We start from the raw sequence: 57,671 nt of genomic DNA on the forward strand, positions 1-57,671 counted from the left end.
CGCAGTGCCTAGCCAATCATTGTACATATTGAAAACGACGTTACCAAAATAGTGCGCATCATTAAGCGGCGAATATGCACCATTAATTTCTTTCACCGTATTTTCTGGGCAAGTAAAGGAGTGAGCACTAGAGCCACTGCTACCATGGTTAAGGTGAATAGTCTTAACGTTCGCATTGTTCATTGTACAGGTATTGCCTGATTGACTGACGTCTAAATGACCGTAGTCTGTGCCATAGTTGTATCGCCCAGTTTTTTGGTTTCCACCAGGACCTGTTGCATTTGCATGCTGAATATTGTCATAGCTTACCAGTAACTCACCCGTATTAGCATCAATGATCTGATACGGTCTAGATGGTGATTCCCCATAAGTTACATAAGACACTTCATACACTAATCGAGCCTGATTGTTCTTGTCTATCCAAACTCCGAGTTGGTCTGATCCGTGGAACTTTTGCAGTGCTTCTTGTGTACTTGATTGATTAGCATGTAGCATTGATTTTGCTTGCGCTAGCTGCAAGCCTGGCTTAACAGAAGACAAGTCTCCTTCAATACCATATACCGCAGCACCGTGAGCATGCTTGAACAATCCCTGATCATCGAACGTCAAGCTTACAGTATCACCAATGACAGGGAGTCCTTGATACATTTGTTGATAACGATGTGTTACTGACCCATTTTTGTGTTTAAACGTTTTTAGTACTTTTAAAGAGTCAGTTGTCGAGAGCCCTATTAATTGAGCAGCGGGTGTTGACAACACACTCGGTGAGCCCGATTGCAACATGACATTTAAATTATTCTGAATATTTAAATACTGCTTTTGCGCGGCACCAGCTGTGCAACTTAATACAGCCAATGTGACGAGAGATATTTTAGTTATTTTAGGTAGTTTCACTTTATGCTCCTTGATTGTGTGTGTTTTGTATTCGGCACTAGTCCGAATGTGCACCTTTTCATGAGTGCACAATTGAGCCTAGCCAAACGGAACAAAAAATAAACCATTAATTTACATATATTAAACTTTTACACCAATTCAATTTTTAATCATAACTTTCAGCCAGTTATAGAAATTTCAATTTGGCGACAACGCTTAAGCACGCTTTAAATGTAAATAAAACACTACAATTAGAGTGCATTTTCGTTAAATCAGTGACTGTTTAGAGCACAAGTTGTCTACGAAAGAAAAAGTAAAACCAATTTAATAGGGGTATATGTCTAAAATAAACTTATCGCGATTTCATGCTGCGTATACGTTTAAGACGATTATACATACGTGTTTAAACCCAATGGGTGACGATATTGGCTAGAATAAAAGAATTTTAAATGCGCAGATTTGCTTATGATAGACGTGATCTCTTATTTTAAATATCAGCCGAACTCCAATCTTTATACAGTGAGAGCCGTATAGATCAACTTAGTTTGGTGAATTTTGCTCAACAATCCTCAAAGCAAGACTCTATATCAGCTTTCGAATAATTGAACATACTTCTAATTGTTGTTGGTTGGTCAGTCTAGGTGGAAAACCTATCAAAATATACATCACCTACATACTACAACTTGAGGATATGAAAACACATACAACGCTAAGTTAGAATTCGTAAGTGTATCTCAACCTTATTTGCCTTCCTCTTTGGGGCACCCTACCATCATACCTCCTCGGATCAAACGCATCGGTGGACTTGTCAAAGATATTTTGTACCTGTAGAGCAACCCCCTGCTCGCTATCTACCTTCCAGCTAACCGTCGCACCGAGCAGCCAATGACTCGGTTGATTGTAAGACGAAAATTCGGGATCATCTGGAAAAACTTCCGGCACCACTATAACACCATCTCGCCATATGCCGTTCAGAGAGTATTGAATGTCACCTTGAGTATAGTTAAACACCACAGAGCCAAACTTTTTGTAACTTGGATTAAAAGGGAGATCAATATACTGCGTAAATGTAGCCGAAAGCCATGCTGTTTCATTGATATGCAAAGTACCACTGAATTCATAGCCTTGCATACTTGTTTCAAATACATTATCAAACGTAAAGCGCGACTGGGCCTCATCAACAGGAATAAGGTTGATAAAATCTTCTAATTCATTATCAAAAATAACTAGGTCGAATTGCCAGTTGTTATCTTTTGCATGCCATACTAATTCTGTTGTTTTTAAGTACTCAGCTTTTAGCTCAGGGTTACCCAAGGTCACTTCATCATTAGAGTTGAGTTCATTACTGACCGGTACTCTAAACGCTTCACCGTATTGTAACTTAAAAGTATGAATTGGATTGAATTGATATATAACCGCGAGTCTTGGCGACAGTTTGCGATCAATATCAATAACATTATCGTATCTGAGCCCGGTAAACACGGTAACGAAATCAGATAGCGTATACTTGACTTGGCTGTACACTGCATATGAATCAAAATCAGCCTCAAGTGAATTAAACGGCTGATAATCATTTATTACTTGGATCCCACCTAGATAATATGGTTCATCTACAAATACCTCTCCGGTTTGAGGGTTATAGTAGTTAGTATAAACATCTGCGCGTGATTGCTCTTCCCATGAATATTCAGCGCCAATTATAATGTTTAACGCCTCGTTGTACTCATAAATTGTTTCACTATTTAGAGTTATATCCCTTGACTGCCATCGTGGACCAACAAAAAAGTCATTCGCTAATTGCAACTCTTCTGCACTGGCTATAAGGCCTGCATTTTTAATATCGTGTTTAATAAAGTCGAGCCGAGTTGTATTTTTTATCGAGTCTTGCCAAGTTGAGTGAACCTCCAGCTGTAAACCCAAGTTTCTGCTTGTGTGTTCATTATCGCTAGACTCACCAGATAAATTAATAAACTCATTCAACCGGGTCTCAGTATTGTGCACAGCTAGCCGCCAATTGCGCCAATTAAGTTCTACTTCTACAAATCGGCCATCGATCGGGTCTCGAATCTCACTGTCAAAATACTTTTGTCCGTCATCGCGATATAGCGACGTATTAGCCTGCAACGTTAAGCCATTTTCAAAAGCATGATGCGCGCTGAATGCTGCTTGATACATGCCATTGTTGCCCACAGCAGCCATTAACTGATTGTCATTTTTTTTGGTAACTATGTTCATCACGCCCAAAAATGCGTTGCTACCATAAAGCGCAGAGCCAGGGCCTCGAATAAACTCCACTCTATCGACGACTTCAATTGGAATGAACGGTGCGTACACAGAAGCCTTGCCAAATGATGCGTCATTGAGCCTCTGACCGTTGAGCATGACCAATACATTACCACTATCTAAATAAATGCCTCTCGCGTGCTCTTTTGGCACAGCACCAACCCAATCTCCACGGGTAGACTGCATTCCAGGGACAAAATTCATTAATTCGTATACATTTGCCACACCGAGCAATTGAATATGTTGGCGGTTAAAAACGGTTGTGCTAGAGGGAACTGTGGTAGGTGTTTCTACGGTTTTGGTGGCTAGTGTGATATTTACATCCAGTAGCTCTTCAAAGCTCAATTCAAACAGCTCTTCTTGCGAAGCGATTACATTTAAATTGTAAAACGAGATAAAAATAAGCGGGACTGTTTTTTTCATATTGAGCCTGACTACTGATACCGCAACAAGCTCAATTTAAGCGAACTAATTCACTAAATATTGCTTACACAGTTACCGTTCATACAACTAAATAATACGCATGAAATGTAACTGTGCAAGTTTTTACTTAAGTTTTATGCCGCCTGTAACTTCTTTGCCTTGAAATACTTATACAATCCGATCATAGAAGCCGCTATCCAGAATAGCTCAATTACAAAGCTCGCCAAGTTAAAGTTGTAGCACAAACTGATAAGTAACAATATTGCACCAGAAAGGTTCATGAGGTTATATTTGAGGCCATCTGGCGTGACTTTTTCTAATTGCAGTAAAAAAAACGCACCAACTACAAGAAAAGTACCTGTCATACCAATTACGTCAAATAAAATATCAATCATGTTTTTGTCCATATTTTTTGTGGATACTCACCCAAACACGCTGGCCCTTTTCCATGGGTAGGGTGACTTTCAATCGTTGAAACAGCACAAACTCTGTGATTATCTTAAAAACATGATTGCGGTTACAGGATAATTGTCCTTATATAGGGAGGCGCTATTTAAAGCTAACTTTATTGCCAACAATTTTAAGCGCTGGTGCGCCTCTGATCAGTGTCTTTCTGGAGAACTCTTGCTCACACTGAGGACAGTGGGTTTGATTAGTTGTGTGGTCTACGCTAATTCGCTCTACAAAACATTTGATCAAACTGCCTTTTCCTCCTTTCCTATACTTAAATAATTTCGCTTTACACTTTGCACAGAAAATATCTACGGTTCTGGTAGGCCCTTTCTTATTTGGCTTAGCCACTTAGTTCAAACTCCCAACAACAAACCCTATGAGCGTAAATTGTAACGTGTGATAACCTGCATTCACCAGAAATAATTTAAGTGGCCTTTGCTCAAACAAATAACTAATACCAAAAGAGGTTGCAACAAAGATGACACCTATCGATAATCCAAGCACCATGGTGTCCAGCACTGAAGGGCTTTTCCCAACCAAAACTGCCACTCCAATTGATGCAACAATACAAAGCAGGAACGACCCCAAAAAAATAACTTTATGATTTGCACTTTTTAAATCAAGCTCAGTGAGCCCAGCCCCTTCTAGCCAAGCCTGTTGAAACATCAAAGGCGAATACCACAACCCTCCCAATAAAAAGGAGCTTAATGCAGCTAACGCTACTGCCACTATATTTACTTCGAATATATACATTAGCTGTTGTCCCATTGTTCCACTATTTTCAATTTAGTTAAAATCTACCAATAGAGCAATGTCTAGCCCCAACCCACTACTTTGCGACAGGTCGTTTTTGTAACTTTCGTTGTAGTGTTCTTCTGTGCATATTTAGCTGACGAGCGGTCTCAGAAACATTGCCATCGTTAGCTTGCAGCGTTTGTTGAATATGCTCCCACTCCAACCGCTCGGGAGACATTGTCGACTCAAATGTATCTTCCAGCTCCACATCTTCACCACGTAGTTTTTTGGCTATCAATTTAGTATCGGCGGGTTTAGTTAAGTAGTCATCAGCGCCAAGCTTGATTGCTTCAACGGCCGTAGCGATACTGGCAAAGCCTGTCAATAACACCAGCTTGCACTTCGGCAACGCTGCTCTTATTTGTTTGATATGCTGCAACCCCGATGAGTGTTCCAACTTCATGTCCAGCAATACATACTGAGGCAAAAACGCATTGCACGTGTCCAATATAAACTGCTCTTGATTGACACATTGGCATTCGAACCCCATTTTAGACATTCGACGAGCGAGCGTATTCGAAAACGCCACATCGTCCTCAATGATCAATAATTTCATAGTTCACCTATTATCGGTAATACAACGGTAGACAAAACTCCACCCTCATCCAAATTCTCTAGTTGCAGCTCTCCGTCTACCCTCTCAAGGGTTGCGTTTGTCAACAGCAGTGCCATACCAAACCCGGTATCACTCTCCACCACAAATTTGCCTAAGTTTTCCAATTTTTGTTGTGCGATCCCTTTACCTTGATCTTTAATCGTCAAATGCCAACTTCCTCTTCGGACATAAGCTGTCAGCTCAATCTTGAATTTGCCAGCACGTTCATTCGCCTTAGCTGCATTTACAATAAGATTGAGTAAAGCAGGTACAAGCATAGGATCCCCATTGACATCAACTGACGAGGTTTGTTCAGAAATAGTGAGTGACTGCTCTGGGTATTGCAGCGTCATCAACTCCTCTAGTTGCTCCAAGACATAGTTTGACGACTGAGACTGCTCTTGACGTTTTAATTTCAGCAGCTCAGTCTGTGCCCTAAAGCCCTCTAGTTGCACCCGACATTGGGATATTGGTGAATTCATTTCTGCGACAGCTGGATGTTCAGGAAAATCTTCTTGGAGTTCTTCCAAGAGCAAATTCAAATGTGCGATTGGCGTTGCTAACTGATGTGTTACTTGAGCAGCAGCACTACCCAGCGCCAATAGTTGCTCTTGTTGCAATTGCTTTTCTCTTGTTTTTGCAAGTAATGCCTCTCGCTCCCGTATCCGTTTTACTAGAATAGCGACAACACCTACAGTCACCACAACCATGAACACAAAATTCACAAACATACCCAGTAAATGCTCTCCCATGTGCATACCATGGTGATGCATTGGCATAGTCACTGCCACATACAAATATCCATATGCTAACAAAGCACTACTAGACACGAACAATACGTACCCTATAGACACTGTGACCGCTGCAATTATGCAAGGCAACAGTAACAATGAAACAAACGCGTTACTCGCCCCACCCAAAAAAGAGAGCAACAATGACAAGAAGACAATATCGGCCACCAACTGGAGCGTCATTGCTCGCTCAGATATTTCTCTGTTGCGGCGGTACATTATGATACTGAACAATTGAAACAATGATTCTAAGGCAATAATTGTAAATACAGGTTGGTGCGGGATATTTTTGTCCAATAAAACGATTGAAATTAACACCAAAATGAGTTGTAAAACGATCGCAATTGAGCGCAATAACAACAGTTGGCCGAGTGCCGATTGGGGAGAAAACGCTAAAACCATTGAGTCCGCCTAAATACAAATGATGCGTACTTTACCCTATCGATGAACCAACTTAAAGAACGTTTGTAGCAATCAATGTTTAGTCGTATTTTAGCGAGAATTCAGGGCTAGGCGTCCCTTGATGAAACAGTAATTGCCAACCAGAGCTATTTTGCCGCCAAAGAGACATCCGCAATGAAAATTGCAAATTACTATACGCATTTCTTCTATACGCAGCTTGATAAGTTAGCTGAGCTAATGTGTCACTGAGCATTTGCCCGCGGAAGTCCTGATTATAGAATTGTGGCACCTTTTCACTGGGCAACCGAGACAGAACATGCCGCTTATCAAACAGTAAGCCATTTGCCGATATTTCATAAAAATCGTCATCCAACAACATGGATAGCCTTTCTTTTGATTCTCTCACATGCGGCTCGAGCAGAAGTCGTTCTAACGCGATAAGTTCATCAAGTAGTTCCTGAGTGATTTTTCGGATCATAAACAGCTGATATTTGACCTGTTTCTCACCTAATTCTAGTCAATTACACTAAATCAACAAGGTATTCTTTGTGTGTAAATCAATAGTTTGTTATAAATATGCAACTCACCAAGTGGTCGGATTTGATAAAGAGACTCTATGATATATGCAAAAATTACAGGTTGGGGAAAAGCGATACCACCTGCTTCCATCAGCAATGACGAAATCAGTAACATTGTTGATACCAATGACGAATGGATCACTACAAGGACTGGTATAAAATCCCGTCGCGTCAGCCATGTTAGTACTGCCGAGCTTGCGACTATTGCCAGTAAACAAGCACTGGCCTGCGCAGGTATCGATGGAAAAGACATTGATTTAGTATTGCTTGCTACTTGCACTCCCTCAACAATGGTTGCAAATACTGCATCATTAGTTCAAAAAAACATTGGCGCTTCCGGTGCCGCGGCCTGTGATACCAACGCAGCATGCTCAGGCTTTCTCTATGCGTTACAAAATGCGACTGCGCAAATACAAGCTGGTATGATCAAAAAAGCAGTCGTCGTTGCAGCTGAACGCATGACTTGGTATGTAAATTGGGCAAAACGAGACAGTGCGGTGTTATTTGGTGACGGCGCAGGTGCAGTCATTTTAGAAGCGAGCGATGAACCAAGCGGTCTAATGGGCACAAAAACAGGCTGTGACACTGAAGATCGTGATATTTTACATATTACCAACTATGGCACCGATTTAAATAAGTATGAAGCTGTTGGCCCATCGGATCTACTTTTCGAAGGTAGAGAAATATTCAAGCGCGCTGTCACTGGCATGAGCATTGCCTGCGACGATGTAATGCTAAAGGCAAATTTAAATCTTGATGATATTGACGTACTTATTCCGCACCAAGCTAATTTAAGGATCATTCAAGCGATTCAGAAAAAGCTCGACATTGAAGATGAAAGAGTCATGGTCAACATCAATCACTACGGTAATACTTCGGCAGCTACTATTGCCATAGCCCTGTGTGAAGCGGTGGAACAAGGTATGGTAAAGCCACATGCAAACATTATGTCTGCGGCGTTTGGGGCTGGACTAACTTGGGCTGCCAGTTATATTCGCTGGGGTGAGCGAGTCACGCCAATCTCAACGTCTGATTATACCTTTCCAGAGTGCGAAAAAACCGGCCTCGAGCTAGTCAATGACGCGGTGCTAGCTTGCCAAAATACCGATTAACCTAATCTAACCAGCAGCAGCCCAAGGTTGCTGCTCGATATACCCCTAAATAGCTGTTAAAATACAACCCATACAGCAAAAATGTGTGTTCGCTAAAAACATGTCACAGGTCACTGAAAACCATCAAAAATAATGCCTATCTAACTAATTTTAAAGACGAGAACTCGTCTTAACATTTGTAAAACGCATTTGACTCATTCAAGATCATAGCTGTGACAAAGCAACTGATGTTTGCTACCAAAATTAAATTACTGACAACAAACGAGTTAATTAGGGGAATATGGTGTTTAAACCTCATTCAGAGATAAGCCAACTTGAACCACAAGTCGTATGGCAATTTTTTGATCAAATCTGTTCAATTCCGCACCCATCTAAGCATGAAGAAGCGTTAGCGCAATTTATTGTCAACTGGGCAACATCCCAAAATCTACCGGTGCGCAGAGATAAAACAGGTAACGTATTTATCAAAAAACCCGCGACATCTGGCATGGAAAATAGAAAGCCAGTTGTACTGCAAGCACATATTGATATGGTGCCACAGAAAAATGACGATACTGACCATGACTTCGTAACCGATCCAATCAAACCATATGTTGACGGTGAGTGGGTAACCGCTGACGGCACAACGCTGGGGGCGGACAACGGAATTGGTATGGCATCTTGCTTGGCTGTGCTAGCTTCAAGCGATGTGGCTCACGGACCACTTGAAGTCATATTAACTGTTGATGAAGAAGCCGGCATGACTGGTGCATTTGGCCTAGAAGCTGGTTGGTTGGAAGGAGAAATCCTGCTAAATACAGATTCAGAGCAAGAAGGTGAGATTTACATGGGCTGCGCTGGTGGCATTGATGCGAGCCTTACGCTAGACATCCAAAGACAGTCAGCTTGTGCTGAGCAAGTTTATTTAGAGATCTCTTTAAAAGGCTTAAAAGGTGGACACTCAGGTGTTGATATTCATACCGGACGTGCAAATGCCAACAAACTGCTTGCGCGTACTTTAAAACATCACCTCCATGGCATTGACTTTCAAATCGTTGAATTTAGAGGCGGTTCATTGAGAAATGCAATCCCTCGTGAGGCGTATACCACAATAGCAATTAATGATGCCGATGTTAATAAAGTCGTTGCGTGTATCGAGCAAGTGCAGACGCTTATGCGCCAAGAGCTATCTGCAATTGAAACGGGTCTCACATTTGCAACTACACAAACTCAAAACGACCTTTCACCTTTGACAGCAGCCTGTACTCAACAGCTACTCTCACTCCTCAACGCGTGCCCGAACGGCGTGGTTCGCATGAGTGATGATATTAAAGGTGTCGTTGAAACCTCATTAAACCTAGGTGTGATCACAACTGACACTGACAGTATTGAAGTTCTTTGTTTGATCCGCTCATTGATCGACTCCGGACGAAAAGACGTCGAAGGAACTTTGGCATCACTAGCAGAACTTGCTGGTGCTAAAATTGAACTTTCAGGTGCGTATCCGGGTTGGAAACCTGAACCAGAGTCAGAACTAATACATATCTTCAGAGACATGTATGAAGGCATTTATGGCAAGAAACCTGACATCATGGTGATCCATGCAGGCTTAGAATGTGGTTTATTCAAAGAGCCGTATCCAGACATGGATATGATTTCATTCGGCCCAACAATTAAGTTCCCTCATTCTCCAGATGAAAAAGTACACATTGAGTCAGTTGGCTTATATTGGCAACAAATGAAAGCCTTGCTTTCAAATATTCCGTTTAAAGCTGCTGAATAATATAATAAAAAAACGGCTCTAAATGAGCCGTTTTTTTGCTTTTGGTTAACCAAAGCGTTTTTGCAAATATGAGAAGGTTGCTCTCAGTCCAAGTCCTTCACCACCTACTGGTCTGCCAGGCAAATGGCGAACATTCCACGCCATCACATCAAAGTGAAGCCAAGGTGTTGTTTCTGGCTCTACAAACTCTTTTAAATACAAAGCTGCGGTGATTGACCCACCAAAAGGCGTTGAACCGCAATTTGAGATATCCGCAATATCGCTTTTAAACAGCGCTTTGTATTGGTCAAACAAAGGTAATTGCCACACCGGATCATTGAGCTCAAGACCTTCGGCAATAATGTCATTGGCAATTTGCTGATCAGTGCTATAAAAACCTGGCAATTCAGTACCCAGTGCAATACGACATGCCCCCGTCAAGGTTGCAAAATCAATTAATAAATCCGGCTGCTCTGCTTGGGCTTCGGCCAGCGCATCACATAAAACCAAACGTCCTTCAGCATCAGTGTTGTCGATTTCGACTGTAATACCTTTGCGCGTTACAATCACATCGCCAGGTCTAAAGGCATTTTTTGACACCGCATTTTCAACAGCTGGAACCAATACGCGTAATCTAACTGGTAAATTTGCCGCCATGATCATATGTGCAAGGCCAAGTACATGGGCCGCGCCGCCCATGTCTTTTTTCATATTTCGCATCCCAGCTGCTGGTTTTAGATCCAAGCCGCCTGAATCGAAACATACACCTTTACCTACCAATGTTAATTTAGGTGCACTTTCATCACCCCAAGTTAGGTCTAACAGTCTCGGTTTATTGTCACTTGCTCGTCCAACCATATGGATCGTCGGGTAATTATGCTCAAGTAACTCATCACCGATAAATTGCTTAAACTCACCGCCAAACTGCTCGCTAAGTTCAATAAACGTCTCTGCCAAGTGCTGCGGCATCATGTCAGCTGCTGGTGTATTTACTAAATCTCGAACCAGGTAAATACCAGCTGTAATATCAGCAACTTTTTTATATAACTCAGGAGCTGAAATGGCTAATTTAGCTTGAATGGGCGCAGTCTTTTTATAAGCGCTATACTTATATGCGCCAAGAATATAACTAGTCGCAGCCCTTTCAATCAATGCTTCGTCGCCGATAAATTGATACACTCCTTGTGGTAGCTGTTTGGCTAAATCACCAGCTAGCCATTGATCATCAAGCGAATCAACTACACAGACAACACTTGATAGCGCTCCACTGGTCAAATCCGGTATCAACAACACATTTTGACCTTCTTGGCGCGTCGATAACACAAAGCTCTTAGCTGCTTGTGCATTTTCTGACAGCCAACCATCTAGTTGCGGCTCAGTGGTTAAATGAATTGGTGTTCCTTCTTGGGAGTGAACGAGTAAAGTACTCATACGTGCCTCTTGTTCTAAGTTGTATTGCCTCAAGGATAACAATAACGCGCGCACAATTCACTGTCATAAGGGTAAGTTTTTTCTGTATTTTTGTAAACGTAATGTCAAAAATTAACTGGCTGATAGCAAAGCTCTTAACAGGGCTAAGCATAGGCTGTGCTATTTCTTTTTAGGCTCTTTTTTTTCAGCGAATGAGCTCGGTAAAACCTCGACACCAAACTTATTACCAAGTGCGATAATTAGCGGGATCGTGATGGGGGCAAAAGGTAAAATTGCAAAAACCCCTAAACCTAAGCCTTTTAGCACATCTACAAATTGCTTGTTTGCAATTTTTAGCTCTGATTTAGACGCATTTCCTAGCGTGTACCGCTTATAGATATCAAGCATTTCCTCTGTCTCTTGCTTTTCTTGAGCAAGCGCCCCTTTTAAAGCAATAAGCGTACGTCTTATTTTAAGCCTCTGCTTTCTTCTGCTTATCCGTGCAACCCGAATAGGCGCTTTATGAACGACTTTTATTAATCGCATCGATATCCGAAATCAACTTATTTTTTGTCATTCTAGCAAAGTTCCATGCAAAAATCGTGTTGATATTTGGTCCAAAATAACTCTACAACATCCCCAACGCAGCGGTTTACATAAAATTATCAACCTCGTTATATCTAGCTCTTTTTGTGTTATAAAATCCCGATTTAGTCAATATTTATATTAAATGTTTAGACAGTTCCCTCACCTTGAGTTTAACAAAAATTACAAAATATACCCACCTCAGAAACAACAGTGTTTATTTTGTGAGCTAAAAAGACCTAAAATCGTCACAAATTAGAAATAAGTGCAATTAAATCAAACAAAAGATTGAACTTAGTAAATTGGCTGCTATTTTTATAAATGTGTTAATCAATTGAATAAGTTCTTGAGAAAGCACGTTATTGCATATTGCAATTTAGTTTACAAAAAAAGTTTAGAAAAACTGGGGAAACAGGATGAAACTACAGAGATGCAAACTAAGAAATGCAATTCGATTTGCGATTTCTACAACTGCAGCAACCACAGCTTTACTTGCATTTGGCGCTCAAGCAGATGCCAGAGAAGAAGGAGCTAACAAAGATATTGAAAAAATAGCCGTGGTAGGTTCTAGGGCAGCACCTAGATCCGTCGGTGAATCACCGGTCCCAATCGATATTATTGGCGGTGATGAGCTGAGCAAGGCTGGCGGTGACGACATGCTTGAGCTGTTGAAAGGCTCTGTGCCATCGCTCAACGTACATGCCAACCCTATCAGTGATGCAGCAAGCTTAGTGAGACCTGCCAACTTAAGAGGTCTACCAGCGGATTCTACATTAATACTACTCAACGGTAAGCGCAGACACCGTTCTTCTGTCATTGCGTTTTTAGGCGGTGGTATTAACGATGGTGCACAAGGGCCCGATATTTCAGTTATTCCGAGCGTAGCATTAAAACAAGTAGAAGTACTTCGTGACGGTGCAGCAGCTCAATATGGTTCAGATGCTATTGCAGGTGTTTTGAACTTTGTATTAAAAGACGCTTCAGAAGGCGGAAGCTTCTCTGTTAAACAGGGTGAGTACTACGAAGGTGATGGGGATACCACCACGTTTGAAGGGAATGTTGGCTTGCCATTTACCGATCAAGGGTTTGCTAATTTAAGTTTCCAATACAAAGAAGCTGATGCCACTAGCAGAAGTGTACAACGTCCTGATGCTCAGGCATATGCAGATGCCAACGTAGAAGGCATTAGAGACCCTGCACAAATTTGGGGTGCTCCAGAAATTAAAGACGACATCACGCTGTTTGGTAACGTAGGTCTTGAGCTAAGCAACAGCTCTGAGTTTTACATGTTTGGTAACTATTCAGAAAGAGATGTAAAGGGTGGCTTCTATTATCGTAACCCTCAAACTCGTCCTCAAGTTTATTCCAATGACGGTGGTAATACGCTGCTGGTTGCTGACCTAGATGGCGTAGGTACAGGCATTGGTTGTCCAACTATTAACCTCAAAGATGCTGATGGAAATCGTATTCAAAATGTCGCAACCATAGCTGCATATCAACAAATAGCGGCAGATACAGAACTCGGCCGCAATTGTTTTGCCTTTAACGAAATACTTCCAGGTGGTTTTACGCCCAACTTTGGCGGCAATATCACAGACACGTCTTTAACCATCGGTACCAGAGGTGACTTCACTGAAGGCTTTATGGAAGGCGGTTTTTATGACATCAGTGGCTCTGTAGGACGCAATGAATCACGCTACTTCATCACTAACACAGTGAACGCATCACTTGGTGCTGAAACTCCAATGGAGTTTAGCCCAGGTAAATACATTCAGTTAGAGAAAAACTTTAACTTAGATGTTTCTAAAGGGTTTGATTTTGGTCTTGCTTACGACGTAAACGTGGCGACTGGTCTTGAATGGCATGAAGAAACATTTGAAGTAATAGCCGGTGATGAAGCCTCCTTTATTGCAGGCCCATTAACTCAACAGGGCTTTGGTATTGGTTCTAACGGCTTCCCGGGTTTCCAACCTTCAGCCGCAGGCGAGTATTCTCGTCGTAACTACGCTGCATACATTGACGTAGAGACACCATTCACCGATGAATTTTTAATGGGTTGGGCACTTAGATTTGAGGATTACGATTCATTTGGCTCCACAACCAACTTCAAGATTATGGGTCAATATCAACTGACCGATGACTTATCTGTGCGAGGCTCTATTAGTACAGGCTTCAGAGCACCAACAGTTGGTCAAGCAAATGTAAGTAATGTTCAAACAAACTTAAGCAGTGGCGTTTTAGTTGACTCGGCACTATTACCACCGACAAACCCAGTTTCTGAAATACTTGGTGGTACAGAGCTACAACCTGAAGAGTCAGAAAGTTACACATTAGGTTTTGTTTATCAGACCGGTGATTTATTCTTAACGATTGACTATTACAACATCCAAGTAGAAGACAGACTAAGTCAATCTGAAAAAATCAATCTGACACCTGCACAAAAAGAAGCTCTCAAAGCTGATGGTGTGCCTAATGTAGACAGCATTGCTCAAGTGTCATTCTTTACCAATGACTTTGATACCACAACACAAGGTGTTGATGTAGTTGCCAACTATTCAATGGATTTACTTGGTGGATTTGCCACGTTTAGCATGGCGTACAACTGGAATGAAACCGAAGTTGATAAGTTCTCTGCAATTACTGGCGAATTTAAGGTAAAACGTTTAGAAAATGATTTACCTCAACATCGCGCAACTTACACTTGGACTCAACAGTGGGAAGACTTCTCAGGCTTTATCCGCTACAACTACTTCGGAGAGTATCAAGGTGTGCACGTCGACTATGATGCTACCGCAATCATGGCTGATCCGACATTCACATTTGATGCCGAGCTAACCTACTATGCGACAGAAAATATCAGCTTAACAGTGGGCGCTAACAACATCTTCGATCAAGATGCTGAGAAAGTCATCAACTTTGCTGAAGATGGTGCAACAGAACTAACGCCTTCTAACAATTGGGGCGGGGTGTATTATGAAACCTCTCCATTTGGAATTAATGGTGGGTTCTACTACGTCAAAGCAACTTATACGTTCTAAACTTTATCTGTAACCCAGAAGCAAAAGAGGAATTAGCGATGGCTTTTTCCTCTTTTTATTTTTATCATGAAAATAAACAGCTTAATACCATGTTACTTTTAGATCGCGCCACAGAGCTACTCTTGGAAAATAGACTTAGAGAAGCTGAGTTTATGTTCAAGCAAGTGCTTAAACAAAACCCTAAAAATGGCAAAGCTTTATTTGGCTTAGGGCGTATATGTATGCGCTTAGAGCAGTATGACAATGCTATTTATTACTTAAAAAGAGCATGTGAACACCTGCCAAAAATGCTCGACCCACTGTATGCTTTAGCTGACGCTTTCATTGCTGTAGGCTCGCCTGTAGATGCAAAGACTGTACTAGAGTATGCGCTTAGCGTAGCCAGACACAATGCGCAGATTCATTATCATCTAGGACAATTTTATCTGGACCATGGTTTTATCGACAATGCTTATCAGGTGTTTCAAAAAGGATTAGACTGCCCTTCTTCCGGGGTCTCTATATTCATTATATTCGAACTGATGCAGTTAGCACCAACCAACGAAATCCCGCTGTTAATGGAAAAACTCACTGAATTTGAGGGCAAATACGAACACCCTAAATTTAAAATCATCGCTTATCATGCTTTTGCAACTGCACATCAGGCATTGGGAGAATATAAAGAAGCATTTGAGTTTTACGAAAAGGCTAACAAGCTACAATTTGAGCAATGTGAATTTAAAACAGCAGACATGGTGCCTTTTTTTAATCGTCTACTTGAAACTTGCAACAGCGACTTTTTTGATAAGCCAATAGACAAAGTAAAATCGACGTTCACGCCTGTTTTCATCATTGGGCTACCTAGGACGGGGTCAACACTACTTGAACAAATACTTACACAGCACTCTCAAGTGGGCTCAATTGGCGAAAGCATCATAATCAGCGACAAAATAGTTCCCTACCTTGAAATGCGAACTGAGCGTGATTTCCCTGAGTGTATATATGAAACATCAACCTCCATGCTGGACTATTGTCGCAGCGTATATGTAGATGAAGTGAAGAAAAATAGAGTGCAAGAAGAGGCCGTGATAAACAAGCTGCCAGCCAATTTTCAAAACATAGGGTTAATATACAAAATATTCCCAAATGCCCGATTCATACATTTAACGCGCGACTTTAAAGCTAATGCGTGGTCCGTGTACAGCAATCATTTCGCAGAAAATGAGCCCTATTTTTGTTCTTTAACTGAATTCCAGCTCTATGCAGACATAGAGCAGCAAGTTATGGATCATTTTTCTTCTCACCTTAAAAAAAGCATTTTTAATGTCAGTTATGAGACCTTGATCGATGATCCAGAACGTACAATCCAAAAGCTCTTAAACTTTATTTATTTGAAATATGAACCTGAATGTATGGACTTTTACAAAAGCCGGAGCAAAGTATCCACGCTGAGCAAAACCCAAGTGCGGCAACCTATTCACAACCGCTCCCTAACACGCTGGCAAGCTTTTGAAACATATATAGAAAAAGAGTTGGGGCAACTTACCCCAAAGAAAAATTAACTTCATTCAATCAGCTTTGATGCTCCTGAAACCAATTTAGCACGTCTTGAAATTGCTCTGTTACTGCATTTGGATGCGTCAACATATCAATATGGCCATAGTTATGTGTATGGCCATATTTTTTGCCATATATATTTAACGCTTGAGTACCTACACCAGACTCTTTCATAAACATTTTTATATCAATCGGTTGTGCCAACGCTTTATCGTTCACTCCAGCAATGTGCAAAGTCGGCGGAAGCCTTTTGTCACTTAATTCATGGGCATAATCAAAAGCATCATCACTATCTACCCAAGGGCTTATTTTTGCCCACTCAGCACTTTGCCGATGTGACTTGGCTGTTTCACTATCCGAACCCCAACGCAGTTTTTTAGCGGGTAAATAACCATGCTTTTTTGTGTAGTAGTACGCAAGCCGATACCACATTATATTGGCCTTGAGCAGCTTTTCTGGGTGATTGTTGTATAAACTGCGTTTGGAACCAAAATACGCACATGCATCGACGTATTTTATTTCCTCAGGAAAACGGGCAAATACACTATTCATAATCACGCCCCCCCACGAGTGTGCAACCCAGAATTTTGGGCGCTCACCGAGCAGCTTAGAAATAAACACTACAGCAGCAGGTACATCTTCAACAATAGATTCCGTTTGACCATAATCATGGCCTTTTGAGATTGGCGGTATGCTCTCCCCTCTTCCTCGTAAGTCCAGTACAAAACATCGATAGCCATGAGTCGCTAAAAATGGTGCCAACCCTTTATTATTGTGGGTATAAAAAATCTTACCATTCTCTACCGCCCCATGGAGAAGCAAAACAATCGGCCCCGTCTTCTCGGTGTTGTGTATATACCTCAAATGCAAAGATGCTCCTGCATCAGCTAACGGTACTTGCATTGATTCTTGATTTATCATTGTATATCCAAGATTTTTTATCTCATCGTACCAGTTGAGAGGTAAAAAAGTAACCCTAATAGTGAAGACATTGAATTTAAGGTATAATTCTTACTAGTCATTCTGTGAAACACAATTTCAAACATGCACCCTAGAAACAAACACGCCTCAGGCTATGATTTTCCTGGACTCACAAAAGCAGTTCCTGAACTTGCAAATTATCTAGTTACAAAACAATACGGTGAAGATACCGTCGACTTCTCTGACCCCAAGGCGGTGATACTCCTCAACAAAGCCCTACTTTTCAAACATTATGGTATCGCTTTTTGGGATTTACCTGATCAGTTTCTGTGTCCTCCAGTGCCCGGAAGAGCCGATTACATTCATGCACTCGCCGACTTACTTGCCGAAGATCATAATGATATTGTGCCTACAGGTAAAAAAATAAAGTGCCTAGATATTGGGACCGGCGCTAATTTGATTTACCCGATTTTAGGGCACTCTGAGTATAAATGGCAGTTTGTAGGGAGTGATATAAACCCAATTGCAGTAAAGGTTAGCCAAAATATCGTCAAAGCTAATAAGCTGCCCATAAAGGTAAAACATCAAGCCAATAGCGAAGCATATTTTACCGGGATCATTGGCAAAGACGACTATTTTGAATTCACTATGTGCAACCCGCCATTCCACGCAAGTGAACAAGAAGCGAAAAAAGGCACTGACAGAAAGTGGAAAAATTTGGGTGTTGCCAAAACATCAAAGCACCTTAATTTTGGCGGACATGCACCTGAGCTTTGGTGTAAAGGCGGTGAGCTGGCATTTATTCGAGGCATGATGAATGAAAGTGCGCAATTTAAAGACCAAGTCGGTTGGTTTACAAGCTTAATCTCCAAAAAAGATAATTTGCCAGCCTTGACCAAATGCCTGACACAAATCGGTGTTAAGCAACATAAGGTCATAAATATGGTTCAAGGCAACAAACAAAGTCGCTTTATAGCTTGGCGCTTTAACTAATCAGTTATCTATTACGTTTGCTTGCACTAATCCGCATAGTTTTTTAAAACACCAAATAAATTTCTCAAATCAATGGGTTTGCCGATATGAGCGACAAACCCCTGAGCCAAATACTTTTTCACATCGCCTGTCATGACATTGGCTGTCAGCGCAATGACAGGCATGCTTGCATGTTGTCTGTTGATTCTTTTTTGCGCTTCGACGCCATCCATTTCTGGCATATGAATATCCATTAAAACCAAGTCATAAAGATCATTTTGGCAAGCTTCAACTGCTTCTAGGCCATTTTCTACAAGCGTCAGTTCAGCATAAGTATCTTTGAGCATTGTTTTTATCAGTATTTGATTTATTTTATTGTCTTCCGCAATCAGTATTTTTTTCCCTGCTAGGTTTGGTGGAGATAAAGATCTGCATTGTTTGAGATTGGACTCCTGAGATGACTTTTCCAATGGTAGCCAAAGATCGATGCTTGTACCTTCACCTTGTTGACTCTTTAGCTCAATTTGCCCTTTCATTAGCTTCACTAAACTTGCCGTGATAGACATACCCAAACCCGTACCACCATACTTTCTGGTAGTTGAAGTATCTGCTTGAGAAAACCGGTCAAATATACATTTTTGAGCCTCTTCACTCATACCTATGCCGGTATCTGTGATCTTTAAATTAACGGCGTCTTTTCCGTCATAATGACCAGACCTAACTGTTATTTTTACTGAGCCTTTGTCTGTAAATTTGACCGCGTTTGAGGTTAGGTTTAATAAGATTTGCTTTACTCTAACTAAATCGCCGAGCCATTTGTCGTCGAAGTTGTCCTCAATCGTGACAAGAAATTCAATCCCTTTGTTACTGATAACCGAATCTAAATCGTACTTGACAGACTCTATTATCTCTTCGAAAGAGAGTGGCGCTTTTTCTAGTTCCAGTTTATTTGACTCTATTTTGGAATAATCCAAAATGTCATTAATAATAGTGAGCAAGCTTTGCGCGGAAAAAGACGCGTTTGACAGTATTTGTCTAAAATCAGCACTCAGTTCAGCGGTTTCAAGCAACTGAAGTCCGCCTAATATGGCATTCATAGGGGTGCGTATCTCGTGACTCATATTTGCGACAAAATCGCTTTTGGCTTTGGCAGAATTCTCTGCTTCTGTTTTTGCAGCGGCCAGCTTTTCAATCACATTAACTTTATCAGTAACATCATAGTTAACCCCGATAACCTTGATTGCTCTGCCCATTTCATCTTTTATAACTTCGGCACTCGCTTTCATTGTCCGAACCACGCCATTAGGGTGCACAACTCTAAATTCTGGTTCATACACGCCCTCTCCTTTTACAGCAGCTTCCAATTTCGCACTCGCGAAACCAATGTCATCAGGGTGGACGCTATTAACCCATGCTTCATAGACACCAGAGAATTGACCTTCAGTTACGCCATACAGCTTAAACATCCAGTCATCCCAAATTAACTCATTTGAAACAAGATCCCACTCCCATACACCGATCTCCGCAGAGTCGTTCGCTAATTGCATGCGAATCGCAAAAGAGTCCGCAGCTTCTTTTGCTTTTTGTATTTGTGCTTCAATCGCTTTTTGTTGTGTCGTGTCTTGGACCACGGACCATATAAAGTCCTCGCCGTCACCGTCTGTGATTTTTATTCCTGACAGTAAAACAGGATAAGTATTTCCCGCTTTATGTATGTATTCTTTAGCGTACGGACCATATCGGCCTTGTTGTTTTAAGCCATCCAGCTGCTTGTACTCTTGTTCTTCATATTTACGTGGAGTTAGCTGCCAATAATCCATATTATTCAGCTCTTCTACTGAATACCCTGTCATTTTGCTAAACTCATGATTAACGTACTGAAAGCTACCATCCTTCATATAGTTAATTGCTATTCCCACTGGAGCTAAATTTACAAAATGCTCAAACTTTTGTTTTTCTCTTTGGTATGCTTTTTTATATCGTTTTAAATCTGAGTGGGCTTCATCTAGCTGTTTCTGAGTTCTGACAATTTCTGTTATATCTCGCCCTATTGCCAAGACCAAGTTTTCGTCATGCAATTGAACCGCCGTAAGTGACACTAAACAAGGAAAAGTCGAACCATCTAGCCGAGTATGTGTCCATTGAAATAATTGCGCCCCTTCATCATACGCTTTTGTAATAAACCCTTTGGCCAAAGACTCTGATAGCTGACCACAAGGTTGATACTCGGGGGAAATATCTGCAGGACCAAGCTGTAAAAATTTGTCCTTACTCTGAACACCGTGCATTTCAACCGCTGCGGCATTACACTCGATAAACTTCCCGGACTTTAGATCGATAATGGATAACGCATCTCCAGATGCATCAAAGAGGTTTTTGTATTTGTCTCTTTCATATGTGACTTTCTCAAGCGCTAATTTTAATTTTTTGTTTTCGCTTTCTAAGTCTGCGCTGATGCTTTGTGACATGATGACTTCCTGTGCTCAACAGAGTTAAACCATTTTAGCTTGCCTAACTGAATATAGAATATGATCTCACACAACTGAATTAAAATGTTTAAAAATCAATTAGTAAAATATTTAGTAAAGAAGAAAGCTGGTTTTTAATTGATGTTTTATTGATACCTTGTCAGCTGCTTGTTTCAATTGGGATGCAAATTTCAAAACAGCTCCCCTTCCCCAACTCAGACGTCGCGGTTAACTCTCCATGATGATTTTTAATTAGCATCAATGCAATGGTAAGTCCTAAGCCAACGTTCTGCCCTACGGGCTTACTTGAATAAAAGGGATCAAAAATGTGACCCAATTTAGTAGGCTCTATACCTGCCCCTTGATCTTTAAAAGAGATAGACACAGTTTCCTCACGCAAGCACACTTTTACTGAAATATCGTGTGGTAGAGCGCCAGATTCGATAGCATTCGTATGTAAAATATCAAACACTTTTAAAAGCTGCTCTCTACAACATAGCAGTTCGATGTCGTTTTTAGAGTCATGATCTAAAACGACTGGTTTACTAAGGTTATTAATAAAACACGTGAATATTTCTGTTAAGTTATGCAACTGCGCTTGTTCACCTGATATCCCATTAAATACGGACAATGCAGCTACTATTTGCTCAATTCTATTTAAGTCAATTTCGTTGTCTTCAAGCAGTTCAGATATATCTATTAAATCACCGTTAAGTGACTCATTGTTAAGCACACTAATATGGCGACTGAGACCTTTAATATAGTCTTTTAGAACCGAAAAGTTACATTTCATTGCACCAAGCGGGTTGTTTATTTCATGTGCCATACCTGACGCCAAATACCCAACAGATGCCATTTTTTCCGATTGAAGAAGTGAGTTTTGCTGCTCTAATATTTTTTCATTTGCAGTCATAAGAGATTGATTTAATTGCGTTAGCTCGGCCGTCCTCGCTGCAACTTTGGCTTCAAGATTATCATTGAGTTCCTGCAATTCTGAAGCCAACTTAGACTGCTTTTTAATATCACAATATGCCCGCAATGCACTTGTCATGGTGATGTATAACTTCGATTTAGTGAGATCCACTTTGTTTTTATAATCATTTATATCGTACTTCAACATGACTTCATGTTCAGGGATCGTACTCGGTTGTCCTGTTCTTAAGATAATCCTCACATCGCAGTTTTTAAGTTCTTGCCTTATTTGATGAACACACTCCAGTCCCGCATTATCTGTTTCCATAATGACATCGAGTAACACAACACAAATATCTTGCTCATCAAGCATGTATTTAATGGCGTCTGATTTCGAATAGGCATGAAAAAATGACAATTCCCGATTCTCATAGGAAAACCTTGATAATGCCATTTTGGTCACATTGTGAACCTCAGGTTCATCATCAACAATTAAAATCTTCCAAGGAGGCAGCTTGGGTTTCTCCGTATTTTGTGAAGATTCACTAGCAAGAAAAGAAAAAGGTGAGTTAGACATGGCTACCAAGTTTGTCCAATGATAGCCTTAAGCATGGCAAAAAATGTTAAAATTACAACCTATTAAGTTCTGTTTTATAATGTTTCCTGCATACCGAAACATAGCGGTCATTGCCACCAATTTCAACTTGATCGCCGTCTGCAATGGCATTACCTTGCTCGTCTAACCTCAAAACATGGTTGGCTTTACGACCACAATGACAAACTGTTTTTAATTCAATCAATTTATCGGCCCATGCCAGTAAGTATTGCGCGCCCTCAAACAACTCACCTCTGAAGTCTGTTCTCAGTCCATAACATAAAACCGGAATACCCAGTGAATCGACCACATCCGTCAATTGAGAAACTTGCTCTTTTGACAAAAATTGACTTTCATCCACCAAAATACAATCTAGCTTGTGTTGGTTGTGTTCAACTTGAACCAGTTGAAACACATTGGTTGAAGGTTCAAATGTACTCGCATCAGCCTCAAGACCTATTCGTGACGCAACCTTGCCAACACCTGAGCGGTTATCGATAGCAGCGGTTAAAATAAACGGGGTCATACCTCGTTCTCGATAATTAAATGCAGACTGAAGCAAGGTGGTCGATTTACCAGCGTTCATCGCCGAATAATAAAAATAAAGTTGTGCCATAATAACGATAGGATATTTTAGAGTGCACGCTAGTCTACAGAAACTTATGCATACTGACCATATTCAATATCTGGGAATTTTATGTTCGACTGGGTTTTTAATGTAGTCTAAATAATATTCGTGCAAAGGCATCGCGCCTAACCCTCGCCACAAAGTCTGTGCTACCTCTGGGTTTTGCTGTAAAAATGCCTTTGATAAGGCCAGATACCCGTAGCTGATATCAATTGGCGGAAAAATAGGGTCGAGGGATTCACTATAAGGAAACCCTGCAACTTGCTCATCGTACACTTGGCATAAACCAAGAGAACCATCAACCAAGCCTTTCAATACAAGTTGGTAAGCATCATCTTGCGAATCAGTTTGAATGACACGGTATAAGTCTTGTTGAAGCACATGTAAAACAGAATACCCTCTCGGGATAGCCAAACTCAAAGGGTAATTGTTATTTGCGATATCTTGCCCTAAACCCTGCTGCCCAACTAAGCATGTCCCTAACATACTAATTGCTAGGCTTTCATCTACACTCCCCTGAGCATTTCTGGGAAAGTTCAAAAACTTATCTCTTTCTGAACGATACGAGGCAATAACAGCGTCAACCCTATTTTTTTGGATATCGTTTAAACACCTTTGCCAAGGCTTGCGAACAAATTTAAACCTTACCGTACGTACATTGCTCTGAAGCTTACGTAAAATTTCAATTGTTGCGCCAGGGCGTTCGTCAGGTACTTCGAAGCCACTGCCGAGAAAAAATGGGGGAATATTTTTGTCTTCATAGCACAAAGTCATATAAGTGGTGGCATAGGCCAAAGATGACCACGATGTTATCAGTAAAAATGCTAACAGACGCATATAGTTCACAACGAGATTAAAAGTGAGCATTGGAGTTAAATGCTTGGCTATAAATATACTATAGCTTACAGCTGAACGAATGTCGTTGGAAACGGGTTTTTACGGATAATTACCGGAAAAGAGATGTTAATCGTACTTTTAGCATCAAAAAGTACCTCATAAGCATATAAGGTACTTAAACCAAAATTCAGATTATTTTGTTTCTAGGTAACGTCGCTCAACCTCAGTCCAGTTGATCACGTTATAAAATGCAGCAATGTATTCAGGACGACGGTTTTGATATTTGAGATAATACGCATGCTCCCAAACATCCAATCCTAGAATTGGCATTTGGTTATTCATTAATGGGCTGTCTTGATTTAACGAGCTTGTTACTTTCAGCTCGCCTTCAGCATCAACCACTAGCCAAGCCCAGCCACTTCCGAAACGACTGACAGCTGCCGCTGTAAACTGTTCTTTAAAAGCGTCAAAGCTGCCAAAGGTATTTGTAATTGCTTTTGCAAGCTCACCGTCGTGAAGATTACCACCGTCAGACGACATGATAGTCCAAAACAAACTGTGATTGTGATGGCCACCTACGTGATCTCTAACCGCGCCTTTAAGGCTCTCTGGTAGTGACTCAATATTTGCAAGGAGATCTTCGACACCGCGATCCGCAAACTCAGTTCCCTCTAGCGCAGCATTAGCCTTACTAACATAAGTTTGGTGGTGAAGCGTATGGTGAATCTCCATTGTTCTAGTATCAATATGTGGCTCTAAAGCATCATAAGCGTACGGTAGTTGTGGCAATGTAAAAGCCATGGTCTTTCCTCATTTACTTTAATGGACGATATGTGGGCGGGTAAATCCCCCTTCCATCGCGGTGTTGACTTTCTCAATCAGCTCTGGAAGATGGGGGTGGCATGAAGCAAAATTTATCAACTCCTGCCTTGTTTTGTGTAAGTGGTGACAAGCAATCTCCACAATTTCAATGGATGCGTTTTCGACCAAATTAAGAATAACCAAATGAACTTCTATAAGCTGCTTGCAAGCACGCTCTGGATTAGACAAAGCAAGAAAACAATCAGCCAAATTATGTGCAGCAACCACTAATGCAGGGCAACAATGTTCAATTGCTGTTAGCTGCTCATCGCAAGGTTTGCTTTTGACAAACTGCTCTAATAAATGACCAGCTAAATTTAATGCACTTTGATACTTGTCGCGTGCTGAATCGAACTTACCATGCTGAAATGCGTGATTACCTGTTTTTATTGCATATTGCCATGGTGCTAGGGCGTACTCTAAAGGAGTATCCATTGAAGTTTCCGGTTGTTCTACTAGGGCCATTACGCTCCCCTTAGATTGCTTTACACCCGACAACTATAAACAAAACAAACACCTTAATGCAAATTGTTTTTATTTGCATTATTGTAATTATTACTCTAAATCCCAATTGATTTCCCAATTTTTTATGGGTCAGTGCTACAAAGAGATAAAAACTTAAGCGCTGCTTAAAGCATAAAAGGCAACGATAATGAGAATAAGAATCAATTGTTAAACCACTGATTTTAAAGGATTTTTATTGACAATCTTTTTCCTAAAGATAGAATACCTTCTAAAGTCAGAGTTTGAGGAACCTCTTATGAAAGGTAAACAAAAAATCATTGATGCATTTAATGCGCTGCTGGCAAACGAGCTTGCTGCAATTGATCAGTATTTCATCCACTCTCGCATGTATGAAGACATGGGTCTAACAAAGCTATACGAGCGTCTGAACCATGAAATGGAAGAAGAAACAACTCATGCAGATTGGCTTATTAAACGCATTTTATTCCTAGAGGGCGTGCCGAACATGACCAAGCGTCGTGATCTGCTGATCGGTCAAGATGTGAAATCAATGATGGAAAATGACCTGACATTGGAGCTTGAAGTTGTTGCATGCGTGAAGGATGCAATCAAAGCTTGTGAAGAAGAGCAGGACTACCAATCTCGCGCAGTATTAGAAAAGTTATTGTTCGATACAGAAGAAGATCACGTTTATTGGCTAGAACAACAAATTGGCCTTATCGAAAAGATTGGTATTCAAAACTATCTACAATCGCAACTGGCATAGGATTAGAAGCATATGAAAGGTAATAGAGAAGTTATCGTAGCCTTGAATAAGGTACTTGCTAACGAGTTAGTTGGGATAAACCAGTACTTTTTGCATGCGCGCATGTTCAAAGATTTTGGTTTTATGAAACTAGATAAAGCAGATTACAAAGTGTCTATCCAAAAAATGAAGAATGCTGACAGACTTATCGAGCGCATTTTATTTTTAGAAGGCCTGCCAAATCTGCAAGATTTAGGCCGTTTAAACATAGGTGAAAACGTAGCTGAAATGATCGCCGCAAATATGACATTCGAACAAACATCCTTGCAAGATCTACAAGATGCCATTGCTTTATGTGAGCAAAAGCAAGACTACATTAGCCGTGAAGCGCTTGATAACATCCAAAATGAGCAAGAAGAACAAATTGACTGGCTAGAAACTCAGCAGCAGCTGTTAAAAACAATGGGTCAAGAAAACTACCTCCAATCACAGATGTAATCTCACCCATTAAAAAAGGGCGTTTTATAAACGCCCTTTTTTACAAAACTTGATTTGCTATGCAACTTGTTCAGTCACATCCACGATATCGATTAGCTTTTCATTCAATATTTTTTTGGTACAGTTACAACACTTACCACATTGAGTGCCTACACCCAACTCTTTACTTAGATCCCTCATAGATCTTGCACCGTCATCTATCGTCTGCGCTATTTTTTTGTCTGTTATTCCGTGGCAGATACAAATATACATGAATGAAAACCAATCTCAATTACATCAATTGGGAGTAGTTTAATCTAAACAAAAATAGTTATCAACAAACTTACACATAAAAATGCGAATAGTTACTAATAACATTGATAGATAAAGAATTTTATTTTTGGGTACTCACTCTCATCTACCTTGTAAATGACTTTACCTAGTTCGTTTTTCCACTCTGTTGCACAAAGTGCAACTCATGCCACCGCGTTAAACGTTCAAATAACTCAGCAGACTCGATGGGTTTTGCAATAAAATCGTCCATTCCAGCCTGAAGGCATTTTGCACGATCTTCACTAAATGCATTCGCAGTGATCGCCATTATATACGGTCGTCCATATTCTTCTGGATGACGTCTTATCGACCTAGTACATTCAAACCCATCCATATTGGGCATTTGACAATCCATTAGCACAATATCAAATCGTTGTGCCTTCAGCGCGTCTAAGGCCTGTAAACCATCATTCGCTTTACTTATTTCCCCACCTGTTTTGGCTAACATCTGCATTGCCACAATTTGATTTATTGGATTGTCCTCTACCAGAAGTAGTTTACAGTGTTGCAAATTTGGAATGCCAACACGCGCCTGAGGCACTGTAACTCGACCGCCAACCTTCGCAGGGATTTTAACCACGAACTCACTGCCAACATGCTCTTTAGACGTGAAGGTGAGCTCCCCCTCCATCAAAGATACCAACCTCTTACAAATGGTGAGGCCTAAACCCGTACCGCCGAATTTGCGTGTTGTTGATAGGTCGGCTTGAGTAAATTCATCAAATAAGTCCTTTTGCGCAAGCTCTGAAATACCCACTCCTGTATCTTTTACTACAAGTTTTAGTTGCTCGTTTTGATAATAAATATCAAATTGTATATAGCCTTGCTCAGTGAACTTTCCTGCATTACTCAACAAGTTATTTATAACTTGCCCTACCCTTAAATCATCTAACTCCAACACTTCAGGGACATCGTCTGCAAGGTTAAATGTGAAACTCACCCCAGGCTTTTGAATTGACTTTTCAAACGCCCTCGACAGTGAGGTCACAAATTTCTTCACATCCGTATCTTGAACTGAAAGCTGCAAGGCGCCAGCTTCAATTTTCGAGTAATCTAAAATATCATTTAAAATCAGTAATAGTTTATGAGCTGATTGATAGATAATATCAAGCTGCTCTTTGGTTTTAATGTCAGACTCTGACTGAATAAGCGCTTCAGACATACCGATGATACCGTTCAGCGGTGTTCGAATTTCATGGCTCATATTCGCTAAAAACTGACTTTTCGCAGAGCTTGCTCTATTAGCACTTTCAAGCGCACCGATCAACTCTTCCGTTTTTTGCCGAACCTCTAACTCTAAGGTTTTATTGAAATCTTGTAGTTTTCGATTGAGTTGTTCATTTTCGTCGTTAACGGTATTTAGCTTGGTGAAGCTCATCGATAACTTGAATGCCAATTGAGAAAACTGCTGTTGTAAAATGATCACTTCCAAACAGCTGCCTTCGGTGGTGTTGTTCACCTCTGACATTTTTTTACTCGGATCAAAAGAGTTAATACTATGACTCAGATCGACAATTGGTTTAGTAAAAACCCTTGTCATTCGGTTTACCAAGAAGCTACTAATTGCAATGATAAACAGCGCCAGTATAAATGACTGGATCCAAGCAGAAGCTACGGCCAAATTGACATGTTTGCGTTCAATTAAACTAATAACGCGCCACTGAAAAATATCTGACTGTACACTCTGTTTGTAATAAACATCTCGATTATTACTAATATAAATTTGATCGGTTGACTCTGTGAGCTCTTTTAACTGTAGCTCGGCAACATTATCCAAAATATTAAAGTCAGACTTGAGAGAGCTATAAACAATGTTGTCCTCATGATCCAAGATCAATAGATGCCCTTTTTGAGCCAATACTTTTGGAATAAATTGTTCAAAAGACTCAAAAAAGAGGGAACTCTCTACAATCCCTTTAAACTCACCATCATCGTATAGAGGTGCTGAAATAGCCACAACTGGGTCATTTCCAAACCCTCTTCCTTGAAAAATACCCGACACGAAGCCGTTAGGATAGTAAGGCGCTTGAATGAAGTATTCGCGATCAGCAACCGAGGGAACTTCACCAATTAGACTCACTTTGAGGGCTTTTGGGTAATAGTGCGTAACCAGCGCCCCTTGATCAGCCACTATTGCTGTGCGGAAATTTGGGTAAGTTTCTACAAGTCTCTTAATTACCTGCTGCTTTTGCACACCTGATTGAATATCTTGGGCTGCAACCATAATAGCCCTTCGATAGCTTTGTAAAAAATCATCAATTTGCTTGAGAGCGCTATTTGACGCATCTTGCAACTGTGCCGTTACCTCGTATTCAATGCGTTTGTAATGACTATTTGTTAAGACAATAGTTGTGATCAATACAACCAGAATAATCAACTGGCTAATCATGTAATTAAGTATTTGATAAAGTGATTTTGCTTGCCATACCCGCTTGAACAAAAACAGTGAAATCAAATCAACAATTGCTAAGTATACCGCCGCATTGATCATGTACTTAGCTAGCGCAGTAAAAATAACTAGCAAAGTTAAGCCAAGTACAAATTTACCAACGATAAACAGAATGGGGACGCCGAACAATACCCAAAACCCGAGCCCTCTTATGAATAAAGGTTTATTAGCTCGAATACAGAACAATTGCAGCCAGAGAATCTCAAACAAAAATACCAGCGAAGCCCAGCAATGTCCCCAGCGGTAAAGTAAAAACAGCGCGCCAACACCAACCGCAATAATCGCATATCGCCAACCTAAAGCAAGCAGACATAAAATAACAAACAGTTGCCCAAACAAGAACTCAGAACTGTCTAAGAACCAAATAGGGAGTAAGTTCGCTATCCCGCCAACCACGCCTAAAAAAAGTGCAATAATTACTTTGGGTAATTTAACGAATTGATTTAGCAATACCAGCTCCTCTTTATATTCTATTAAAAAATAAAGGAAAGCTGGTAATTTGCCAAGTTTAATGGTGGGGACAATCGTGACTTTCTATTTGAAGTACACACTTTTCGACTGAAAAAAGCTGTTTTAGTCGCGCTTCGACTTGAAAACGACAGGCATCATCATGCATTTCAATTGTGCAATGATGTTTTAGTACAATGTGTGCGCCAACAATTAAAATATTATCCGAATTTGACACGGTGACATTGTGAACGCTTTCGACATGCTCTGTCGCGATTATCGCCTGCTCAACGCCCTCCACATCTGGCAAAGAAAGCCCTTTATCCAGCAAGCCTGATAAACATGTTTTAATGACCTTAAAGCCAGTAAACAAAACAAAACTTGAAATCAGCATGCTTGACAGCACATCAATGATATTCCACCCCGTTAGGTGGATCAGAATACCTGCAATAAATGTTGAAATCGTTGATAAAAGATCGAAAAATGAGTGTAAGAATACCGCATATACGTTGATGCTATCTTTTCGACCTTTATACAGCACCCAGGCCGCAACCCCGTGAAATAAAAAGCCAACTCCAGCAATGCTCGACATCACAAATGTATTCACTTCATGAGTATGTCCCTGAGAGTGCAGCTCAATACGCTCAGTGGCTTCTAATAAAATAACAATAGCGATAGAAACGTATAAAACACCATTAATTAAGCCGCCTGTATATTCGGCCTTTTTATAACCTTCATTGAAGCTATTCGCTAATTTGACAGCAATCGTTGAAGCAATTAAAGCGATAAGCAAAGAGCTATTGTGAACAAATAAATGTCCTGCGTCGGCTAGTACAGCTAAAGAATTGGCAAAATATGCGCCAATAACCTGTATAACCATAAACGTGCACGTTAATGCAAGCGCAATGAGTAGGCGCTTCCGAGAAGCCTCATGAGTTGTAAGATCGGTCATTCGAAACTTGAGAAACCTTTGTAACTATAAATTAGAGGGTGCCTTGTGATAAAGGACGGTGATTGTAACCTTATTTCATTTCAGACGCATCAAAAATAACAATATTTAGCAAATAAATAGAATCTTTTGTTCGCACTTCAACAGCACTTAACTCGCAATTTGGTGCGACGTCTCTAATGCATGACTTTGTGAGTACAATCGCTGCTCGAAGTAACGTAACTGCTCATAGCTAAAAATAAACTGTGTGTAGCGCATAACTTCAAATGCAACCAGTTCAATTTCAAAGCAGTTGACAGGCTTACCAGGGTAGAATTGGCATCCACTATTAAATGTGACAATGTATTTGACCCCACTTTTTGCTCCAACACATTCGGCAAGCTTACTTGCTCGTATTTTCACTGCATTTAATGGGTTTAAAAAATACTGAGCACCGCCTTCGCGTGTAACATGCCACATTTCACTTTCGAGGTTTGCTTCAATCTCTCCAACATAAGGACATGAGACAAAAACGAATAACCCAAAAGGGGACAATGCCACCCCATCAATATCAAGTTCTTCAAGCAATGGGCTCATACTACGATGCACAATGATATACTTTTTGTTATCTAATTTGCTGGTTAATGCATGATATGTCGGCTTAAAACTTCTTTTTTTGTTATCGTTTATTGTACTGCTGCTGCGACTCATATGCTTGATAAGCTCTATGAAAAGATAGCCACACAGTACAATACTCAACCAAAAACCAAACCGAGAAAAGTGGCCTGCGTTTTTATCTAGGGCAATATCGGTATTGAGCTGATAGGAGGTATCATCTCGCTTGGACGCAACACTAGGAGGTGTAGTTGTTTCTTGAGATATCTCTTTGCTTGCACGCGTTAGCTCAGTACGCCTATTGCGTTCCTTGGCTTCTTTCTGTTTATCAAGCCGGCTTTCGAATGCTTGCCTCTGTTTTGCAACCATTTCTGCACACTTTACTGCACTTTGAAAGTTTTGCTCTCCATGATGACAAATTGCTGGTTTTTGGAAAAAAGCTTGCCACTGAGCATAAATTTCAGGGTCACTGTAGTGCGCATGGCCAAAAACACTTTGCCGTTCACGCGCTTCAACAGGGGGCTTTCTAGCCACTGTTGGAGATTCACAATAGTGCTCTATTCTTTCAATCAAGCGGGTTATACGAGCTTGGTCCGATTGCTTCATCTCAGTATTTTGTTGCAAAAAGACCAATTCTGCAGCGTATCTATCACATTGATAAACATCGAGCTGCACTGATTCAGCCGAGCTTGTGCCCACATAAAGGAGTAAAAACAAAATCCATCTGTTCATTGTACATTACCTATAACCTTATTAACCTGTTGGCTAGGTACACCACTGTGTTACCGTCGATTGGCCAACATATTTAATGCCCACTCTTCTAATAGCCCATCACTACTTAGTGTTACTAGCTTTTCTTTGCTTGGCGCATACATATCAACTATGGTTGCGCCTGAATTCACAGTATTGATTTGCCATGTACCTAGCTCATTACCACTTTTGGTATCCCATATAGTCAACTGAGATTTAGATGAAGACGTGGCCAACAATCTACTTTGCTCAATAAACAGCGCTTTTCTAAACACTTTGAAACGCGCCATATACTTAAGCTCACTTTTATCAGCACCATCTATGAGTGATGCGATAACCTGATTATCAAGTGCATCAGAGACAAAAAACTCTGAAAAGTCGTTTCTAACCGCCAAACTTGTCACTCTATGATTAAACTCTTTTGTGAATACAGGCTCTGGCGAACCAAATCGCCACAACGCCAGTTTTCCATCTTGCGCTGCGGTTAGAAACAGCTCCCCCTTGTCATCCCACTCAACATGCATAACAGGTCTACTATGCGGAGCAAACTGGTTGTTCACTTGAGTATGCAAATGCGCCATATTCACTGTGCCGTCCGACATAGCAACAACAATCTTGTCCATCGCCGGAGATAAGGCCACAGAAGATATATATGCGTATCCACTGACTCCTGTAAAATTGACTTTAGTTACCAGTTTTTTGCTTGCTAAAGACCAAAACCTGAGTTGATTATCTCCGACAACTATTAACATATTGTTGTCTTTAGACAGTACAACCTCTCTAACCATATCTGGCATTTTATCTTGAGGCACAGTAAATTCTGGTGCCCGTGTATCACTATTCCATACAGAGAGAGAGTTCGAACTGTCTACAGTGACTAACTTACTGCCATCTTGTGAAAAATGCCCTATCAGAATGCCCTTGTCACCTAGCTGGTTAACCGTTCCGTTACTCAACGAGATATCGTCTTCACAGCCAGCTAAAATCAGCACGATAATAATTGGAAATAGTCTGTACAACATGATTCAAGATCTCTAAGTTAAAGGGCAATAAATAAGCGGTGCACATAGTATAGTCTTTTAACGTTTTGTACAGCGTATTATTACCTGTTGTTGATGCAGCCCCACCTGCCGCACCGTAAGTACGCAAAATAAGCAAAGTTTGCGCCACTAGCGGTTCATTTTTAATAAGGTGTTGATATCCCAAAGTTCAACAATTCCGTCGCTATTCAAAGTAGCCAACATATTTTGCTTATCTATATGCATATCCAAAATCAGCGCTGTTGTACTTGCCGCTTTAATTGCAAAAGCGCCAATTTCTTGCCCATTTTTGGTATGCCATAAAGTCCACCAATATTTACTCGAGCCGGTCGCGAGATATTGCCCGTCTGGACTTATTGCCGCAGCCCGAAACCACCTGAAGCGCTCTTTATATTTTAACTTTGTTATCTCAACCTGAGAGGCAAATGGGTTTATCAATACCTGATCATTTAACGCATCAGATACAAACAACAAATTGTGTTGTAAATTGTGCGCTAGGCTGGTCACCCTTTTTGACATTCGATACTGATAGGTAGATGCCAATGTATTGGCATCGTGCAAACTGACCAAACCATCATGACCTGCACTTATGATGAGCTGTCTGTGTGGGCCTAGTGCAAGAAAACTTATTCGTGCATCGTGATAATTAACTTGCTTAGTCAAACTATTTTCATAATCAAGTAGGTTCAGCGTTCCATCAGTCATGCCAACCAGTAGTTTTAGAGGTTTTGCGTAAAGCGCAATATGTGAAATCTTCGCAAACTCAGAATTGCCAGACATGTTAAATTTGCCTAACTCTGCGCCGCTCACTAAATTCCACACCACGATGAACTTTTCAAAACTGACCGCAAGTAGTGTACTGTCTTGAGAAATTGCAAGGCCCGTCACCTTGCTGCCGCCAATTTCAAATTGATGAAGAATACCGCTGCCATCAGCTTTAGTTACGGTTAACACTCCCTGAGATACGAATGTTGCCAGCTTAGCGTCGGAGGAAAATACGCCAAACTCAATGGGTGTTTTACTCAGCCGATAAAACACACTCTGTGGATTTTTAGTCACTTCCCCGCAACTAATTAAAGTCAACATGAACAAGCAACTCATCAATAGTTTAATCACGTATCTACACATTTGGTGCTCTCCTAATACTGCGCTCCTCTTTGCATTGACTTCGACAACTCACATTTTGTTTGTTTTTTATTCTACGCCTTTTCTTTATCGGATAATAATCTTATTTATTTAGAAAATTAAACGACAACTCAACCTTAAAGTACTATAATATTCGGATAGCAACAGATGCTTACCCGGACCTAAGGTATGTGTAAGCGTTGGTTTTGCGGAGTTGTTAATTCTTTTTAGTTACTTGTAGTTAGAGGTTGTAATGTGTAGCGCACCTAAAGCAAGAGCAGCGAAAGGAAAAGTCGTCGATTACCAAGATTCGATGAATCAAAACTTAAGTCCGGAAAAACGTTCTGCATTTGCAAAAAAAGCCAATGCAGCTTATGAAAAGCGCCATCCAAATGAGGAGTTCAAAATGCCTTTTAAGGACCAAAAAAAGCACAAAAAAACAAAATCTCTAGTACACAGGGTTGAAGTGATATTACTCCTCATCGTCTTTGTTGCTATTGCAATTAGAGTCATATTTTTATCAGAATAAAATGCGAGTCAGCTCCAACATTCCTTCAGCAAACTTAAGAACGCACTTTATCACCTAACCAAGCCACAAACAGTAAACTGTTAAGCGTTTGCCCAACTGAGACCTTACTTTCAGACCCTCTGAACAAAACATCATGGCACCCGACGAAGGTACATAATTGCAGAATTGTTCAAATTGCCGCTTGCGTCGCAGATACGTTATAGTATAACATATTTTCAAATTGTTATTTTATAACATCTCAAATGCAGAGCATCTTCGGAAATACATCTGCATATTTATTACTCTAATAATTGAAAGAAATATGAAGCACGCATACAAATTACTCTCCGTTGCAGTTGCAACAGCATTACTAACGGCCTGTGGTGATACCAAAACGACCATTGTTGAACATGCACCAGTCGTTGAGCCTGTTAAAAAGGAAGATGGACATGACGAGCACGATCATGACCATGGTTCGGTGAGTGAAGCTGGTCGTCTATTGGTGACTTCTCCTGAGTCTAACTCTATACACTTGCTAGACATTGAGCATAAAGAAGTTGCTGCAGAACTGGCTTCAAGTAACTATGCGGGTAGAGTATATGCAACTGAGCACAGCCGTTACGCTGTACTTGTTCAGTCTGAAAACGGACGGGTAGAGTTTGTTGATGGTGGTATTTGGCAAGAAGATCATGGCGATCATATGCACCCTTATCAAGAGACGCCCAAGCTTAGTGACGTTTCTTTTGACCACGTTAAACCTGCGCACGTTACAAATGGCGAAAATAACACCGCAATCTTCTTCGATGGCAACGGTGAAGATGCCGTCAATGCTCAAGTAGCTGTTTTCTCTGAAGCTTATCTTGGTGGTGAAAAAGATAAACTTGCGGAGATCCACTATGACACCAACATGCACGGTGCAGCGCAATCTCGCGGCGAATACACACTGAGTACCATTCGCGATCCAGAAACAGCTTCTACATTACCGACTCAAATCGGGCTATTCCACAAACACGACGACCACTTTGATCAAGACAAAGTATTTGAGCAGAGCTGTCCAGCCCTTCACGGTAGCGCTCAAAACCATGAGCACATTTCTTTCGCATGTGGTGATGGTGTTGTGATCATCACAGAAGAAAACGGTGAATTCACAGCGAAGAAAATCGCAAATCCAGAAAGTTTTGCTGAGAAACAACGTATCGGTGTGTTAAGAGGCCACGAAAATAGCCATCAATTCATAGGTATTGCAGGTACTGAACTGGTTGTTGTCGACGCTGAGCACGGCGAAATTGAAAAAATTGAGTGGACTATTACAAAAGACCATAGCATTGCAGGTGGTGACTTTAACTATGACGGCTCTCATGCAGCTGTTTTAGATTCAGCAGGTGTTCTGACTATCTTTGAACAACATGCCGAAGGTGATGAGCATCACTGGGAAGTAGCACACACTGTGAAAGTTCATGACCATGAACTAACCGCTTTGCCTGAAGATGTTACTTTTAGACTCGCCTTCTCAGGTGCAGAAAACATCGTCTACGTTACAGATTCAGACGCAAAACACGTATTAGGTTATGACCTTGAAACCGCTGAAGTAAAGGTTGAAATTGAACTAGATTTCACACCAGACAGACTAGTTTGGTTAGGTATTGAAAAAGGAGGCGAACACGCACATTAATACTCCCGGGTATCACGTGTATGTCTCTTGATTGTGAGCCAAAGTGCCTTTTTTAAGGCACTTTTTTCATTTCTGCTACTCCGGTTTACTCTCTTTTGCCAAACAGAGTATAAAAGCGACTTGCCACACCATTTGTCCAACCAAAACCTTGCTGAACAATATACTCACCACCCTCTGCCTTTTTATTTGGCTCAATGACATTGTATTTCTCCAAAAGACACTGGTTGGCGTTAAAGCTAGATTCAAGTGTTGTTAACCATTTGCTCGCGACCTCTTTAGCCTCTTGTGTAAAGCCGTAGTTCAATAACCCCTTAACACCAAACCACTGTAAAGGAGCCCAGCCGTTAGGACTATCCCATTGCTGAGGGGTTACTGCCAGTGTGGTCACAAGCCCACCCGCTTTACAAAATTCGGACATCATTTTTTGTGACATCTGGCGCGCGCGCGCACAATCTTCCACTAAGTTGAAAAACAACGCCGTTGCTCCTGCCATAGTTACGATATTGCGTTTGCAGTTGAGTTCAACGTCAAAATCGACATACCAATTGGCTTGTTCATCCCACATATATTGATTGATCAAAGCTGCACGTCGTTTTGCAGCCCTATCCATTTTCTGTGATTCTTTGCTGTTATTGGTAGCTTGATAGCAGCGGGACAACTGGGTTTCCAAAAAATACAGTAGCGCATTTAAATCAACTGGTACAATGTGCGTTGTCATAATGGTTTTTAAATTATTCGACTCTTGCAGCCAGCGGCTACTAAAATCCCAACCAGATTCGCACGCTGCGCGAATATTTCTATAAAAATGAGTCTTCTCATCGTTAGTTAGATGTTTTGCGTCTTCAATGTCTTCTTTATATGACTCAGGTCTAGGCGACGGGTCATTATCCCAATATCGATTCAATATACCGCCACAAGGCATCATTACCACACGGTCAAAGTGCAGAAGATCAGAGCTAAGCTTATCACAGCCTTTCATCCAAAACGCGTACTCTCTTTGCAATGAAGATGTAACTCTTGTAAGCCAATTTTCGTCGTCTTTTTTTGTTTCCCAGAGCAAGTCGACCATCATTGCTGTAACCGGGGGCTGGGAACGCGTTGCGTAATAGCTTCGATTTCCATTGGGCACATGGCCTAGCGACTCAATTAGACTACAAAAGTTCTCTAACATGTCTTCTACAAGCTTTTCACGACCAGAGTCCATCAATCCTAGCGCTGTAAAATAACTATCCCAGTAATAAATCTCATTAAACCTGCCACCAGGGACTATATATGGCTTAGGTAATGCTAATAAAGAACTGGTGTTTTGCTCACTCCCTTGCCTTGCCAACCTGTCCCAAAGTCGTTCAATGTAATCTGGAACAGACCTAACATCACTCAGTGCCTGTAACTCAGGGGCCTCTGCAAATTCGAAATGAGTTGCAACAAAGGTTTTTAAATCGGCCGGCTGTGTTTTGTCATATTCAGCGCATGCTGCTTGCCACGATTGTTTTGGAATAGCATCAGAAAAAACTTTACTATCGATGAACATCCCTGATAACTGAACGTCCTTAAATAAGCGACTGTGCTCAAACTTCATTATTATTCCTCGACTTATACTGCTGACGAGCACGCTACTTGTTGAGCACGCTTTTTAAATAGAAATAAGGTAAATACGATAATTCCCATCGGGATCAGGGACATGTAAAATGCGTGTTGACCACTCATATACTCAAATACAAATCCAGTGATCAAGGACCCCGTTGTCCCACCCAAAGCAGAAAAGACAACAATAAGCCCTGTCATTGCCGCGTGACGATGCTTCTTCAAACTACTTAACATAATCGAATTAATTACTGGATAAATTGGTGCCATAAGTAGCCCAATCAATGGCATCAAATAGGCAGCCAATGGTGCATCAAATACGCTCGTTACTGCGTTTTGAGGTAAATTTTTGGTCATCGGGAGAGTGAGTAAAACCAAAATAGCCATACCGATTAAGCAAATATTTAAGAAAATATACCAGTCGACTTTTTTGAGAATTTGCCCCGCCGCCAATCTGCCAATCGCTAAGCTCGCAGCAAAAATACTGCTGAGCTGAACACTGACGTCGACGGGTAAATTGAGTACCTGATTATTAAAAGTCGGCAACCAAGTACCAACACCTTGTTCGATAAGAACATATAGGAATGCACTGATAATAAACACCAGCACAAGTGGTTGATAGGTTAAGCGCAGCATAGCAATAAAATCGCTGCTGGCACTACTTGAACTCGGCGTTTTCAACGTGCTTTTTTCGATTTTTGCAAACCATACTAAAAGCAAAGTAACCGCTGAAAGCCCAGCCAAAAGGTAGTAGACGTTTAACCAGTTGTTTGACGAGATATCCTCACTCAAAAATGCAGCAAACACCCAGTAGCCACTCAGTACCCCCACCATAAATATCCCTTCAATGGTGTTCAACAAACTAGAATGGGATTTCGTTGAATCCGTAACTTGGCCTATGAGAGCGTAAACTGAGACTTTGACGATAGCAAACGCACAACCAACAGCAGCGAAAAGTGCTTTGAGGGCCCAGAAATTGCCGACCATGGGAGTAACTAGGCACATAAAAGTTACTAAAGAAAGGCCACCCAATAAGGCTATTTTGTATCCAATTCTCGGAATGAATGAAGCGACCAAAAAAGAAACAATAGCAATGGGTATATCTTTAAATCCCTCTAGACTTGCCGCTTGCGCTTTAGATACACCAAACGTATTGATCGCTTGCAAAATAACTGTACCAACACTATTGAGCAATATGGCAAATAAAAAGTAACAGGCCCCCATGGCCAAAATGGTTCGCATATTGTGCATTGAAAGACTCGTAAATACTGTAAGTTTAATTCAGTCTAGCGCTCAAAGGTTAATTTTGCAAACGTTTGCATTTAAAGTTTTAATAACAGACATTAACACGGATATAGCAAGGCCATTGCGAATTGAGGCAAGTAGCTGCCCCCTCAATTAGCTCGATTGACGCTCTATTAAGGCAATATCTAGCTGACTAGACGATACTTTTTGACCATTGAGTTGAGCTAGGAGCTTTTTAACCAGCAACTCGCCCGCCTGTCTAGTATCTTGTCTTATTGTAGTCAGTGACGGAAAGCTGATGTCGGCCATTGCAATATCGTCGAATCCAACCACATGCACATCATTCGGAATACTGACGTAGCGTTCTTTCAACGCTTTCATTGCACCGAGCGCAACCATATCACTACACGCAAAAATCCCATCAAAATCAAGACCGTCACTGCGTAACTTGTGATTTATCGCGTCGTAAGCTGCTTGGCTTGTAATGTCAATTTTTAAGAGCTGTGTGGCAGTTACACCTGCCCGCTCGGCCCCAGCACAAAATCCACTATAGCGCTCTGAGAGCTCAGCATGCGCGGGATCTCCTAAAAACATGGGGTTTTTAGCTCCTTTAGCAATGAGGTGCTCTGCGGCTAATTCTCCACCTAAAAAGTTGTCACTTCCAACCACGACATAATCAGCATCGGTCTTTGGATCACCCCAAACCACAAGAGGCATGCCAGCTTTTGCTGCATTATCGATAAGCGCTTGTTGCTTCCCTTGACCCACGACAATCACACCATCAGCCCGGCGACCATCGATAAAGTAACCGTACCAATCAATCCCAGCCATAAAAGAATTAGATAGTAGCAACTCATAACCCTGTCGATTAACAGCAAGGTTAATGTCGCTGACAACTTTCAGTAAAAATGGATCATCAATAGACTGTTCTGTTTCTGAATCAAGATTAATGAGCACCGCAATGACTTTGGTTTTCTGTAAACGCAAACGGCTCGCAGCAGCATTGAGGCTAAAGTTGTGTTCTTTAGCTAGTTTTTGAACTCGTTCTCGAGTTTCTTTTTTTATCAATGGGTTATCATTCAAAGCTCGAGAAGCTGTAGATGTTGATACACCCGCTAATTTGGCTAAATCTGCCAATTTCAATTTTTTATGTGGCATTGCTCATTCACTGCATCAGAAAACATCTATGATGATTTGGCATCATTCTAAGGGTTCCCCCCTAAATTAGAGCCATTAGATTAAACTACTCAAGGTAATTCATCCACATTGAATTACCCTCTACACCTTTGTAATATCAAATAAGCGCTATTTTATTAACTCTTTGTTTTTATTATTCCCACGCTAAAAACTAAGTTATCAAAAAGCATGCACTTAACATCATAGGTAAACCCAAAGTAAAAAAATATCGCAAACTCCTATTGCAAACGTTTGCACAAAGTTCTATTTTAAAATAACGCCCAGTGCAATCCAACTAAAATTATGCAGAGTTAGCGAATTAAAATAACTCTGAGTTGAGGCGATAAGCGATGCCGACGTGCAAGTCGGTCATTATGACAACACATATGACACAACCAAGGGAGCAGCTCCTGTGAACTTAGGCAAGAAGTATTCTGCACTTGCAGCAGCGGTTATGGCCGCGATAACCTATTCTAACGTGGCCAATGCTGAGCAAAAAAATAACGCCAAAGAAAAGCTAGAAACTATTGTAATCTCTGGTACTCCAGGCGGTATGGGGATCCGAAAAGTGGATGCAGCCTATGCCGTTACAAATGTTGACGAATCCTTAATTGAAAGACTCGCACCTAAAAGCACAGCCGACTTATTCAAGGCCATTCCTGGAGTTTGGGTAGAAAGCTCAGGTGGTGAGTCTGGTGCCAATATCAATGTTAGAGGGTTTACATCAAGTGGTGACGCACCGTTTCTAACCGTCAGCCTAGATGGCTCACCAGTTTACCCTGCTCCTACACTCTCCTTTTTAGAAAATTCGTCAATTTTTCGCCTCGATGAAACCATCTCCATGATGGAAGGGCTTAGAGGCGGCCCTAACCCTGTGTTGTCTAATGGCCAACCTGGACTGACAACCAATTTTAGATTAAAAAGAGGCCAAGAAGACACTGAAGGCACATTCAAATACACAACCTCAGACTACGGCCTACAGCGTGTAGATGGTGTGTTAAGCGGTGAGCTTAGTGAAGACCTTTATTATATGGTGGGCGGGTATATTAAGCGCTCATCAGGGATCCGTGATGCCGGTTTTACTTCTGAGAAGGGTCATCAATTTACAATTAAGTTGACCAAAGAACTTGAAAATGGCGAAATCAATGTTTATACGCGCCAAACAGATGACACTGGCGCTTGGTATTTGCCTACGCCACTTAATGAGGCCGGTGTAGATGCTGAGTTTACGCAACTTGGTACTTTAAACCGCCAAGCAACCATACACGCAGGTAACGGTAAAGTTGATATCGACCTAGCAGAAGGACGCGGCTGGGATGGCCATGTCTCCGGGGGAAGCATCTCTTTAGAATTGGCTAATGGTTGGCACTTTATCGATCGCTTTAGCTTAACTCAAGGTAACGCCAACACATACGGTCTAGTGCCTGCTGGCAATGCCGTTAATTTATCAGAAGTAGCTGACAATGGCATTAGTGCGACAGGTGCAGTAACAGGTAAAGAGTATGGTGCAGAAACACGAGTACAGGATTATGGCCGTTGGGTTGTGCACAAAGATATAGAAGCATTTACGAATGATCTCGCTATCAGTAAAGACTTTGGCACTGTTAACAGCGCATTCGGTGTTTATACAGCAACGACATCTGCTAAAGATTGGTGGAGCTTAGGGAATACCGCATATCACGTTTTAGCTCAGGGCGGTGAAATGCTGACCGGTATCGCCTGTAATGATTCAGTTGAGGGCTGCGGCTTTAACTATGATATTAATAGCAACGGTGACGCCACAACACTTGCTTTTTACACCACTCACAGTTACCAAGCAACTGACAGTCTAACGTTAGATTTAGGCCTTCGTAGTGAGCGTCATGAAGTTGACTACTCTGTCGATGAGGGACTGGATGGCATAATCACTAAATCTGTCGATTTTAGCGCTCGCAAAACTTCTTGGACCCTAGGCGCAGATTATAAGTTAGATCAGCAAAGCGGTGTATTTGTTCGTTTTAACAAAGGCTTTAAAATGCCGTACTTTGACGATTTTAGAGATAACTTTGATGCATATTCGGCGGGTGATCAGTTAATCAAAGAAGTGGCTCAAAGCGAAGTCGGTTACAAGTTCATGGGAGAAAACATGGACTTTTTCGCAACCATTTTTGCCAACGAAGTAAAAGGTGAATCATTCTCTGTTCGCCCTGACTTACCTGCACAGCGTTTCACGACTGAAGCACAGGGCATTGAGGTTGATTTTAACTACAACCACGAATCAGGTTTCAGTGTTAACCTCAATGGTACATTACAAAACAGCGAAGTGGCTCAAAGCCCTGATGCCAGCCTAACGGGTAAGAAATCACAGCGCATCCCAGACTGGCAGCTGCGTATCACACCAAGCTATGAATTTGAGCTAAATGATATGTTTGCAACAGTTTACGGAACTTTCTCTGCGGTAGATTCTCGTTTTAGCGACATTCAAAATACACCGAGTGCGGTGCTTGATGGCTACGAAAAAATTGACATAGGGTTCACTTTGGAACCTTCTGAGCAAGTACAATTACAAATTGCCATTGACAACCTAACAGATGAGCAAGGATTAACAGAAGGCGACCCACGTAATCCTGCTGCTGCTAACGGACGCTATATCTTGCCTCGAAGCGTTAAATTTAGCGTGGCATATAACTTCTAATCCCAAATTTGGCCCACACATTTAGGGCAACATGAAAACTAACGACCAAAGCCCGACGAGGATCACCTTCTATGTTGGGCTTTTTTCTGTGTCCTTCTACACTTAAAAGGGCTCAATCATCTTTTTTACATAATCTCGCTTTTAAAGCGTAATAAAGCTGGTGAGTAGTTTCGGATAATACTCTTTGCAAATATTAATGACTTTCACTTGTTAGCGATAATACAAAGGTGCTGAATATATAAGCTGCGCAGGTGCTGGAGTGAAATAATGAACATTGAAGAAATTCAAAAAGGCGAATGGCTTGAATACCAAGACCATCCAGTTGAGGTTTTAATCGTAGATAGACGCAATCAAGTTGTCACAGTTTGGGACGAAAAAAGTCAACGGAAGATAGATTTACATGCAGATTTACTTAAAGCAGATCCACAATGTCACTGTGACTCATTTCTCTATTACTAGTAAGCGCCCAAAGCAACTACATGCTTTGGGCTTATTCACCCTTAGGGCTTAATCATCTGCCACTGCGCGTTTTTGTTATGTGCTTCGCCTTTTCGAGATAAATGCACTTGTCCCGTGCTAACGTCCGCCCAAACATATTGTTGCCAATAGCTGTTTTTGAGATTGAAATTTGTGCCATATGACTCGATGTTAAATGACGCTTTGTCTGGCGTTGTCCACAACATAGCGTCTCCAGTAAAGTTGTTTTTATAGCTTAAGAACAGCTCCGCGTTATTTCTGGTTCTAAAATAAACCTCTTCGCCACCGCCATTGATTAATAAAAACTCAACAGCTTTGACGCCATTGGCATTTAACAATGCATTTTTTTCTTCGCCAGATTGAGCGCCTAGCGCCTTACCAGTCGCCACATTATGAATGTGAACAGCCTCTCCTGTGTCCGCATCAAGTTGCTGCGGCTGCCACTGTTCTGGTGGTGTTTTCCAAGTTAATGACTTCCACTTCCAGTTGTATGGCATATTGATTAGGGGGTCACTTACATCGCTATACCCTGTTTCTGCTTCGATATTGTACAAACAATGCCGGCGCTCTTCTTCTAATTGTGCAACTCGCTCAAGCTGATCGGTTGTACCGACATTTAACTCAGCCATGCATTGCAATAGTGATTTTCCTTTTCCACGCTCCCCTGGGGCCAATACATAGGTATGATCACGTTTTTCTTCGTCGTTGTACCAGCTCAGCATAGCTTGCTCATCAAAAGACAACCAATTAGCAACCAATTGCCTTGCCTCCTGCTCCGCTTTCAATTTACGCTCCTCTACTGGCAAAGCCATGGTGCGAATAAAAGCAGCCCACAGATCTTTACTGGCTTCGAGAGAAACTAATGCAACAGGTTTTATATTGCTCGGTTTGTAGGCCTGCCAGCCACTTTGCCCCCGAGATTCTGGCTTCCAAATTACATCCCCACTTTGGAAGTTAATGGCTTCTTTTGTATCATGCGTATGTTGCTCTGCACCTTCTGAACATAAATACGCTTTTACCTGCCAGATTTTTTCGTAGTTGTCGGCAGCTAGGCGCACAGTATGTTCTGGGCTAAATGAATCTTGAAATAAGTGAACGGCCCTACCAAATAAAAAATAGTTGTGGTCAACCTCAACCGCTTTGGCATATCCTCCCCCATCCCAAACTTTGATCTTTTTTGACTCTGCAATAGCTGCGTTTACAAAGTGAGAAATGAAGCGCTGTTGTGCGCGTTTTGCAGCATTCACACCTCCTATTCCACCAATATCATCGTAGCGGCGCATAAAGTGATCTTGCTGCAAGTCAGCAGGCTCCTGCGCCACAGCATTGAAGCAGTTAGGTCCTGTCGGGTCGGTACTGGCCGAAGTGACATTAAACCCGGCAATATCTACCCACCTTTCTCCAACAATGGCAGCAAAAACTGCATCATATTCTGACCAATAGGTCCCATCTTCGTTTGCTTTTGATAAGATCCTTTCCACTTCGTGTTGAGCTACATTGAGTTCAGTGGACTTCGCTAGGCCATTTTGCCACGTCAGTCTTGGGTCTTGCGGATCACTGACCCGAGTATCTTGCCCCATTAGCTCAAGCGCTGCCGTTCGTGTAAGCCACTCATGGCCAATTGGCATTACACCAGCTCCACCTAATTGCGTAAATGCCATTGCCGATGAACTAGTAACCACTGCAGCTACAACACATGAAAGATATTTTAATTTCATAATTACTCCTTTTAAAACGAGTAAATTTTTACACAAAATTAAAATAAAAGCTCTAATTTATGAATTTTTTATTACTTTAAATCAAAGTAAAGGTATAAAGCATTCCCTTTTGCCATCGAGTTAAACCGCTTTCATCAGTCATTTATTGAAGCGGTTACTGCGCTATTTGCATGCAAAATTGCGGTGTCATAAAGTGCAACTGAAGTATCATCTTCAGTTACAAGCAGGGCAATTTCAGTACAACCCAAAATTATCGCTTCAGCACCTTGTGCTTGTAGTTGCTCGATAATGTTTAGGTAAGCTTGTTTGGATCCCCTTTTGATTTGACCTAAACACAATTCATTATAAATAATGTTATGCACCACCTTCTGAGCATTTTCATCAGGTACAATTACGTCAATATCAAACTTATTTTTAAGCCTATCTTTATAAAATGACTCAGCCATTGTGAATTGAGTCCCCAGCAAGCCAACTTTCTTTTTTCCATCCTTTACGATTTGCTCACCAGTCGGATCAGCGATATGGATCAAAGGCACGTTTACCGCTGCTTGTACTTCTTCATACACTAGATGCATGGTGTTGGTACAAATCAAAATAAAATCAGCACCTGCCCGCTCGACATCTTTGAGGTCTTGACTGAGCATTTGCGCCATAGTCTCCCATCGTTGTGCCTTTTGAAGTTCGGCAATAGGAGCAAAATCTATACTTTTCATCATGATTTTTGCAGAATGCAACCCGCCTAAAGAATCTTTAATCCCTTGATTAATATACTTATAGTAATTTGCAGTAGACTCCCAGCTCATTCCACCAAGTAGACCTATCGTTTTCATATTTGATTCCTTAATACGACACTGTTAACGCTGTTCTGACAACCAATAAAAATAGTAATACCACAATAAATACTCAGAAGAAAAGCGATTGGTTTAATTAAAAATTTGACAACAAAATGGCTAATACACTAACGTCTGCCTTGGATTAACGCCCAGTGACTACAGTCACTTTTTTATACATCACGGTATAATAGTACACTTGAATACACCTTAAATTGAGCGACTTCCAAACATAGCTATGCTTACAGTTTTTTCGTTTGGAAATGTATTTAAACCTCCTGTACTACACATTACTGAGCTTTGTTAAACTGTCCGGCGGATGGGTAACTGGTACGCAATGGGAGACAGAAAAGATAGATGACAATGTCTAACTCCAAAGCGAATTACTTCTTCGCGACATCCAGTTTTCTCTCGGCAAAAAGTTCAAGTTTCGTGTTCTTGGGGCTAGGGCTAACGAATTTTAAAGACCCTAGCCCAATTGTAATCTCGTTGCTTCAATTAGCCGTTTTAAAAGTGATAGCGGTAAACTAAACCTAAGCGGTCGATCCCTTGTCCATTATGATATTTCCATGTCAGACTCGATACGCCCAGACGCGCGGTTATGCCCAACTCAGCCCACGCCCCTTCGTCATTTTTAGCCTGTTCAGGGTCAAAGTACTCATACCCAAGCCTAGCAAATGCAGAAAAGTATTGATTAAAACTATGTTCATACTCTGTGTGGAACCGATAAAACGAACCATCCCTAGTCCGATCCTCTAAGGATAAGCTCATTTCCCCCAAAGTGGCACCAAAAGAAAAACGTCCGCTTTGTGTTGCATAGGCAATATAGCCGAGTTCCAATAAGTTTTCGTCCAAATCCACATCTAATTGATAATTGGGTCGCTCTAAAGTATCTCGTTGTCTTTTGGCATTAAACCCAGCATATAATCCATTTTCAAATTCGTAACCAAAGCCAAATTGAATACCACTGGGCTGCGGACTATTTCTGTTCCCCATATCACTGTGTGAATAGCCAAGCTCAAAATATGTTTTATTTAAATCTGCTGCTTGTACATTAAAGCCAATCGCTGAAAAAACGGCAAAAAGTATTTTATTTTTCATTTCTTAAACCCCTAATTTAACTGATGAAAAAATGCTACACCAGTCAAAAAAAGAGGTCTGTATCAAAGTGTCTCAAGATGCAGCAATCTTTATCTATTGATAGTAAATACTAGGTATTTGTACTGAATTTCAAGCTTAACCTTCGAGGTTATATTAAGTTGTAGTGCTAAATTGCAACAAGGGTAGAAAGGGAATCAGCAGTTAATAGCGCAGGCCAACAGACGGGCCTGCGAATTGATCATGTTTTAAAATGAGTATCGATATGCAAAGGCTATTTGCTCTGCCACCTCCCCTCTAGAGAACCCCCACGACAAGCTAGATGCTCCCAAGTGCGCACGGATACCGGCTTGCGCCCAAAAGCCATCTTCTTTAGTAGAATTATCCCCGTCGATAGACTCGTATCCGACCTTTGCAAAAGCAGAAAAGTACTTATTAAAACCATGGTCATACTCTGTATATAGTCGATATATATTTGCATCACTGTTATTATCTTTAATAGCAATATCCATTTCACCGATATACGCCCCTACAGAGAGCCGTCCTTTTTCAGTTTTATTTAAGACATACCCCAATTCAAGAAGATTTTCATCATAATCAACATCTTGATCAAGAAAATATATTATGAACGTATCTCTATGTCGCTTAAAATGTAGACCACTATAAAAGCCATTTTCAAACTCATAACTTAAGCTAATTTGATGTCCAAGTAAGTCTAAATCTGTTTTTTTGTCAAAATAAGTATTGTCTGTGAACTCAGTTGTTGAATATCCAATCTCTAAGTAAGATTTACTTAAATTAGCTGCTTGCACTTGCGTTGCACATAAAGCCAATGTGGCCATTAAAAGTTGTTTTTTCATCGAAAGTACCTCCAAGAATGTCATGCAGATAATACTAGTGACAGGGTTGAGCTAAATCCGTATGAATGTGTTCAATGACATAGCAAATATCAGTCAAATATAAGTAGAATCCGGACCGTGTTTTTACATTCATTTACATAAAAAGGAAAAAACAATGCACACGATTTTCTATGAAAAAAAATAATAACCATAAGTATCAAATAAATATAACTTCTCTACGCCATATAATTGTGACGTTTATACCATGTACAAAGCTCGCAAAAGATTGATACATGAGCAGTTATGAGCGGGCTTTAACTGAGCAAGAAAGCCAGCTTTCCAAGCACACTAAAATTCTATTTGATTGTACTCGCCTCTACGAATTCATATTTGCATATATCCACAAGGCTTAAGATGAGAAATTGCAATTATTACCGCTCGTAATGACGGTATTGTTTAGGGACTGAAAAATCAAAATATGCATGCCTTAAAGCATTGCATTTACGCCATATGTACTATGCTTAAACAAAGTATTTTTAAAGGAAGTGAACATAGCCATGAGCAGTCAGTCCATGACACGACGGTTTGTTCTCCCGCTTGGGTTAATGATGGTCGTTGTCGCCATCCTAGTCGCAACTACACTCCCATCTATTATAAAATCAACCATGTTACAAATTACCTCTGACGATGCAATTGTAACGGTTAATCAGTTTAAAACTCTAAGAGGCTATTACACCAAAAATGTGATCTCAAAAGCCAAAGCCTTTGGGATGTCACCTCATTTTGAACACCGCAATGACAACAATGCGATCCCTCTGCCTGCAACACTCATCCATGAATTGAGTGAACTCCTATCTCGATCAGGCACCAAAATACAGCTTTATAGTGAATACCCATTTCCAAATCGTAAACACAGGCAGCTTGACGAGTTTCAAAAGGAGGCATGGAAATACCTTTCCTCCAACCCCAAAGAGGTTTATTCAAAAATAATTGAGTCAAATAACAATCAATATTTAAGGATTGCAGTGGCAGATACAATGCAAGCACAAGCCTGCGTAAATTGCCACAATACGCACCCTTTGACGCCGAAAGTCGGTTGGAAAGAGGGTGATGTGAGAGGCGTCCTCGAAGTTACCAAGCCATTGGAAAATGTAACCGCCCTGACTTCGAACATTCGAAATTATATCTTGATCGGCTCCCTGTTAGTTTTAATACTGCTCATTGTCACTTTGGTTATGATGTTTGAGCGATTTGTACTTCGTCGAACCAAAAAACTAGAAGATTCACTTGCCAACTTAGCATCAGGTCAAAGTGATTTAACGAAGTTTATAGAAGTAGATGATGACGATGAGATTGGCAGTGTCGCTGTTCAATTTAATCACTTTCAAGGGAAGTTCAAATCCTTGATTGAGTCCATTGTACACACAGCAAATCATCTTGAAGTATCTGTCAATAATGTCAGAAACGCGACAAGCAATATACATTCAAAAATACAAGAACAGGAATTACAAACACAGTCAATTGCGTCAGCGATAAATCAAGTGACAGTCAGCATCAAAGACATTTCTAGTAATGCCGATCATGCAGCACAAAGCACCAACGAAACGGATAAGAATTTAGTATCAGCCAGTGAGCAAATGCGGCATTCAGTAGAAAACATCGATTCTTTATCAAACGAGATGTCAGAACTGGTCAGTGTAATAACAAGCCTAAGTTCAGAGAGTAAAGAGATAGGGGTCGTATTAGATGTGATCAAATCAATCGCCGAACAGACTAACCTCTTGGCACTAAATGCAGCAATCGAGGCTGCAAGAGCTGGAGAGCAAGGTAGAGGCTTTGCTGTTGTTGCGGACGAAGTAAGAGCTTTAGCTCACAGAACTCAACAGTCCATTGACCAAATCCAAGGCACCGTTAACGCGCTGCAACGTATCGGTAGTGAAGCTGTAGAAAAAGTTGAAAATGGCAATAAGCTGACCGACGAAACTCGGGATGAAGTCAGAGATGTATCAGAACAGTTGAACAAGGCTATGGAGCTAGAGCACGATGCAAATGCAGCTGTCGATAACATCGCTCAAGCTATGGTCCAGCAGTCAGACGCTTCATTAGAGATGGATTCAAATATCATACGACTTCGAGATTTGGCTGGCGACTCGATTGCAGAATTAGACAAAGTTATACGCATGCTAGAGACAGTAAATAAAGATAGTCATCAACTCACCGAGGAGCTTGGCAGGTTTAAACTGTAATGAGCGTTGCACAAGCCTGAGACACACAGCTCCGTTTATAGAAGAATGGGGCCTTGTATATCGTACAAGGTCCCGTGATCGCCTCAGTAATGTTGTTATGCACAATAAGAAATGACTTTTCAATCAAGCTAAATGCGCCTTTGCAATATCAATAAAACTGTCAATATCACTTTTCTCAATACCTGAATGGGTCACTAACCGCATTCCCTGATAACCCGGCGTCATATTTATTCCCTTTTCATACATAGCTTTGGTAAATGCCTGTATATCAACGCTGTTATCAACATTCAAAAATACTAAGTTGGTTTGAACTTCGTATGACGTGCTATCAAACCCTGGCAGCTCATTGATCCTGCCGGCCAAATAACGGGCATGCTCATGATCTTGCTCCAACCGTTCAACATTATTTTTTAATGCGTATAAACCCGCTGCGGCGAGAATACCCGCTTGACGCATGCCGCCACCCAGCATTTTTCTAAGCCGCCTAGCCTTTTCGATGAATGCGCTGTTGCCCATTAGCAGCGAGCCAACAGGCGCTCCCAAACCTTTAGATAAACACACAGTCATTGAATCAAAGTGTTGACTGATCTCTTTGATATCAACACCCAAGGCAACGGCGGCATTGTACACGCGTGCCCCGTCTAAGTGATGCTGCAGTCCATACTTTTTAGTCAAAGAGCGAACTTCACTTAGGTACGATAAACTCAAGACCTTACCGCCAATCGTGTTTTCCAAACTCAACAGTTTAGTTTTTGCAAAGTGAAAATCGTTTGGTTTAATCGCCGCAACAATCTTATCTAAACAGATTTCACCATTGGGTAGGTTTTCTAAAGGTTGAGGTTGCACAGAGCCGAGAACAGCAGCTCCACCCGCTTCATATTTATAATTATGTGCATCTTGGCCACAAATATACTCATCACCACGTTCACAATGTGCGAGAATTGCCAGTAAATTAGCCTGTGTACCTGAAGTTACGAATAAAGAATCGTCAAAGCCATGTTTAACGGAGCTGTAGTGTTCAAGCTCATTTACGGTAGGGTCGTCACCGTATACGTCATCACCAACCATAGCATTGCTCATTAGCCGCCTCATATTTTTGCAAGGTTGTGTGACCGTATCCGAGCGAAAATCTATCATGGGAGTTCCTCATTGCGATTGAATAAAAACATAATATGGACAATGTCCCATGTTTTCAATTCTCTGGGAAATCACCTGCATACGAATTTAGCTTGTGCCTTTCGGGTATGATCAAGCGCCAGCCTTTGGATTGCGAGGGCTGCGCAGCTTGCTGTAATTTTTCGTGTATTGGCTAACACAACGGACCCAACTTACCATCAACTTTTGGTCATGCTTGCATTACGTAAGACGAACAAAATTGAGCTTTACGAGCAAGTATCATTAAAAAGAAATAAAGTCATCACCACGAAAAGTAGACATATAACTATGTTGACAAGATACACATTGCGCAAAGATTTAACTGCTTCCACATCCCCTCAAAAGGAAAGTATTTCAGCTTCTGAATGGTCCTATTAATTATTAGCGAGACAGCTCTGGTGATAAGTATCTAGACAAGGCCCCCATTAGACTTTCCATCTGAATTGGCTTGGTGATGTAATCATTCATCCCCGCGTCAATGCAAGCCTCCCGATCTCCTTTCATGGCATTTGCCGTAAGTGCCAATATTGGAATATCTAAAAAAGCCTCTCCCGCTTCACCATTTCGGATCCGACGCGTTGCTTCGAACCCGTCCATAAACGGCATCTGGCAATCCATCAAGACTAACTGGTAGTCATGCTCCTGCTCTCTTAGTTTTTCAATTGCTTCTTGACCGTGGCCCGCCAAATCAACAATCAAGCCGATGGAGTCTAGCATTTTTTTAGCTACGAGTTGATTAACCGGGTTATCTTCTACCAATAAAACCATTTGATGAGAAAAAGAGCGTTTAATAGACGACTCAATATCTGTAGCAGTGCCTTGTCTCGAGTTCATGGATTCAAGTGTGCTCTCAAGTTCTTTTTGCGTAAATGGTTTGTTCACACGACTTGAAAACCCGAGCTTTTTAAAATACCCACTGCTGTGTGTATCACTGAGTAAAGTTAAAATAACCGCGGTAGTCCTAGAACTGACTTTCCACTTTTTCAACCAATTGTCGGTCTTTTTTCCCGCCACATAGCGGCTCAACAGGAGCAACTCAGTGTCTGCTCGTAGGCACGCTTGCGCGTCTTTGAAGTTGGTGGCAACAACCACCTCATGTGCAAATGAACAAAACATCTTTTTGAGTAATTCAGCTGAGGTTTCTGAGCTGTCAACAATCAACACAGACTGCAATCGAGCTTCGGGTTCTAGGTCTAACTTTTTAACCGATTCAAGTAAGATCTCAAAGCTAAACACACTACCCACACCCATCTCGCTTTGCAGCGATGTATTTCCCCCCATTAGTTGACATAGGGTTTTTACAATTGCGAGGCCTAGACCCGTTCCGCCAAACCTTCTCGTGGTTGTAGAGTCAACTTGAGAAAATGACTGGAATAACTTTTCTTGTTTATCTAATTCAATACCGATCCCAGTATCTTTGACATGCCCTATTAACCTTACTTTATCGTTGTGTAACTCTGTGACCAAAGTCACGGTTACATCTCCTTGGCTCGTAAATTTCAACGCGTTACCTACCAAGTTTCCTAAGACTTGTTTAAAACGAATAGGGTCCCCTTTTACCCAACGCGAAGTGACACCTACGGTATCAAGCACCAACTCTAGGCCCTTGCCGTGAGCTGCATGTGCATGCGTTTGCACAAGCGAAGCACTATGTTCAATGATATCAAACTCAACATGCTCAATTTCAAGTCGACCCGCTTCAATTTTAGAAAAATCCAGAATATCATTGATCACAACCATCAGGGCATCTGCGCTAGATTTTGCGGTCATTACATAATTGTGCTGTACCTCACTCAACCCTTCTTTTTCTACTAACTCCAACATGCCAATAACACCGTTCATGGGAGTGCGGATCTCATGGCTCATATTCGCCAAAAACTCAGATTTATGCCGCGATGCTTCTTCTGCCCGTTTCTTCGCAATAGCTAATTCATGGTTGGTGTTGAGCAGCGCTTGTTGGGCCCGCTTATTGGCAAAGTTATGCAACTCACCAACCATAATGGCAAAGCCGAAATTAAACACTAACTGGGCGATCATGATGGTGATAAAAAACAGCTGAATATAGATACTCGTATCTGTCAATATGCTGGTTGAACCATCACTAATTGGAGCACTTATCCGAAATATGCCAGCCGTGTTTAAACATCCAAGCCCCAGAACAACGAGCGCACCCGAGACTTCAAATCTATTACGACGATGTTCAACTAAAATAGCGACTATCCAAATTGAGGTACATAAAATTGTCAAAACAGACAGCTTTAATCGCCAAGCGTATGAGTCATGCCAATACGTAAAAGTACCTAAACATATTAGAAAGACGCCCAAGTAAACCACAAATATTCGCCACGGCGGGCGCCTCTGAACCGCATAATACAAGCCAACCAGCATCATGATTAAAGACAGCTGACCACAAAAGTTAGAAACAATGTGTTTAAAAAAATAAGGTAACGAATTTTGAGCCGCAAAAAGGCAAAAGTTGGTAACCAGTAACCACGGACCGACAGCCCAAAACGCAGTTGCTTTAATGTCTCTATTAGCCATCCATAAAAAAGTAAGGGCAGTTGCTGACGCAACAATACCAACTGCACACATTAGCAATATTGTTTGCGTTGACAATGTCAGCATTAAAACTGCTCTCCTATTCTTTGCACAAAAAAGCCTTTTGGTTTCCACTACTAAAAAAGTAGGAGAGGGATTCTTTAAAGTAAAGTACCCAAGCCAGATGCTTCGACAAAACTCGCCTCTTCCGGTACTGGAAACACACAAGGCGATAAACAACACACATCAAAAGAAAACACCAAGTTATCCAGAATAATTAAATGTTACAATTGAGAATTTAAATTGTAATCTTAGCGTGTTAAATTGAATTCGTTTTCAAATCAACCTCAGAAATACAGTTTATAAATTAGAGATTGACTGGAAATATAAAAATGAAAAGTATAAAAAAGGAAATTTAAAATGAAGTATATAAAATTGGCCATCGTAGCCGCTGCAATGTCTGTTGGTGCTTCTGCTTATGCAGACTCTAGTTTAGGTGTTAATATTACTGAGCAGCCACGTCCTGGTGTACCACAAGCCAGATGGACATATGTCAACATCACTGACAGCTATGGTCAAAATCAAAATGCTAAATTTAATTATAGTATTTCTAACTACACAATTAACTTTAATTGGACGACCAATGAAGGCGCCACAGGCGGTTGTTCGATCTATTATGATGTAAATAAGGATAGTTCAAGTGCTTGGGATGATCAGGTTGCTAAGCGTCGCTATGACACAACTAAGTTAATCCTATCTAACTTAAAACCTGGCGATCAGCTGTTCGTGCAATCAGCATTTGGTAAAAACTCTTCGCCATGCGAAGTGACTGTTAAACATAGCATTGGCTTAAAATAACAAGACTTTTTTGAGGGGACTTTCCCCTCAATTAAACTCGTCACAACCACCTGCCCACTTTTTAAAGTGCAAAACTCTACATTGCTGTCTATCTTTGTTTATATTGCAACAAATATAGTAATACCATGGAATTGATTGAGCTTATTTATATAAGTACGGTGACTAACCCACTGTGTGATGAAGAGTTAGAATCCCTGCGCAGACAGTGCGCCGCAGCCAATCAACTTCGAGGCATATCGGGTATGCTACTTTACGACGGCCACCATTTTATGCAAGTTATTGAAGGAGAAAAGCCTAAAGTAGAGCAGCTGTTCGAGCATATCAAACAAGATAAAAGGCATAATAATGTCGAAGCACTGATTTGTAACCCAATTAAAAAGCGCAATTTTCGCAAATGGGCTATGGGCCTAATCGATCTTGATAAAAGCCCTTCATATAGAAAAGTCAAAAAGTCCAGGCCCCACAGACGCCTTCCCTTGAGCTATAAGCTACTCAAATCTTTTCGCAACCACGAGTTTGAAATTGACGAACATATTGAACGCTCGTTTGGCAATTAGCATATCTAAAATTGCATTTTATTCATGAATTTTATTCAGTCAGAAAACGGTTCTGTAATTGACTGTAATGTAATTAACCCCTTAATGAACAAAAAACACATATTTCGTCCACTTTTCTGTATTTAAATTCAGAACGTACTTTTCTCAACTATTTTTCTTTTATGAACAATATTTATTTAAGCATAGCAATTATAATTGCCGCAATGAGCATCATTGCACTCGTAAGGACTAACCAACTCCATAAAAAGGATTTAAAAGTCTTAAATGAACTAAAAAAAGCAAAAGATGCGCTAAGTAAGTCGGTGCTTTATCACGGCACTAGCGATATCCCGAACTACTTGTTCTTTATGCAAAAGTTAATGAAAGTGGATAGAAAGTTTTCTAAATTTCATGTCTCTTTAATTAAGCTCGGAAGAACACCGGTTTTTGACTCTATAGAAAACAATCAAGATACGCTTTCTCAGTTGTTCAAGGAGATAGGTAAATCTTGCCAACCTTTTGCCTTGGCACTACATGATTCCGATTATCTAGTCATGGCGTTTGTCACCCATGATACAGGGTCAAACCAAAAAGAAGCTGAAGCAAAACAAAAAGAAATTTTAGAAAAGTTACCCAAACAAGTTTGGGTGAACAATACGCAAGTTCCAATAGACTACGCAATTTCTTCTATGAGTTTGACGGGTCAATCTTCCTTGTATGGTATAGACAAAGTACAGCGCAGACTGACGTTTTCAATGAAATACGCATTGGAGTCACCATCAGGTACGTTTTTTCACAATGAAAAAATATATCAAGCAGAGATGTATAGAAAACATGTGCTACTCAAGTTGATGAATAGTATTTCATTTAACCAAGATGATTTTTACCTCGTTTTTCAACCAATTTTTAAAACATCTAATATAGATAGACCACGGCGCTACGAGGCACTTATTCGATGGCGGAATACCAAAAACCTAGGCCCAAAAGCCTTTATGCCTATGATAGAGGATAAACCTGAGCTGCACAGTGAATTGACAAAAATTGTCATCAACCAGATTTACTCTATGTTAAAAATAAAGCTTGAAGCGCGCGAAAAATTAAAGCCTATTCATATGAACATTTCGGCACAGTTATTAGAGGATGAAAGCATATTAAACTATCTCAAAAAGGTTATTCGAGATACGCCGTCAATTGCAGCATTTATCACATTTGAAATAGTTGAAGGGAACGACTTAAAACTCAGTGATAATGCGATAAACACGTTGAGAAAAATGTCTAATCTTGGGTTTAGTTTTGCGATAGATGATTTTGGCAAAGGTAAAGGAAACAATGAGTTATTAAACAGCCGCTACTTCAATTCAGTAAAAATTGACAAAACATTTATTACGCATATTCAGGACAAAGAAACACAAGCTCCGCGACTAGATGCTATTATAAAGTCAGCACAAAACAGTAACAAAACGATTATTGTTGAAGGGGTTGAAAATAGATTTCAATACCAATATATGACGAGGTTTGCGAATGTATACATTCAAGGCTATTTTGCATCTGTACCACTGACAATGAATGAATTCTTATCCCAAGAACAAGAAGAGGCCGCTTAACTAGCAATGTAACCTTCTGGCGGTTTGTCGGTTTCTTAATCTTGCAAAGAAACCGACTGCTTTTTCGTCAGGCCTTGAGCCAAAACAAACTCCCCTCTACCGAGCGCCAGGCTTTCAACCCTCCCTTGCCTATGTACTCAGTCATCGCATCAGATATTTGGTTATTTCCTCTTTGAGAGTCAGCTCCAGCTAAAGCAACAAATTCCGGAAACCTCTGTTTTATGTGGCTTTTTAAATCTTGAGCTCTTTGACTGTTACCATTTTGAGCATATTCACATAGCAGTTGGGTTGCACTATCGGGAAGACTACAAGAATCGAACTTATCAACAAGCACGCTCACACTTGACCATTTTTGTTGTTTAATATAGCAGTTGTAAAGCTGATATCGATTTTTATAGTAGTCGTTTGGTGCAAGCTCAATTAACTCTTCTAAAACACGCTGAGCGACATCAAATTCATCTAAATTAAAATGAATCTGCGCTTTTCTTGTTTTCAATATAAAATAAGGCTGCGCTTCATGGAGGTTTTCAATCTCCTCCCTGAACTGCTCTATAAAATTTACAGTTATTAGCTCTCGCTCAATGACAGTGATAAGTTCATTAATTAATTTAAGCGTGGCTTGACTGTCTTTATTCAGAATATCATTTAGGTGACTTTCTATTTGGTCGCGGTTAAACCCAGGCAGCGCACTCGTCTCTTCTGCTTCCTGAATACACTGATCTGAGAATCG

48 protein-coding genes (2 of these 48 running past the window's edge) are annotated in these 57,671 nt (G+C 40.9%); 15 read left to right on the top strand and 33 right to left on the bottom strand.

Annotated features, from left to right (window positions below; translation table 11 throughout):
- From MHN81_RS08545 to MHN81_RS08580, 8 genes are all read right to left on the bottom strand, one after another.
- Positions 1-894: the start of a pre-peptidase C-terminal domain-containing protein gene (locus tag MHN81_RS08545; RefSeq protein WP_239425527.1), read on the bottom strand. It extends 1,278 nt beyond the left edge of the window; only the first 894 of its 2,172 coding nucleotides appear in the window; the start codon lies at positions 892-894; the stop codon falls past the left edge of the window.
- Positions 895-1,587: 693 nt separating this feature from the next.
- Positions 1,588-3,579 carry a TonB-dependent receptor gene (locus MHN81_RS08550; RefSeq protein ID WP_239425528.1) on the bottom strand — a complete coding sequence of 664 codons (1,992 nt, stop codon included), beginning with the start codon at positions 3,577-3,579 and terminating at the stop codon, positions 1,588-1,590.
- A gap of 134 nt (positions 3,580-3,713) precedes the next feature.
- Positions 3,714-3,974: a hypothetical protein gene (locus tag MHN81_RS08555; protein WP_023397893.1), complete on the bottom strand. Its 261-nt coding sequence runs from the start codon at positions 3,972-3,974 to the stop codon at positions 3,714-3,716.
- Between the two features lie 154 nt (positions 3,975-4,128).
- Positions 4,129-4,380, bottom strand: coding sequence for a hypothetical protein (locus MHN81_RS08560; protein WP_023397894.1), 252 nt, complete (start codon positions 4,378-4,380; stop codon positions 4,129-4,131).
- Positions 4,381-4,800 carry a DUF1761 domain-containing protein gene (locus tag MHN81_RS08565; protein ID WP_239425529.1) on the bottom strand — a complete coding sequence of 140 codons (420 nt, stop codon included), beginning with the start codon at positions 4,798-4,800 and terminating at the stop codon, positions 4,381-4,383.
- A 61-nt stretch (positions 4,801-4,861) separates the two neighbouring features.
- Complete coding sequence (locus MHN81_RS08570; protein ID WP_239425530.1) at positions 4,862-5,383, bottom strand: response regulator; 522 nt, start codon at positions 5,381-5,383, stop codon at positions 4,862-4,864.
- Positions 5,380-6,615, bottom strand: a complete 1,236-nt coding sequence (locus MHN81_RS08575; RefSeq protein ID WP_023397897.1) for an ATP-binding protein — start codon at positions 6,613-6,615, stop codon at positions 5,380-5,382. Before MHN81_RS08575 ends, MHN81_RS08570 begins: the two co-directional genes overlap by 4 nt.
- A 79-nt stretch (positions 6,616-6,694) precedes the next feature.
- Positions 6,695-7,093, bottom strand: coding sequence for a DUF4440 domain-containing protein (locus MHN81_RS08580; protein ID WP_023397898.1), 399 nt, complete (start codon positions 7,091-7,093; stop codon positions 6,695-6,697).
- A 138-nt stretch (positions 7,094-7,231) separates the two neighbouring features.
- Here MHN81_RS08580 and MHN81_RS08585 point away from each other — a divergent pair, with 138 nt between their 5' ends.
- Together MHN81_RS08585 and MHN81_RS08590 are read left to right on the top strand one after the other, a co-directional pair.
- A complete protein-coding gene (locus MHN81_RS08585; RefSeq protein WP_239425531.1) occupies positions 7,232-8,305 on the top strand; it encodes a ketoacyl-ACP synthase III in 1,074 nt (357 codons plus the stop codon).
- Positions 8,306-8,588: 283 nt separating this feature from the next.
- Complete coding sequence (locus tag MHN81_RS08590) at positions 8,589-10,067, top strand: aminoacyl-histidine dipeptidase (protein ID WP_239425549.1); 1,479 nt, start codon at positions 8,589-8,591, stop codon at positions 10,065-10,067.
- Positions 10,068-10,112: 45 nt separating this feature from the next.
- Here the strand turns inward: MHN81_RS08590 and MHN81_RS08595 are convergent, their stop codons facing one another.
- On the bottom strand, positions 10,113-11,477 hold the full coding sequence (locus tag MHN81_RS08595; protein WP_023397901.1) for a leucyl aminopeptidase family protein: 1,365 nt from the start codon (positions 11,475-11,477) through the stop codon (positions 10,113-10,115).
- 159 nt (positions 11,478-11,636) lie between these two features.
- A complete protein-coding gene (locus MHN81_RS08600; RefSeq protein ID WP_023397902.1) occupies positions 11,637-12,002 on the bottom strand; it encodes a hypothetical protein in 366 nt (121 codons plus the stop codon).
- Positions 12,003-12,457: 455 nt separating this feature from the next.
- On the opposite strand from MHN81_RS08600, the gene MHN81_RS08605 reads away from it, so the two are divergent.
- Complete coding sequence (locus tag MHN81_RS08605) at positions 12,458-15,079, top strand: TonB-dependent receptor (RefSeq protein WP_023397903.1); 2,622 nt, start codon at positions 12,458-12,460, stop codon at positions 15,077-15,079.
- 38 nt (positions 15,080-15,117) lie between these two features.
- Complete coding sequence (locus MHN81_RS08610) at positions 15,118-16,620, top strand: sulfotransferase (RefSeq protein ID WP_023397904.1); 1,503 nt, start codon at positions 15,118-15,120, stop codon at positions 16,618-16,620.
- Positions 16,621-16,630: 10 nt separating this feature from the next.
- Here MHN81_RS08610 and MHN81_RS08615 read toward each other — a convergent pair whose 3' ends face one another.
- A complete protein-coding gene (locus MHN81_RS08615) occupies positions 16,631-17,536 on the bottom strand; it encodes an alpha/beta hydrolase (protein ID WP_239425532.1) in 906 nt (301 codons plus the stop codon).
- Between the two features lie 123 nt (positions 17,537-17,659).
- On the opposite strand from MHN81_RS08615, the gene rlmF reads away from it, so the two are divergent.
- Positions 17,660-18,529, top strand: a complete 870-nt coding sequence (rlmF, locus tag MHN81_RS08620) for a 23S rRNA (adenine(1618)-N(6))-methyltransferase RlmF (protein WP_239425533.1) — start codon at positions 17,660-17,662, stop codon at positions 18,527-18,529.
- 26 nt (positions 18,530-18,555) lie between these two features.
- On the opposite strand, the gene MHN81_RS08625 is transcribed toward rlmF, so the two are convergent.
- The 6 genes from MHN81_RS08625 to MHN81_RS08650 all read right to left on the bottom strand — a co-directional run bounded on the left by MHN81_RS08625 (position 18,556) and on the right by MHN81_RS08650 (position 25,274).
- Positions 18,556-20,976, bottom strand: coding sequence for a PAS domain S-box protein (locus MHN81_RS08625; protein ID WP_239425534.1), 2,421 nt, complete (start codon positions 20,974-20,976; stop codon positions 18,556-18,558).
- Between the two features lie 160 nt (positions 20,977-21,136).
- Positions 21,137-22,465, bottom strand: a complete 1,329-nt coding sequence (locus MHN81_RS08630) for an ATP-binding protein (RefSeq protein ID WP_023397908.1) — start codon at positions 22,463-22,465, stop codon at positions 21,137-21,139.
- Positions 22,466-22,517: 52 nt separating this feature from the next.
- Positions 22,518-23,099 carry a thymidine kinase gene (locus MHN81_RS08635; RefSeq protein WP_023397909.1) on the bottom strand — a complete coding sequence of 194 codons (582 nt, stop codon included), beginning with the start codon at positions 23,097-23,099 and terminating at the stop codon, positions 22,518-22,520.
- Positions 23,100-23,162: 63 nt separating this feature from the next.
- Positions 23,163-23,978, bottom strand: a complete 816-nt coding sequence (locus tag MHN81_RS08640; protein ID WP_023397910.1) for a PAAT family amino acid ABC transporter substrate-binding protein — start codon at positions 23,976-23,978, stop codon at positions 23,163-23,165.
- 162 nt (positions 23,979-24,140) lie between these two features.
- Entirely contained in the window at positions 24,141-24,749 is a 609-nt protein-coding gene (locus MHN81_RS08645) for a superoxide dismutase (RefSeq protein ID WP_239425535.1), read from the bottom strand.
- An 18-nt stretch (positions 24,750-24,767) separates the two neighbouring features.
- A complete protein-coding gene (locus MHN81_RS08650) occupies positions 24,768-25,274 on the bottom strand; it encodes a hypothetical protein (RefSeq protein WP_023397912.1) in 507 nt (168 codons plus the stop codon).
- Positions 25,275-25,569: 295 nt separating this feature from the next.
- On the opposite strand from MHN81_RS08650, the gene bfr (MHN81_RS08655) reads away from it, so the two are divergent.
- Positions 25,570-26,040 carry a bacterioferritin gene (gene bfr, locus MHN81_RS08655; protein ID WP_036975144.1) on the top strand — a complete coding sequence of 157 codons (471 nt, stop codon included), beginning with the start codon at positions 25,570-25,572 and terminating at the stop codon, positions 26,038-26,040.
- Positions 26,041-26,052: 12 nt separating this feature from the next.
- Complete coding sequence (gene bfr / locus MHN81_RS08660; protein WP_023397914.1) at positions 26,053-26,517, top strand: bacterioferritin; 465 nt, start codon at positions 26,053-26,055, stop codon at positions 26,515-26,517.
- Positions 26,518-26,574: 57 nt separating this feature from the next.
- On the opposite strand, the gene MHN81_RS08665 is transcribed toward bfr (MHN81_RS08660), so the two are convergent.
- The 6 genes from MHN81_RS08665 to MHN81_RS08690 form a co-directional block, all read right to left on the bottom strand.
- Positions 26,575-26,769, bottom strand: a complete 195-nt coding sequence (locus MHN81_RS08665; RefSeq protein WP_023397915.1) for a (2Fe-2S)-binding protein — start codon at positions 26,767-26,769, stop codon at positions 26,575-26,577.
- 166 nt (positions 26,770-26,935) lie between these two features.
- Entirely contained in the window at positions 26,936-29,728 is a 2,793-nt protein-coding gene (locus MHN81_RS08670) for a response regulator (protein WP_239425536.1), read from the bottom strand.
- Between the two features lie 58 nt (positions 29,729-29,786).
- Positions 29,787-30,677: a cation diffusion facilitator family transporter gene (locus MHN81_RS08675; RefSeq protein WP_023397917.1), complete on the bottom strand. Its 891-nt coding sequence runs from the start codon at positions 30,675-30,677 to the stop codon at positions 29,787-29,789.
- Positions 30,678-30,824: 147 nt separating this feature from the next.
- The gene (locus MHN81_RS08680; protein ID WP_239425537.1) at positions 30,825-32,000 is read right to left on the bottom strand and encodes a hypothetical protein; all 1,176 of its coding nucleotides are present in this window, start codon (positions 31,998-32,000) and stop codon (positions 30,825-30,827) included.
- Positions 32,001-32,050: 50 nt separating this feature from the next.
- The gene (locus MHN81_RS08685) at positions 32,051-33,040 is read right to left on the bottom strand and encodes a WD-40 repeat protein (RefSeq protein ID WP_023397919.1); all 990 of its coding nucleotides are present in this window, start codon (positions 33,038-33,040) and stop codon (positions 32,051-32,053) included.
- A 147-nt stretch (positions 33,041-33,187) separates the two neighbouring features.
- Positions 33,188-34,186, bottom strand: coding sequence for a WD40 repeat domain-containing protein (locus MHN81_RS08690; RefSeq protein ID WP_239425538.1), 999 nt, complete (start codon positions 34,184-34,186; stop codon positions 33,188-33,190).
- 250 nt (positions 34,187-34,436) lie between these two features.
- Here MHN81_RS08690 and MHN81_RS08695 point away from each other — a divergent pair, with 250 nt between their 5' ends.
- Positions 34,437-34,712, top strand: a complete 276-nt coding sequence (locus MHN81_RS08695; RefSeq protein WP_023397922.1) for a hypothetical protein — start codon at positions 34,437-34,439, stop codon at positions 34,710-34,712.
- Between the two features lie 301 nt (positions 34,713-35,013).
- Positions 35,014-36,363, top strand: a complete 1,350-nt coding sequence (locus tag MHN81_RS08700; RefSeq protein WP_023397923.1) for a hypothetical protein — start codon at positions 35,014-35,016, stop codon at positions 36,361-36,363.
- 85 nt (positions 36,364-36,448) lie between these two features.
- Here the strand turns inward: MHN81_RS08700 and MHN81_RS08705 are convergent, their stop codons facing one another.
- From MHN81_RS08705 to MHN81_RS08715, 3 genes are all read right to left on the bottom strand, one after another.
- Positions 36,449-37,942 (bottom strand): trehalase family glycosidase, encoded by a 1,494-nt coding sequence (locus MHN81_RS08705; RefSeq protein WP_239425539.1) that lies wholly within the window; start codon positions 37,940-37,942, stop codon positions 36,449-36,451.
- A 14-nt stretch (positions 37,943-37,956) separates the two neighbouring features.
- Positions 37,957-39,198 (bottom strand): MFS transporter, encoded by a 1,242-nt coding sequence (locus MHN81_RS08710; protein WP_239425540.1) that lies wholly within the window; start codon positions 39,196-39,198, stop codon positions 37,957-37,959.
- A gap of 147 nt (positions 39,199-39,345) precedes the next feature.
- Entirely contained in the window at positions 39,346-40,350 is a 1,005-nt protein-coding gene (locus MHN81_RS08715; protein ID WP_023397926.1) for a LacI family DNA-binding transcriptional regulator, read from the bottom strand.
- A gap of 472 nt (positions 40,351-40,822) precedes the next feature.
- On the opposite strand from MHN81_RS08715, the gene MHN81_RS08720 reads away from it, so the two are divergent.
- Together MHN81_RS08720 and MHN81_RS08725 are read left to right on the top strand one after the other, a co-directional pair.
- The gene (locus MHN81_RS08720; RefSeq protein ID WP_052027351.1) at positions 40,823-43,042 is read left to right on the top strand and encodes a TonB-dependent receptor; all 2,220 of its coding nucleotides are present in this window, start codon (positions 40,823-40,825) and stop codon (positions 43,040-43,042) included.
- Positions 43,043-43,309: 267 nt separating this feature from the next.
- A complete protein-coding gene (locus MHN81_RS08725; protein ID WP_023397928.1) occupies positions 43,310-43,501 on the top strand; it encodes a hypothetical protein in 192 nt (63 codons plus the stop codon).
- A 41-nt stretch (positions 43,502-43,542) separates the two neighbouring features.
- On the opposite strand, the gene MHN81_RS08730 is transcribed toward MHN81_RS08725, so the two are convergent.
- The 4 genes from MHN81_RS08730 to MHN81_RS08745 all read right to left on the bottom strand — a co-directional run bounded on the left by MHN81_RS08730 (position 43,543) and on the right by MHN81_RS08745 (position 48,025).
- Positions 43,543-45,237, bottom strand: coding sequence for a hypothetical protein (locus MHN81_RS08730; protein ID WP_023397929.1), 1,695 nt, complete (start codon positions 45,235-45,237; stop codon positions 43,543-43,545).
- Between the two features lie 134 nt (positions 45,238-45,371).
- The gene (locus MHN81_RS08735; RefSeq protein WP_239425541.1) at positions 45,372-46,067 is read right to left on the bottom strand and encodes an aspartate/glutamate racemase family protein; all 696 of its coding nucleotides are present in this window, start codon (positions 46,065-46,067) and stop codon (positions 45,372-45,374) included.
- Between the two features lie 507 nt (positions 46,068-46,574).
- On the bottom strand, positions 46,575-47,168 hold the full coding sequence (locus tag MHN81_RS08740) for a hypothetical protein (RefSeq protein ID WP_023397931.1): 594 nt from the start codon (positions 47,166-47,168) through the stop codon (positions 46,575-46,577).
- A gap of 245 nt (positions 47,169-47,413) precedes the next feature.
- Complete coding sequence (locus MHN81_RS08745) at positions 47,414-48,025, bottom strand: hypothetical protein (protein WP_239425542.1); 612 nt, start codon at positions 48,023-48,025, stop codon at positions 47,414-47,416.
- A 551-nt stretch (positions 48,026-48,576) separates the two neighbouring features.
- Here MHN81_RS08745 and MHN81_RS08750 point away from each other — a divergent pair.
- Positions 48,577-50,250 (top strand): methyl-accepting chemotaxis protein, encoded by a 1,674-nt coding sequence (locus MHN81_RS08750; RefSeq protein ID WP_023397933.1) that lies wholly within the window; start codon positions 48,577-48,579, stop codon positions 50,248-50,250.
- A 123-nt stretch (positions 50,251-50,373) separates the two neighbouring features.
- Here the strand turns inward: MHN81_RS08750 and ltaE are convergent, their stop codons facing one another.
- Both ltaE and MHN81_RS08760 read right to left on the bottom strand, forming a co-directional pair.
- The gene (gene ltaE, locus MHN81_RS08755) at positions 50,374-51,387 is read right to left on the bottom strand and encodes a low-specificity L-threonine aldolase (RefSeq protein ID WP_239425543.1); all 1,014 of its coding nucleotides are present in this window, start codon (positions 51,385-51,387) and stop codon (positions 50,374-50,376) included.
- Positions 51,388-51,786: 399 nt separating this feature from the next.
- Positions 51,787-54,030, bottom strand: coding sequence for a response regulator (locus tag MHN81_RS08760; protein WP_239425544.1), 2,244 nt, complete (start codon positions 54,028-54,030; stop codon positions 51,787-51,789).
- A gap of 333 nt (positions 54,031-54,363) precedes the next feature.
- On the opposite strand from MHN81_RS08760, the gene MHN81_RS08765 reads away from it, so the two are divergent.
- From MHN81_RS08765 to MHN81_RS08775, 3 genes are all read left to right on the top strand, one after another.
- Positions 54,364-54,801 carry a hypothetical protein gene (locus MHN81_RS08765; RefSeq protein ID WP_023397936.1) on the top strand — a complete coding sequence of 146 codons (438 nt, stop codon included), beginning with the start codon at positions 54,364-54,366 and terminating at the stop codon, positions 54,799-54,801.
- A 125-nt stretch (positions 54,802-54,926) separates the two neighbouring features.
- Complete coding sequence (locus tag MHN81_RS08770; RefSeq protein ID WP_023397937.1) at positions 54,927-55,358, top strand: BLUF domain-containing protein; 432 nt, start codon at positions 54,927-54,929, stop codon at positions 55,356-55,358.
- Positions 55,359-55,561: 203 nt separating this feature from the next.
- On the top strand, positions 55,562-56,941 hold the full coding sequence (locus tag MHN81_RS08775; protein WP_239425545.1) for an EAL domain-containing protein: 1,380 nt from the start codon (positions 55,562-55,564) through the stop codon (positions 56,939-56,941).
- A 67-nt stretch (positions 56,942-57,008) separates the two neighbouring features.
- Here the strand turns inward: MHN81_RS08775 and MHN81_RS08780 are convergent, their stop codons facing one another.
- Positions 57,009-57,671 carry the 3' portion of a hypothetical protein gene (locus MHN81_RS08780; RefSeq protein WP_023397939.1) on the bottom strand. It continues 573 nt past the right edge of the window, so the window shows 663 of its 1,236 coding nt (coding positions 574-1,236); its start codon lies off the right edge, out of view; the stop codon is at positions 57,009-57,011.

Source organism: Pseudoalteromonas sp. Of7M-16 (assembly GCF_022347805.1).
Classification (GTDB): Bacteria; Pseudomonadota; Gammaproteobacteria; order Enterobacterales; family Alteromonadaceae; genus Pseudoalteromonas; species Pseudoalteromonas luteoviolacea_F.

What these genes read in the sequence shown, in the direction of transcription:
- MHN81_RS08595 (WP_023397901.1), bottom strand. Translation starts at nt 11,477, where the DNA reads ATGAGTACTTTACTCGTTCACTCCCAAGAAGGAACACCAATTCATTTA.
- MHN81_RS08640 (WP_023397910.1), bottom strand. Translation starts at nt 23,978, where the DNA reads ATGCTCACTTTTAATCTCGTTGTGAACTATATGCGTCTGTTAGCATTT.
- MHN81_RS08700 (WP_023397923.1), top strand. Translation starts at nt 35,014, where the DNA reads ATGAAGCACGCATACAAATTACTCTCCGTTGCAGTTGCAACAGCATTA.
- MHN81_RS08550 (WP_239425528.1), bottom strand. Translation starts at nt 3,579, where the DNA reads ATGAAAAAAACAGTCCCGCTTATTTTTATCTCGTTTTACAATTTAAAT.
- MHN81_RS08680 (WP_239425537.1), bottom strand. Translation starts at nt 32,000, where the DNA reads ATGAACAGATGGATTTTGTTTTTACTCCTTTATGTGGGCACAAGCTCG.
- MHN81_RS08740 (WP_023397931.1), bottom strand. Translation starts at nt 47,168, where the DNA reads ATGAAAAATAAAATACTTTTTGCCGTTTTTTCAGCGATTGGCTTTAAT.
- MHN81_RS08725 (WP_023397928.1), top strand. Translation starts at nt 43,310, where the DNA reads ATGAACATTGAAGAAATTCAAAAAGGCGAATGGCTTGAATACCAAGAC.
- MHN81_RS08695 (WP_023397922.1), top strand. Translation starts at nt 34,437, where the DNA reads ATGTGTAGCGCACCTAAAGCAAGAGCAGCGAAAGGAAAAGTCGTCGAT.
- MHN81_RS08555 (WP_023397893.1), bottom strand. Translation starts at nt 3,974, where the DNA reads ATGATTGATATTTTATTTGACGTAATTGGTATGACAGGTACTTTTCTT.
- MHN81_RS08575 (WP_023397897.1), bottom strand. Translation starts at nt 6,615, where the DNA reads ATGGTTTTAGCGTTTTCTCCCCAATCGGCACTCGGCCAACTGTTGTTA.
- MHN81_RS08580 (WP_023397898.1), bottom strand. Translation starts at nt 7,093, where the DNA reads ATGATCCGAAAAATCACTCAGGAACTACTTGATGAACTTATCGCGTTA.
- MHN81_RS08565 (WP_239425529.1), bottom strand. Translation starts at nt 4,800, where the DNA reads ATGGGACAACAGCTAATGTATATATTCGAAGTAAATATAGTGGCAGTA.
- MHN81_RS08650 (WP_023397912.1), bottom strand. Translation starts at nt 25,274, where the DNA reads ATGGCCCTAGTAGAACAACCGGAAACTTCAATGGATACTCCTTTAGAG.
- MHN81_RS08720 (WP_052027351.1), top strand. Translation starts at nt 40,823, where the DNA reads ATGGCCGCGATAACCTATTCTAACGTGGCCAATGCTGAGCAAAAAAAT.
- MHN81_RS08625 (WP_239425534.1), bottom strand. Translation starts at nt 20,976, where the DNA reads ATGTCACAAAGCATCAGCGCAGACTTAGAAAGCGAAAACAAAAAATTA.
- MHN81_RS08735 (WP_239425541.1), bottom strand. Translation starts at nt 46,067, where the DNA reads ATGAAAACGATAGGTCTACTTGGTGGAATGAGCTGGGAGTCTACTGCA.
- MHN81_RS08710 (WP_239425540.1), bottom strand. Translation starts at nt 39,198, where the DNA reads ATGCACAATATGCGAACCATTTTGGCCATGGGGGCCTGTTACTTTTTA.
- MHN81_RS08570 (WP_239425530.1), bottom strand. Translation starts at nt 5,383, where the DNA reads ATGAAATTATTGATCATTGAGGACGATGTGGCGTTTTCGAATACGCTC.
- MHN81_RS08750 (WP_023397933.1), top strand. Translation starts at nt 48,577, where the DNA reads ATGACACGACGGTTTGTTCTCCCGCTTGGGTTAATGATGGTCGTTGTC.
- rlmF (WP_239425533.1), top strand. Translation starts at nt 17,660, where the DNA reads ATGCACCCTAGAAACAAACACGCCTCAGGCTATGATTTTCCTGGACTC.
- MHN81_RS08635 (WP_023397909.1), bottom strand. Translation starts at nt 23,099, where the DNA reads ATGGCACAACTTTATTTTTATTATTCGGCGATGAACGCTGGTAAATCG.
- ltaE (WP_239425543.1), bottom strand. Translation starts at nt 51,387, where the DNA reads ATGATAGATTTTCGCTCGGATACGGTCACACAACCTTGCAAAAATATG.
- MHN81_RS08690 (WP_239425538.1), bottom strand. Translation starts at nt 34,186, where the DNA reads ATGTGTAGATACGTGATTAAACTATTGATGAGTTGCTTGTTCATGTTG.
- MHN81_RS08745 (WP_239425542.1), bottom strand. Translation starts at nt 48,025, where the DNA reads ATGAAAAAACAACTTTTAATGGCCACATTGGCTTTATGTGCAACGCAA.
- MHN81_RS08675 (WP_023397917.1), bottom strand. Translation starts at nt 30,677, where the DNA reads ATGACCGATCTTACAACTCATGAGGCTTCTCGGAAGCGCCTACTCATT.
- MHN81_RS08615 (WP_239425532.1), bottom strand. Translation starts at nt 17,536, where the DNA reads ATGATAAATCAAGAATCAATGCAAGTACCGTTAGCTGATGCAGGAGCA.
- MHN81_RS08600 (WP_023397902.1), bottom strand. Translation starts at nt 12,002, where the DNA reads ATGCGATTAATAAAAGTCGTTCATAAAGCGCCTATTCGGGTTGCACGG.
- MHN81_RS08630 (WP_023397908.1), bottom strand. Translation starts at nt 22,465, where the DNA reads ATGTCTAACTCACCTTTTTCTTTTCTTGCTAGTGAATCTTCACAAAAT.
- bfr (WP_023397914.1), top strand. Translation starts at nt 26,053, where the DNA reads ATGAAAGGTAATAGAGAAGTTATCGTAGCCTTGAATAAGGTACTTGCT.
- MHN81_RS08760 (WP_239425544.1), bottom strand. Translation starts at nt 54,030, where the DNA reads ATGCTGACATTGTCAACGCAAACAATATTGCTAATGTGTGCAGTTGGT.
- MHN81_RS08775 (WP_239425545.1), top strand. Translation starts at nt 55,562, where the DNA reads ATGAGCATCATTGCACTCGTAAGGACTAACCAACTCCATAAAAAGGAT.
- MHN81_RS08770 (WP_023397937.1), top strand. Translation starts at nt 54,927, where the DNA reads ATGGAATTGATTGAGCTTATTTATATAAGTACGGTGACTAACCCACTG.
- MHN81_RS08715 (WP_023397926.1), bottom strand. Translation starts at nt 40,350, where the DNA reads ATGCCACATAAAAAATTGAAATTGGCAGATTTAGCCAAATTAGCGGGT.
- MHN81_RS08585 (WP_239425531.1), top strand. Translation starts at nt 7,232, where the DNA reads ATGATATATGCAAAAATTACAGGTTGGGGAAAAGCGATACCACCTGCT.
- MHN81_RS08645 (WP_239425535.1), bottom strand. Translation starts at nt 24,749, where the DNA reads ATGGCTTTTACATTGCCACAACTACCGTACGCTTATGATGCTTTAGAG.
- MHN81_RS08610 (WP_023397904.1), top strand. Translation starts at nt 15,118, where the DNA reads ATGGCTTTTTCCTCTTTTTATTTTTATCATGAAAATAAACAGCTTAAT.
- MHN81_RS08730 (WP_023397929.1), bottom strand. Translation starts at nt 45,237, where the DNA reads ATGAAATTAAAATATCTTTCATGTGTTGTAGCTGCAGTGGTTACTAGT.
- MHN81_RS08685 (WP_023397919.1), bottom strand. Translation starts at nt 33,040, where the DNA reads ATGTTGTACAGACTATTTCCAATTATTATCGTGCTGATTTTAGCTGGC.
- MHN81_RS08665 (WP_023397915.1), bottom strand. Translation starts at nt 26,769, where the DNA reads ATGTATATTTGTATCTGCCACGGAATAACAGACAAAAAAATAGCGCAG.
- MHN81_RS08705 (WP_239425539.1), bottom strand. Translation starts at nt 37,942, where the DNA reads ATGAAGTTTGAGCACAGTCGCTTATTTAAGGACGTTCAGTTATCAGGG.
- MHN81_RS08605 (WP_023397903.1), top strand. Translation starts at nt 12,458, where the DNA reads ATGAAACTACAGAGATGCAAACTAAGAAATGCAATTCGATTTGCGATT.
- bfr (WP_036975144.1), top strand. Translation starts at nt 25,570, where the DNA reads ATGAAAGGTAAACAAAAAATCATTGATGCATTTAATGCGCTGCTGGCA.
- MHN81_RS08765 (WP_023397936.1), top strand. Translation starts at nt 54,364, where the DNA reads ATGAAGTATATAAAATTGGCCATCGTAGCCGCTGCAATGTCTGTTGGT.